This window comes from Afipia dichlorophenoxyacetatis (assembly GCF_055386385.1).
On the sequence record NZ_AP029250.1, the window covers coordinates 5,484,466 to 5,540,286 of the forward strand.

Sequence of the window (55,821 nt, forward strand, 5' to 3'; positions counted from 1 at the left end):
GGTGAAGCCAAAATACGGATTAGAACCTGGTCGGGCTGGATCGCGGGGACCGCTGTTTCCTTTAGATTAAGAACCTCAGCAGGCTCCCCGACCGATACCGCTTCCAGAGCACGCATTCTCCGCATATTGCCCCCTTTGTTTAACCCCGATTTCCGATGGCCAACTTAGGCATTTTAACTTGCATTATGCAAGTAATTTAACAATTCCCCTTCGCTCCCACTCGGCGCTCTGTTACGATGAGGGATGTCGAGAAACAGATTTCAGACGTTGAATTGTTCGGTTGCACGGAGCCTTGATGAGGTCGGCGATTGGTGGACACTGCTGATTGTTCGGGACACAGCCAGAGGCGTCGACTCCTTCGATGGTTTCCAAACCTCACTCGGTATCGCGAGCAATATCCTCGCGGCTCGACTAAGCCGGCTAGTCAAACGGGGAATCTTAGTCCGTTTACCAGATGAGGAAGATGGGAGACGTGTGCGTTACAGACTCACCCAAAAAGGAAAAGCTTTGCTGCCGGTGATCATAAGCCTCATGCAGTGGGGCGATGAATGGTTGTCCGGGCGGGGGCGCGAACCGTTCATCGTCCAGCACGCGGGCACCGGCGAGAAATTGGCGCCTGTTTCCGTGAGAACGCCCAGCGGCGTAGCGGTGACCGCCGACGACGTCCGGTTCGCCCCGGGGCCGGGCGCAGATTCCCATCGTCAGCGTGCCCGCAGACCACTTCGACAGTAGGCGCAGGACTGCGATACGGTCTCAACTTCAATTTGACGCGGACGTGTTCGACGCGTTTGTCCCGAAGCGGGCCGTGGGAACTCCATGGATCGGCTATCTCGCAGCAGCGCTTGAAAAGCGGACTCTGAGGTAGGCTTCGCCCGCGAGACCACACCAATGCTCACGGGCGACGTCTCCTGCAACTAGGCTGCAGCGCGCTCTCCGCGGAATCTTGCTGCATTCCGATGGGCAAACTCGGCGAAGGTGGTCGGCTTCACGCCGAATTGCCGGTGCGTATCCAGGCAAACCTGTGCCTTCGGATTCCGTAGGCGTTCGAGGGCCTGCTCGTACAATCCCTCGACCAGAAAGGTCGGCACGCCAGCGCGCACCAACGCGTCACGCCGGTCCTCGGGGCGGATCGCAACGTAGCGAACAGGACTGCCGATCGCTATGGAGATGCGATCCGCGATCGCGGACATGGTGAGCGCCTCGGGGCCCGTCATCGCGTAGCTTTTTCCCTCATGTCCGCTGCCTTTCATCACCCCGACTGCAATCTTGGCAATATCTTCCACATCGATCGGAGCCAAGCTTCCATCCGCCATCGGCAACAGGAGTGTCCCATTGTTGACGATCGTGGGTGTTTCACGCAGATAGACCTGCATGAATTGACTCGGACGCAAATGCGTCCAGGCGAGGCCCGATCGCTCTAGGTAATCCTCGATCTCCTCGTGCATACGCGTAAATCGGAACTTCATCGGGTCGAAGCCGGCCTCCGCTCCGGAGAATTTCACGATGTGACTGACGCCGGCCGCCTTGCACGCGTCGATGAATGTGCACTGGGTTTCCAACATCTGCGGATCCGCTGTCGAAATCATAAGAGTACGGTCGACACCCTCCAGAGCGGCGGTCAACTCGCCCGGCTTCGTCATGTCGCCCCCGACCACCTCGACGGTCGGCAGATCAACGAATGCCCCCGCCCTGTCCAGATTTCTGACCAGCGCTCGAACCGGCAGTTTCTGATTTGCAAATTCGCGCACTACAGCCGAGCCGCTCAAGCCGGCCGCGCCCGTGACTAAAAGCATAGTTCTCTCCTGAGATTTAAAGTCATCGCGATGGACTGGACCATTGCGAACCCATGTTTCATCCGTGAATAGACGAATAGGGAAAGCAAAAGGATTCGCCTGAGAGGCAGATCTTTAGAGCGGGGGTCTCTTAGTCAGCCCGCGGCTTTTCTCGCCGGCGACACGTTCCGCTGGGCACGGGCGTCGGGCAGCAGGAGAAGGTGGATATCCTTAATTCGCCGAGTCTAGCCTTCACTCAAGCGCTCGCGCAAGTTTCTCAATGCGAAGCTCCGATATCACGGGGTCTGCGGGCCGCCCGTAGCCCGTTCAAACGAGTCTTTGGTCAGTTTTTCAACGGTGGGAAAAGCCATCGTTCATGAATGAAGTTCTTCAAGGAGGGCTTTTAAGTTGTCGAGCCGGTCACACCAGAAAACCTCGTTATCCTCTATAACGCCTCTGTGAGACGGGCGGCCTTGGTGCTGGTCGTTCGGTTTGACGTTTTTAGCCTGTGTAGGTTTCAGGTGGTCAGTCATCCGCCTCGCTCCATTGAATTCCCCTCAGCTATGACGTTTGAGGTTTGCAATAAGAGTCACCGCTCGATTGCCGATATCGCCTTATTCAAGGGCTCCCGTTTGACCTTCTGCGTGATCCGACCGCTGGCAGAGTTCGCTCGGATACCACAAAGGTTAAGCCCTGCGATTTGCATCCATCGCCACAGGCGCGCCGCTACTATCTCATTTCACTTGCGTTACGCAAGTTATATCCATACCGTGGACCCCGCGAGAGTTTTTTCTCTTCTATCTTGAGACGAGAATCGGTGTAGAGGGCGAAGCAGGGATCAACATGACGTATCCGGAAATCGTAGACAGAGATGTATGGCGCCAACACCGTCTACGGCTACTTGAAGAGGAAAAAGCGCTCACTCGGGCGCGCGATGCACTGAATGCGCGTCGCCGGCGGCTTCCGATGACCCGGGTCGATAGGCCGTATCGTTTCAGTTCGGCAGACGGCGATCTATCATTCCTCGACCTGTTCGAAGGGCGCCATCAGCTCATCGTCTATCACAACATGCTTAAGCCGGACTCCGAATTCGTTTGTCCCGGCTGCTCCTACTATTGCGATCACGTGGGTAATCTTGAACACCTGCACGCACGCCGAACTACATTCGCGGTCGTATCCCGTGCCACTGTCGTCGAAATCGAGCGGGTGAAATCCCGACTTGGATGGAAGTTTCCCTGGTACTCATGCTTCGGCACTTCCTTTCACGAAGACTTGGTCGGCACCGAGGACATGTCATTTGGCCTATCGGTTTTCATTCGCCGGGACCGCGAGATTTTCCAGACTTACTTTACCTCTGGACGAGGCGTGGAGCAGCCCAGCAACACGTTCGGCTTCCTCGACATCACGCCCTGGGGCAGGCAGGAATCCTGGGAGGATTCTCCGGACGGTTACCCGCAGGAGCCCGCCCACAGTTGGATCAAAATCCACGATGAATACTGAATGTTCAAGCCAAGAGGAGCCACGACAGCCGTTTCTCCCGACATCACGCAGTCGAGTAGCCTTTGTTGAAGATCGAATAGATCACCCGCTCAACCACTGTCGATCCTCGCCGACAGATCGTCATCCCCGCAATTATGGATGGAATGTCCTATCAGTCAGCATCCGCCGTCTGCTCTCTATCTGTTTACGTTCCGAGATCTCGTTGACTAGGAACGACTGGGCAATGTCGGCGATCACGTGCTGGCCCAGCGCGGGGAGCGTCAAGGAAACTTGCGACGACAACTCCAATGCGGGATGGCAGCAAACGAAAGCTACCTACGGCCGCGCCGATCAGTTCGCGCATCGCGTCCCGGCCGGCCGCTTGCGAGCGGCCTTCCGACCGTGATGACCCTGCCGGATGAAAAGGAGATAGCGATGTTGGAAGGTACCGTCGACCACGCCCGGCTATCGGATGTCGACTTGAATCTGCTGGTTGCGCTAGATGCCATCCGGACCATCGGAAGCGTCACTAAGGCTGCGAACCGGCTTGGCGTCAATCAGTCTTCCTTGAGCCATCAACTCGGTCGCCTGCGCGAGCTTTTCGGTGACGAGCTTTTCGTTCGAGGGGGAACAGGCATGACCCCGACGCCTCGCGGAGCACACATAGCCGAGATCACGTCAGAGATTTTACAGCGCATCGAGGCGAGCTTGTTCGCCGAATTGGAATTTTCTCCGGCCTCGACAAGTCGGACGTTCAAGCTTGGCATTCCCGACTACTTAGAGAGCATCTTGGTTCCGCTTCTAGCTAAATTCCTCCGCGACGCCGCGCCCAAGGCACGCCTCGAACTCCACTCTTTGGACCGCCATCGAACAACTGATATGCTTGACATTGGGGAGATCGATACCGCGATCGGAAACGTGTCGGAAGGGGGTGTCGTGCACAAGCGCAAAGTCCTCTTCGACGACTGCTATGTCTGCCTCCACAGTTCGCAGCTTCTCAAGCGATTGGGGTCAATCTCCGCCGCGGCCTATTTCGAACTTCCTCATGTGGCCGTTGATCTGAAGGAAAGCGCCTGTAAACTGGTCGACGAAACGCTTGGGCAGAGGAAGCTCCGGCGGACGATCGCGGTATCGACGCCGCACGCGCACGCTATCCCGAAGTTGGTTGCTTCCCTTGACGCGATCGCGACCGTGCCGCGACTGTTTGCAGAGGACGCCGCAATCACGCATGGGCTCGTGGTCAGTCCGCTCCCCTTTCATGTCGCACCATTCCAGATTTCGATCATTTGGCACACCTCCAGTAATTCCGACCCAGGGCTTCTTTGGTTCCGGAAAGCAATCGCTGATGTTGCGGGATTGTTGCGTCATTCCAAGTCCGCCCCGGCCGATCGCATCGCGGGGTCAGCGAACTGAATACCTCTCGCAGCAGAACGAATTGGCTTCCTGGTTTGGCGCCAGGGTACGAGCTGCGAATTCGCCTATATCAGGTTTGCGGACCAGGGCTCATCGATGATCATGTAAGTCTCGTTCGATTTGCGAATGCGCGCGAAGCCGGGAAAGTTCAGATGCATGCCGGCGATCAGCGCGTTTTCCGACGTGACCTCCGCCAATACTGACTTGCGAGTGGCGGTAGCGCCAGCCGCATCGACGTCGAACGCGATCGTCACGTCTGGACGCTCGACCTGGATATTCGGATAGTGCACGATGTCGCCCCAGATCAGAAGCAACTCTCCCGAAGAATTAATACGGTATCCGCAATGGCCTGGCGTGTGGCCCGGGAGGTGAACGACCGAAACCCCGGGAGCTACTTCGCCGTGGGTGACCAGCCGCCGCCTGCCCGCATAGGCCGCGAAGACGTTTCTGGCGAGCATAAAAAATGGCTGCGCGTCTTCAGGCGCGCGGCTCAAATTTTCATCACCACTCCAGAATTTAAATTCCTCTTCGTGAAGAACCAATTCGGCGTTTGAAAATAGCGCCGCCGCCGACGCTGCACCTATTAGGCCCCCAATATGGTCGGGATGGGCGTGCGTGAGAAGCACTTGATCAACCTGGCGCGGATCAAGGTTTAACGCTCCAAGCGCGGCGTGCAGCCGTCCTCCCCATCCGTTGATGCCGCCTGCGCCGCCATCGATCAGAATTGTGTTGCCATGCCCCTCCAGTAGATAAGCAACCGCGGTCATAGCGGAAGAGCGAGGTCGCCCCGAAGCGACGATCATTGCCTCCGCATCGTCCGGGCTTATTCCGCTAAGAAGTTCGAGCGGCACCTCGATGACGCCGTCCACGAGTGCGGTAACGATGTAATCGCCAATTCTCCGCCGGTTCAGACCTGCCGCCTGCCACTGCGCAACCCTGGTCATACCGCGATCCTTCTTTTCTGAATTCGAACCTTGAAAGCGGAGTTGATTGGCAGCTCCAGGATGGAATTTCAAATCGGTGAGGTCGATTTCGGAAATCGACCTCACACATGGTGGCTCTGCTCGACTCACAGACTATCCCGCTCTTCGATGACAACAGCGCCGCGGCTTAGCGATCGCCGTGGTTTTACGTTAGCAGTCGCATCACTCGTCCAATACACGCCCCTCGCCCGGTTGGCTCGCCTACGACCTTAGGGCCCGAGCAATCTCAACCGCGCCCAATTCCCCGTCGCCATTGCCGACTCAGTGCCACATATGACTGGACTCAATCAGCTTAGTTTCATTGTTGGCGTGGTGAGAAGGCGACCTTTTTGATCCACCTTTTATGGGCTTGCTTCCACACGTGGCTGAGAGGCAACGACTAACGTTGGGGTGCTGCTCTTATGAACGGCGGTTTACGCCTGCACGACAGCTGAAGCGGCTATCTCTATTGGAACATCGACCCGAATGGTCGATATGCCGCCAACTCGAATACAAGATTGGGTTCGAGGCCCCGATAAGGGCGGCCTAAGCGGCCGCCGACCCGGTCGAGAGCGTTGTCTTGACGCCTTTGTCCTTCTTTCGATTGCCATCTATGGCCAGCGACGCAAAGCCTGCGGCTATGCAGAGAATGCCTGAAAGAGCAAACGCTGGAGCGTAGGTGCCGTCGAGTGTCCGGGTGAGACCGGCGCCGAAAGCTGCAACAGATGCTCCGATCTGGTGCGCGACGAACATCCAGCCGAACACGAGCGGTCCGACGCCGAGACCAAACCTGTCGGTCGTTATCCGGATGGTGGGCGGCAGCGTCGCGAACCAGTCGAGGCCATAAAACGCGGCGAACAAAGAAACGGACAGAAGGTCCATTCCCAGCGCGACCGGCAGGTACAGCAAGGATAGTCCCCGCAGCACATAGTACACGCACAGCAGGTAACGATTGTCGTATTTGTCGGAGAGCCATCCGGAGGCCACCGTTCCGAAAAGGTCGAAGGCTCCCATCAACGCGAGGAGACCGGCGGCCGTCACTTCCGCTATGCCATGATCGCCGCACGCCGCGATCAAGTGCGTTCCGATCAAACCGTTCGTGCTCAAGCCGCAAACGAAGAAGCCGAAACACAGCACCCAGAAGTTCCTTGACTGCACGGCGCCCTTCAATGCTCTGAAAGACACGACGACGGGATTTTCCGCCGGCGGCTTTGGATAGGAAATTTCAGTTCCCGACGGCGATCCGTACGGTGTAAGGCCGACGTCCGCCGGACGATTGCGCATCAGCAGCGCAATCACAGGCACCAGACAAAGAAGAATACACGCCACCAAGGCGACGAGCGGCCGCCAGCCGAACTCATCGTTGATGCGGGCGAAGAGCGGCAGGAACAGCAACTGGCCGGATGCCGAGCTCGCGGTCATGAGACCGATCACAAGGCCGCGGCGTTGCGCAAACCAGGTGTTGGCGACCGTGGCGCCGAGAACAAGCGCGGTCATTCCCGTTCCGCCGCCGACCAGCAGTCCCCAGAGCAGATCTAATTGCCAGGACTGAGTTGCAAAGGCGGTCAAACCCATTCCCGCGGCGGTCGTGGAAACAGCAAGCATCATGATCCTGCGTAGCCCGAAGCGAAGCATGAGCGCCGCAGAGAACGGCGCCATCAGTCCGAACACAGCCAACCGCAGAGATAACGAAGTGGAAATACTCGCCGTCGACCATCCGAACTCCCTTTGCAAAGCAACCAGCAGCAAACCCGGCGTCGACATCGCGCCTGCGGTCACGAGCAAGGTCGCGAACGTCACGCCGACGACCACCCATCCATAGTGGAAGGAGGAGGCATCCTTCGTTTTGATTGCAGTCATCCGCGCATCTCCCTTGACCATTAAGCGGCACTTCGAGGAACCTAATTAGAAGCATATGCCCCTAATTTGCAATTACGGGCATATGCTCCTATAGTCAAGCGCAGTTTCCGTCGAGGCATTCACGATCACAGAGGCAATGGAGAAACAGATGGCTGATCCGCTTTATTTAATCGCTGGCGCAACCGGCACGACCGGCAGAGCCGCTGTTGCAGAACTGCAGAAAGCCCTTAACCGTCGAACAATTCGTCGAGATCAATCGGGCCAGGTTCGACCAATAATGATCTCGAAGGCCTCCGCCGGTTTGTGGAGGACTTCAATCACGATCGATTGTGTGCGACCATTTCTCGAAGACATACTTTCCAATCGGATGCTGCGGCTTTGATTGGAAGTCAAAGAGTGCGGAAACGGCGATGGGTCAGATTAAACTAGACAATTGCAACTGCGTCGCCATACGGAAAGCTGCGCGGCAGATCACCCAAGCCTACGACGCTCAGCTCGCCGAAGCCGGGATAAGGGTGACGCAGTATATGATCCTGGCGGCGCTCAATCGCGAGCACGGAGTGTCTGTCAACGACCTCGCCGGCACGATGGCGATGGACCGCACCACCATGGGCAAGAACTTGCGCCCCCTGGAACGCGACGGGCTGGTGGACATGAAAGTCTCGGAGAGCGATCGTCGCAGCCGCGATATCGTACTGACCCGCAAGGGCCGCGCGCTGTTGGAGCGCGCTTTTCCGTTATGGCGGCGCGCGCATCAGGAGTTTCAGGACAAGCACGGCGCGAAGTTCGCAGAGAACCTGCGTGCCATGCTCGGCGAGGTGTCCGCGCAGGGGTGACGAACAATAGGACGGCGAAAGCCGTTGCGCTTTTAACTGCGCAGCGGCAATGCATATGTTGTGGTTTCACGATACGGATTGCGATATAAACTGATGGTGTCTCAGTATTCATTACGACGCCATGTCCAACGAGAGTCCTGAACCGCCCATCACCTTTACCAACGCCTATACGGGCTTGGCGAAAGGGGCGCGCTATGAACACTGGCGCGAGGAGATCTGCCGCGGCCTTTGCAATATCGATATTGGTCCGGTCCGGGATAACGTAATCGACCTGCAGACACAGATCACCAACCTGTCCCCTGTGGCGGTCGCCGTTGCTACGGGCACTTCCGCCTCAATCGGCCGCTCGCCACAGACCACGGGGGACGGCGACGACGACTTTACCTTCGTCTGTCACGGCCAAAGCCGGATGCCCTTCCAGTACCGCGATAGCGTGATGACGATCGACCGATCCGAGGTTTTACTTGGAGACCTGGTCCAGTCGTCAGCGGCAAAGATGAGTGATTGCCGCAAATTTACGGCGCTTGTTATTGATCGCAAGACACTGCTCCGTTCCAGTCCAAAAGCTGAAACTCTCTTGTACCGACCTCTTCGGATCAATGAAGAGCTCAGCGATACCATCGGCCGGTATGCGGAGCTCGCGACTAAATCGGCGCCCCATCTCGATGGACACGGCCGCTTTCTGATGGGCCAACACCTGGTCGACCTCCTCTCGCTTGCGCTTGGCACCCACTCAGACGCAGCCGAAATGGCCCGCCAGCGCGGTCAAGCCCAGGCCCGTCTCGCGTTGATGAAGACCGATATTCTATCCAACCTCGGTCGCCTGGATTTGTCCATTGACATGATCGCGGGTCGCTACGGGTTGAGTGCGCGGCAGGCACAGCGCCTCTTTGAGCAGGACGGCACTACCTTCACGGAATTCCTGATCGAGAGGAGACTGCTGCTCGCACGAAAGCTGGCGATGGATCCGAAGAATCGTCAGCGCAAGATCAGCGATATTGCGCATTCCTCGGGTTTCTCCGACCTCTCCTATTTCAACCGTACATTCCGTCGTCGCTTCGGCATGACCCCCTCCGACGTCCGAGAGAACGATCTGGAGCGGGATGGAAACGGAAGTCATTAGGCTGAAGCCATCGTCCGAGATCCTTCCCCACGATCAAGCGAGGCATAACCGGCTCAACAATGGTCGCGCCGTCCCGTAACGGAGTGCGCCGGCCCGACTATCGGGACCGGCGCATAAGCTTTAGACCGTCGCCAACTTGTAGCGAGATGCCGCTTCGGTACGGGAAAGATACGGACCGAGATTCTTTCTGGCGGTGTCATAGCTTTCCCAAGCGGCTGTGTCAGGCAGCGAGGGAATCGTGATCAGTTCACGCTGATCGAATCCTGCCAGCGCAGCATCGACCATCTCTTCCGCCGACATCACGATCTCCTGCGGCAGGTGCTCAACGGGCACTCCGGCACGGCTCCAGAATTCTGTGCGCGTGGCACCCGGAAGCACGGCCTGGACCTGAACGCCCTTGCTGCCGATCTCATGGTTCAGCGACTGGGTGAAATTGACGACATACGCTTTGGTGCCGCTGTAAGTGCCGTTCAGAAGCTCTGGCGACAGCGCAACGATCGATGAGATGTTGATGATGACACCATTGCCCCGCGCAACGAACCCTGGCGCAGCGGCCCGCGTGAGCCGCGTCAACGCAGTCACATTGAGCTGGATCATCGCGTCGAGCTGATCGACATCAGAATCGACCAGCGGCTTGGTGGCACCGACACCGGCATTGTTGATGAGCGCCGTAATGGTCGCATCCGTCTTCAGACGATCCTCGACCTTCAGCAGGTCTGCTTTCGTATTCAGGTCGGCGGGCAGAATATCGATCTTGCGGCCGGTTGCTTTTGCGAGTTGGGCTGCCAGCGATTCAAGCCGCGACTTGTCACGTGCGACCAGAATGAGGTCATAGCCGCGCCGCGCGAAGCGATCCGCATAGATCGCTCCGATTCCAGACGAAGATCCCGTGATGAGGGCTGTGCCCTTGGTGGACTGATTGGACATATCGAACGCTCCTGGTTTTTGACTCCGGCGATAACCGGCGTTGACTGAGCGAACCTAGGGGACTATTTAAATGTCTCAAATGTCATTCTTACCTCGTTTTGGGACATCATGAAGAAGATTGGCCTTGTGGTTTTTCCGGGTTTCCAGGTTTTGGATCTGGTTGCAGCAACAGCATTTGAACTCGCGAATGCCGAGGCCCCTCGGCCCGTCTATGACGTCCATCTATTGTCCGAAGCGGGCGGATTGATCACCAGTTCATCGGGCGTGCGCGTCGAGACCGAGCGCTTCACCGACCCCGTGTTCGATACCGTCATGACCATGGGCGCGATGGACGTCGCACCATCCACACCCGGACTTCTTGCTTTTCTCAACGAGGCGAGTGCCGCATCACGGCGCACAGCGAGCATCTGCACCGGCGCGTTCGTCCTTGCCGAGGCTGGTCTTCTCGATGGCCGCCGCGCGACCACCCATTGGGCCTTCGCCAGGAACATGCAGCTGCAGTTTCCGAAAATCAAAGTGCAGGAAGACAAGATCTTCATTGTCGACGATGACGTCTGGACGTCCGCAGGCATGACCGCCGGCATCGACCTTTGTCTCGCATTGATCGAAGCTGATCTGGGCGTCGAGATATCCCGCACGGTCGCCAAGAAGCTTGTGGTCTATCATCGCCGTACAGGCGGTCAGTCGCAATTCTCAGCTCTTTTGGAGCTAGAGCCGAAATCGGACCGCATCCAGAGCGCGCTCGCTTACGCCCGGGAGAACCTGCAAAACGAGCTATCTGTCGAGGTGCTGGCGGAAGTCGCAAGACTCAGTCCGCGTCAATTCAGCCGGGCTTTCAGCTCGGAAACCGGACAGTCGCCTGCGAAAGCTATTGAAAACCTGCGTGTGGAGGCGGCTCGGATCATGATCGATGAGGGCGAGCATCCCATCGACGTTATTGCGCGTGAGACAGGCTTCTCCGATCCCGAACGCATGCGGCGCGCTTTCCTGCGTGCGTTTGGCCAACCGCCGCAGGCGATCAAGCGGGCCGCAAGGATGAGGCAAGTCGCATAGCCGAGGATGAACCGCCTACCCCCAAAATGAATAAGGCCCCGTGAGGGGCCTTATTTTTAAACCGAGTCCTTCGCAGCCTTGACCGGGCGGGCCCGGACAATCTTGCGGGCCGGCTTGGCCTTGAACACCATCGGCTCACCGGTGAAGGGGTTGGTGCCCTTGCGCGCCTTGGTGGCTGGCTTCTTGATCACGACGAACTTGGCAAAGCCAGGAACGAGGAAGAGACCATTCTTCTTCAGTTCCTTGTAGCCGATCGTCGCCATCGTCTCGAGAACACCCTTGATGTCCTTCTTCGAAAGCTCCGAGTGCTGCTCGTTGATCTTTTCGATCAGCTGCGACTTCGTCATTTGGGTTGCCATTGTGTCTCCAATTGCGTTGATTCGAATCACCGAACAGTATTGCGAAATCGGCGTTTCGCCTCATGCATAATGCGATCTACACAGGATTCTATAGGGTTTTTTGCATAATTTTCGCATTTTCCCGCTGAATCCGGGGAAAAATTGGACCAAGACAACCGCAGATACCTTAAATGAAGGGGAATCAACGCGCCCGGCGAGAGGCCAAATCGCCCTCGCCAAGACCGCCGCAATACCGGCTATCGCAGCAGGAGGGTAGCTGCCAAAGGCACCAAGAGCGACGTCACCAGCGCATTCAGCCCCATGGCGATGCCGGCAAACACGCCGGCAACCTCGTCGACCTGAAATGCCCGCGCGGTGCCAATGCCGTGGGACGCAAGACCCGCGGCAAAGCCACGGGCCCGGAAGTCGGTGATGCCCAGCCTGTTCATGGTCGGCGTCACAACGATGGCTCCCATGATACCGGTGAGCACGGTCGCGACCGCAGTGATCGCAGGATTTGCTCCAAGCGTTTCACTGATACCCATGGCCACACCCGCGGTGACGGATTTCGGTGCCAGCGACAGCACGACTTCCCTCGGCAACCCAGCCAGTTCAGCGAACACCACCACCGAGATAATGGCTGTAAGACATCCCACCACCAATGCCATCAGCATCGGTACGATCGCCGACATGACGGTCTTGCGGTTCTCATAGAGCGGTACGGCGAGGGCGACGGTGGCGGGACCGAGCAGGAAATGTACGAACTGCGCGCCGCCGAAATAGACCGTGTAGCTAGTCCCGGTGACGTGCAGGAAAACACCGACAATCCAGATCGAATGCAGCACCGGGTTCGCCAGCGGATGACGGTGAGTTGCGAGGGAAACGGCATCGGTGACCGCATAGACCAGGAGCGTAACGGTCAGCCAGAGCAGCGGCGTCTGCGACAGGTACACCCACAGTGAGAATGGATTGTTGCTCATGGCGCGCTCCGGCGGCGCGTGATGATCCGGCTCGTGATCAGGAAGGTCCCGGCCGTGACCAGCAGCGTCACCAGCACGGACCCGGCAAGAATGACAAAGATCGCAATGCCGTGTTGAGCCAGCAGGTCGAGTTGCTGCACGATGCCGACGCCCGCCGGCACGAACAGCAGCGATAGATGCGCCAGCATGCCTTTGGCGGTGCCTTCGACCGCTCCCCTTCGCAATGGTCCGCGGGCCAGCACGGCGAAGCGATCGCGCAGGATGAGCGCGACAAAAAGAAAGACCAGCCCGATCACCGGGCCTGGCAACGGCAGGTGCAGGCCGCGGACGATCACTTCACCGATCAACTGGCAAATCAGAATCAGGCTGAGATTGGCGATCATCCGGCGCGCTCCAGCAACTTCACTGAGCACACTCTGGTAGGTGCGCATTCCACTCGCAAGCACGAGATGGCTGTGGTGCACAAGCGCAGTGAATAGTTCGCTTTATTTCGAGGCGTTCCGGTAAAGATCCGCAACGTTCTTCCAGATCTCGTCCTTGAACTGCACCACTGCGGGGCTCGGCAAGATCTGTGGAGGCGCGGTTGTTTTCTTGCAGTCTTCGACGAGGCGCATCACCCAGACTTCGCCATCGGTGAAATAGCTGTCGCCTCCGCCGTTCCGCCCCAGCAGTGTCGGACCAAGTCCCATCACCTGATAACGGGCACTCACCATTCCTGCCGCCTGCAAAGTACTTTCGACCAGGTCGCGATCGAGATCGATATCGGGAGCAATGTGATGGGTGATAGCTCCCGTATAGTGACTGAGACCCACGCTGCGGTCGAAGGTCGCCGCGCCAAGCCAGACCGGCCGCCCCTCCTGCCCCTCCTTCAGCACCATCCAGAACCGGACGTGGTGCCTCTGGTCTGCGCTTTTTCCAACCGGCTTCTCGAAGGCAAGGTCTTCGCGGCGGCCGGCGTAGAACAGCGGGCTGACCGGCGCACGTGGATAGGGCTGATCGAGCAAAACACTGCCAGAAATCTCGAGGCTCGATTTCCATGTGACCGGATCGGCCGCATACCAACCCGCCTCGCGCATCGCGCACAGAACGTCCTTGGAGGAGCCGACCACCCCCACATTGATCGCGTCGCCGGGTATGCCCTGCGAGGTGGTCGTCACCATAGGCAGGCCATCGAGCTTCTTCTGATGTTCGTAGTGACGCCACAACGCCGGAAGGATCAGATAAGCGAGCAGCAAATAGGCAGTGAGAACGATCAGCAGTCCACGGAGCAACAGTCTCGTCTTCGGCACGGCAAGGCGCGCATGCAGCGGCATTAATGTTGCCAGTCCGTTGGTTGTCCCGCGATATTTTCCAAAGATATAGCAAAACCACTGTCAGGCGCTATCATCCGCCTGACAGTGTCCTTATAACTGAATGCTGGATCAGCCCTTCAGCCGTTTGGTGCATTCGCTGTAATAGCCGCCGCCCTTCTGGATCCACTTCAGGCCACCATTGGCGTTTGTTGCCTTGTTGGCGTTGTACTGGTCGACGCAGGTGTGCATGCGGGCCTTGCCTGCCGTCTCAGACGAATATTTCGGCGCAACAGCACTCGGGAAAACTGCGGCTCCCGCGGCGGCGGGCGCGGCTGCCGGCGCCGGCGCGGCTTTCGCCGTCTCTTCTTTTGGTGCTGCAGGTGCTGCAGCCTTTGGTGCGGCTGGTGCTGCGGCCTTCGGCGCTTCCGTTGCCGCGGCTGCAGGCGTCGCGTCGGCACCGCATTGTGCCTTGCGGAAATCATTCCATTTCTGGCCGCCGAGGGTGCCGGCGGTCTTCGCGGCCTGATACTTCGCGCTGCATTCCTGGGCAGTCAACGCTTGCGCCGGCATGGCGGCGAAGGTTGCGGCGCCTGCCAGCAATGCGGCGCCAAACAGTTGGATTCGGATGGTCATCGAACTCTCCTAAAAATGGTAATCGAAACACATGACATCCTAGCTCACGTGTTGTCGGGTTCAACGCGACAGCGCGCGATACGATCAAAAAATAATGAACGCGGAATTTCATGACGTGCTGCATCGTTCAGCGACGGTTCATCCTGATAAGCCAAGGCTTCACGCCTCTGCAACATGAGGTCCTATGATGACAATCTCTTCACGCGTTATTGCCACTACCCTTGCTTCACTGATGCTGGCCACGTCGGCCTTCGCACAGACTGCCGCAACGCCGGCCCCGGCTGCACCGGCGACCAGTGCCGCCCCGGCCAAGGCGAAGCCCGCGCGCAGCGCGGCTTCCCTCGAATGTTCGAAGCAGGCCGACGAAAAAGGCCTCAAGGGCAAGGATCGCAAGAAATTCCGCTCGGAATGTAAGCGTGACGCGGCCAAGGCCGGCTCAACGACCGACGCCACCAAGGCGAAATAAGCTTACGCAGTCAGCCGGCCGCGGAGACGTGGCCGGCTTTTTGCTGCGAGCCTCCCGCATGGAGATCGCGCGAGCCATGTGCGGCGCTCATTTGTGGGGTACTGCGCGATTTGTCATAAACGCGGCATTCTCAAACCATTTCTCTGATGCCGCGACTGCCCCTGAAATTCCCAAACATCTTTGGCCCTGACCTCAAACGCGACACCTTGAGCGTGATCGAAACACTTTCGATCGGCGCCGTCGGAGGTCTTGTCTTTTATTGGCTTGAGCTTCCCGGCGGTTTGATCTCAGGCGCGATGATTGTCGTCGGCATCGCAGCAATTTCGGGCCGCCCCATGGGCCTTCCCCCGATCATGGCACACGTCATCCTGATGACGCTGGGACTATCGCTCGGCTCGATGGTTTCGCCCCAGATGCTGGCGAACATGGCGTCCTATCCTCTCAGCATTGCGATTCTCGCCGCCTCAACATTTTGCGCGACGTTCGGCAGCAGTCTGTATCTGCAGCGTGTCCATGCCTGGGATCGCACCTCCGCCCTGCTCGCCGGCAGCCCGGGTGCTTTGTCTCAGATCATTATGCTGGCGAACGAAAAGGGGGCGGACGTTGCCGGCATCGCCGTAGTGCAGACGATGCGCGTCATCATCCTGACCGCCGCGCTACCGATCATTCTCGCCACCTTCGGCCTTGGATCGCACGGCAGCGTATTGACGCGCGCGGCACCGGCAACGCCACTGGCGTTCGCCATCCTCGCGGTGGCCTGTGTCGGGACCGCCTGCCTGCTGCGCCTCCTGAAATTCCCAGCAAGCTGGATGTTCGGCGCCATGCTCGGGTCAAGCGTGCTGCATGGATCGGGATGGATTACCGGCGGTCTCCCGGGATGGGCTTACGCCACCGCCCTGATCGGGATCGGAACGTTAATCGGGACGCGATTCGCACGTATTTCGGCCCGGACATTGCTCAGCCACATGATCGCGGCGCTCGGCTCATTCGCAGTCGCCATTGTCGTCTCGGCCATCTTCGTCGCCATCGTGATGCTGACAGCGCCGAACCGATTCGGAGATCTGGTGGTCGCGTTCTCGCCGGGGGCGATGGATGCCATGCTGGCTCTGGCCCTGACGCTGCACATCGACCCGATCTTCGTCGGTGCGCATCATCTGTCGCGATTTATTTTTGTCTCCGTGGCGACGCCGGGCATCGTCCACCTGTTTGGACGCCCGCAGGTGGACGCAGATGATTAGGCCGCCTGTCTGGACTTAACGAGGCCCCACAAGGCCAAAGCTGCTAGGGCCAGCGAGATCAGCACGTTGTAGCCAGCCAGCGACAGGCCAAGGAAACGCCACTGCACCGCGTCGCAGCGAATCACTTTCACCTTGTTCAGGCCATCCAGCAGGCCGCCAGGGCTGCTGAGATCAGTGATCGGGCCGGAGCAATCGGTCGGCCCCTGCCAAAATCCCCATTCCACGCCCGCGTGATAGCCGCCAAGCACCGAATTAGCGAGAAGTGCGAGGGCCAGAATAGCAAGCCCCCCGCCGAGCAGGCTGCGCGACAGTCCGCGGGACGCACCAAAGGCGACCAGCGCGGCCAGAGGGATTGCCAGATAATAAGCGTACCGTTGCTCAAGGCAGAGCGGACAGGGCCGGATATCGAGCACCAGTTCGAAAAACCAGGCACCAGCGATGGTGGCGGCCGCAAGAACGGCAATACCCGCCGCGGCAACGAACACCGGGTCTAAAGAGCCTCCGGCCTGCCCCTGTCTCAAGGTCGTCTCGCTTGCCACGTGGCGGTCTCCTCATTCCAGGTGGCGGTCGTACCTCGCACAACTACACATGTCGACGTCCACATGATCACAGGCGGTTGACCAGACGCCCGCGCAAGCTATAGTCCCGCCCGCTTCGTGACCCCTACCGCTCGGTGGTGGTCCCGGGAGCCCCTGTGGCGGAACTGGTAGACGCGCTCGACTCAAAATCGAGTTCCGCAAGGAGTGCTGGTTCGATTCCGGCCAGGGGCACCACCTGTCTTCAGGACACCGTCTCGACGAAGTCTGTTGCTCAGCGAAATCAGCCCTCTCATGAGGGACTGCGGGAAGAGCTGTGGCATGTCCTCAACGATGCGATCTTTGCTTGAGGGATTTCAGCATTGGAGTGCGTTGAGAAATTCGATCAAATTCTTCTGATGACCGCAAACGATGCGAAATCATCCTTTGTCGAGTTGTGCGACCATGCGTATACACGCTAGAGATTCGTCACAGCGTTCAATGGTCCGACGTCCGCAATGTTCAAAGGTTTATATAAGGTCGAATTCGAAACTCCGCGCGGGAAAGCGCTCGGCGTCATCAACGCCGAAGACGGGAAGATTCGCGGCGGCAGTTCGGCATTCGCCTATGTGGGCTCCTTCACCGAAAACGGCCATTCGTTTTCGGGGAGCGTCCGCAGCATCCGACATACGGCAGATCCCGACCACCCATCGGTCTTTGGCTTTGACGAGGTCAACGTTGATTTTCAAGGCGCCGCCAAAGGGGACTTTGCGATGTGCGAAGGGACGTCGCCCGATTTTCCGAGCCTGAAATTTAAAGCCGTGCTTACGCGGCTCGCGGACTGAACTGGTTCAGCCAAAACACGTGATTGTAGAAGCCACTCATGAAAACGCCCGGCGCAAGGCCGGGCATTTATTTCGTACAACGTCCCGAAAAGCGGATCAGAACTTCGCCGTGGCCGACACCTTGAATGTGCGCGGCTGACCAGGGGAGATATTGTTGTTGCCGTCTGCGGACGCCCAATAGCCCTTGTCGAAAATGTTTTCGATGTTGAGCTGACCGCGCCAGGTCTCGTTGATCTTCACATAGAGCGCCGCGTCGACGCGAACGAAGCCGGGCAAACGAACCGTGTCGTCCGAGGACGCAAAGGAATCCCCAAAGTAGATGATGCCAAGCCCAGCACCCCAGATCGGATCAATCTGGTATTTGTTCCACAAGGAGAATTGATTGTAGGGTACGAGTTGAACGCGATTACCCGGCAGAACCGTTGTCGAAGTCGCGCTCGTGATTCGCGCGTCGGTATAGGCATAGCCAAGCGAGGCCTGCCAATCGTTGGTAATATAGCCGGTCAACGCGGTTTCAAATCCACGGGTTAACGTACTGCCTGACGGAAAGAAAAAGAGGGGATTGTTGCCGTCAACAATCGGCTGATTGGTGCGGTTGAGATTGTAGACCGCTGCAGTGTACTGCAGCCGTGGTGTAATATTCCACTTCACGCCAACTTCCGTGTTCTCGAATTTCTGTGGTTCGAGGATCAGCGTACCGGTGCTTAACGCACTGAATTGATCACCCGACGCCGGGAGGTAGGACACGCTATAGGCCGTATAAACCGACAGATTTTCCATCGGCTTCAAGATAACAGCGGCCTGCGGCGAAAGCTTCTCATCGACACGCGCGCGCAAAATGCCGGTGTTTCTATCGACCGCCGACATGTCGAAGCGATCATAGCGAACGCCGCCAATCACCTGCAGCCAGCGCGTCACCTCGATCTGATCGCGCGCATAAGCGGACTGAGTGTTGAGCGCATATTTGCTGTTCGAGTCAGCCGACGTCACGCCGTCCGTGTTGGTCGCAGTTGGATGATGAACGAAGTCGATGGCCCCGAAGTAGGTCGGATCGAACGGATTCACAGTGATCGAATTCGTCCCGGTGCTCGGAAAAATTCCGGTATTACGCTGGTCGATACCGGTCTGCCGACCGAATTCCGTTCCGAAACCGATCGTGTGAAGCAATGGACCGGTGGCCGTCTTGTAGGTGAAGTCGGTCTGATTGATCGCGTTGTCGCGGTCTGTCCAGTGCTGATAGGCGTTCAAGCTGACCGCTGTCTGAGCAGGATTCACTGATCCTCCCGGATAAGCGTTCTGATAGAATTTATTGTAGTCGGCGTAGACCGACGAGTTCTTGACCGTCAGTCCATTTTCGAAGTCGTGCTCGATATCTACCCTGGAAGTCTGCACGTCAGCTTTTGCGACATTGTAAATCGGGCTACCGAAAAACGTCGTTAGATCGCCATTCGGGGCGAAAGGCCTTGCCGGATTAGCACTCGTGGCTCCGCCCGGAACACCTGCGAGTGCTTGAGAGGGATTGCCGCGATCCGCCGTGCGCTCATCGTGATAATATTCGTAGCTCAACTTGATTTTGGTGGTGTCGTTCGGCTTCAACGTCACTGTCGGATTAAAGCCGTAGCGTTCGAGATTTCCGAAATCGCGGAATGTCTCAGAGCCCTCATAGAATGCGTTGAAGCGAACTGCGACGCTGTCATTGACCGCCTGACCGGCATCAAGGGAGATGCGCCTGTCGCCATAGGAGCCGGATTGCATCGTCGCCTCGTAAAGCCGGGTACCATCAGCCTCCTTGAGCGTACGGTTGAGAAGACCACCACCCGCACCGCGGCCGAAAGTCAATGCACTCGGCCCTTTCACGACCTCGATGCTCTGGGTGTTGTAGAGATCGCGAAAGATCTGAACGTCGTCGCGAATGCCGTTGACGAAAAAGTTCGCGCTTGAGTCCACACCGCGAATAACGAGTTCGTCGCGGTTACCTTCGCCCTGATGCACGGCGACGCCGGGAACGTAACGGGTGACGTCAGTCAGACCGAGCGGGGCTTGATCCTTGATGAAGTTCTTGGTGAGGACGCTGACCGACTGCGGAATATTGATCAGCGGCGTATTGCTCTTGGTCGCGACCGACGTGCTGTTGGACACATAGCCTGCAGTGCCGGTGCGACTGTCTTGCGTGTCGGGTAACGGCTCGGGCTTCGGCTTGGCTGCCGCTTCATCCGTCCGCCGCCGTGCCGCGGTTCCCCGCCGCCGCGCCTTGGGCTTGTGGGTCGCAACCACTACTGGAGGGAGCGGTGTCGCGCCAGCCTCACTTTCCGCAGCGGTCTGCGCCATCGCTTCCGGCGCGCACAAGATGACGCTGAGCACGAGATAGCTGGCGGACATGAGGATTGATCTGGAAATCGAAATCGAGCGTGCCTGACGCTGCGAGCGAATGGCGTGAATCATTACTGGCCCCAAGAGAAACGCGCGTCGCAACCACGCGACGACTTCGTGCGCTTCTCTTGGAAAAATCATCGGGGTGCGTCCAGACGTCGCACCTTCGAAAAATTTGCGGAGTGTTGCGGAATAAATCTGAGTTAAAGCGCTTTAGAACCGATCTAGACTATGTATCGTTTAACGATATGCCCGCCGATACAGTGTTTCTTCATTTCAGAAGCAGCCGAAACCTCATCGAAGTAATGAAATTCGATCCACATCAACGACTCACTCTCGATAAATTCTAAAACCGGACAGGCACGAACTCATGGTCGTATACAGCCAGCACGAGTAACGGCAACGGCGTCACTCACGCTTCACTCGCTTTTTGAATTCTTCGCTAGCGGCGCGGCTCGACCACCAGACACTGGATTGCCCGGCCGAAATAGCCTTTGGCATCCCCAAGCCGCGATACGGCGATACCCGCCCCATCTGGCCCCAATGTTGTTTCCGAATTTAGCAAAATCCAATCGCCGACAGGCGCGCGCGCAAGCGTGACCGTGAGATCGGCATTGATGAACGTCCATTTGGCGAAATCAATCACTGAGGCAACGCCATTGGTGAAATCGGCCGACAACGCAGCCCGCATCACCGCAGAATTCTCACTATCCTCGACCATTGGGCGATTGGCGCGAAACCAGATCGCGGCGGGGCCAAGGGTCAGAAAGCGACCGCGCACCGACCGCAACGTCACGCTGTTGATGAATTTGCTTGATCCGTGAGGCGGCTCTTCAATTCCATCTTCCGGACCAGGAACGTCGATCGGCATATCCACGACATCCGACGGCAGTGAAATCGCTTCAGACTTCACCTTGAGCACGGTGGCGCGAACAACTTCCACGCCATTTGACAGGATGCTGACACGGCAAAGCTGGATCTTTCGGCCCTCGCGCACCACCTCGGTCTCAAGCGTCAGCGGCGCCACTGGTACCGGCCGCATCAGATCGACGGTGACGCGAACCACCTGCATCGGTTGGGCTGTTGGAATGCGCTCCGCGGCCCACACCACCAGTGCAGACGGTGCGCCGCCATGCTGCATGCTCGGGTCCCACGGCCCCCCAGCATGCTCACTGGTGTGAACACGATTCCCATCAACGCGAAATACAGCATCCATGAAACAAAACCGATTGCCGGGGGATCAATTAAGTCTTGAAATCACATCACAACGGGCTGTCGACCGCTTCGTTGTATTCTTTGGTCAGGCGCGCGACGAGGTCAGCAACAGGCCCAACTTTGTCGACGCTGCCGATACCTTGGCCGCTGCCCCAGATTTCCTTCCAAGCCTTCGGCTTGTTGCGTTCACCACTGGCATCCGTCGCAAAACTCATTTTCGATGCATCGGAGACAGGAAGATTGTCTGGATCCATACCTGCAGCGACAATCGACGGCTTCAGGTAGTTGCCATGAACGCCAGTGAACAGGTTCGAGTAGACAATGTCTTCCGCCGCCGACGATGCGATCATGTCCTTATAGCCGTCGGGCGCATTGGCTTCGTGCGTCGCGATGAATGCCGAGCCGATGTAAGCAAAGTCCGCACCAAGCACGCGCGCCGCGCGGATTGCACGCCCTGTACCCATCGCACCGGACAGTGCGATCGGACCGTTGAACCATTGCCGCGTCTCTGCGACGAACGCGAACGGCGATAGCGCACCAGCGTGACCGCCGGCACCGGCTGCCACCAGTACCAATCCGTCAGCGCCCTTCTCGACCGCCTTGTGAGCGAATTTTTGATTGATGACGTCGTGAAAGGTGATGCCGCCCCAGGCATGAACAGCCTGGTTCAATTCCTCTCGCGCGCCGAGCGATGTGATCACCATCGGCACTTTGTGCTTTTCGCAGAGCGCGAGGTCCTGATCCAACCGGTTGTTGGATTTGTGCACGATCTGATTCACCGCGAATGGAGCGGAAGGACGATCGGGATGGGCCTTGTCATGCGCAGCCAACTCTTCCTTGATCCGATGCAGCCATTCATCCAGCAAGGCCGCGGGACGCGCATTCAGCGCCGGAAAAGACCCGACGACCCCTGCCTTGCACTGGGCGATGACAAGATCAGGTCCCGATATGATAAAGAGCGGCGAACCGATCACCGGTATCGAGAGACGATTCTTGAACAAGGCAGGCATCGACATCCGAAATTCCTCTTCCTTCAAATTGATCGCAGGCATTCGCCGTCAGGTTATAATGCCTACGCTCATACGGGGTGTAAGGACGCCTTGGAAGAGCAGGAAAATTATTGACAGACCGCGCGGGTGACGAAATTTTCTGTCCTGCACGCGCCGCCCCCGGAAAAATAGGCTTTTGCCGAGCATTTCTGGGCGGCTTCGATGTCGAGGCTGCGGCCTTCCTTGTAGCCTTTTTCCCTGCATAGCTGGTCTGACGCCGACTTGCAGTCGGGCGCGCCATTGGACGCAACGATACACATGGTCCGACCGACAACCACGGATTGTCCGGACAACGGCGCGATGCGGGACAAACCGTCGGTCGCCTTTTTGGCACTGGAATTCAGCCCGTCGATGGTCTGCTGAGGAGTCGGCAGCGACGGGGTCAAACTGGACGTGGTGCCTTTGATCAGCTTCCCGATCTCCTCAACAAGACCTGGGTTATTGCGGCCAGGCGCTTCGGATTCGGGAGGGGCCGGCGGCTGATTAGCGGATGGGGCAGCCTGTACCGCCGCCGGTGTTTGGGATTGCTGGGGCCACGCAACCGCTGTCGCACCAAACAGCGCAACCAACGTCGCGATCGCCATAAGGATCTGGCGACCCCGGACATCCACATAGATATCGCCGGCGCGAACGGACATGGCGTAAACCTATCCCGGCCCTTCCGGCAGGAAAAGGGCTGTCTGGCGAGTGTGACGGTTCAGAAGTTCGCATCCAAGCAAGCCGCAAGCCTTGTGCGAATTTCGGAATCAAAACACTAGAACAGCCTGAAGGCAATGATGAATCCGATGATGAGGGCGCCTGCTCCAATGCTCACCCACAGACCGAGCCGCTTCTCGATGGCTTCGCGAATCCAGACGCCGTATCGGTTGAGCAGCACCGCCACGAAGAAGAACCGCCCGCCCCGCGCAACGATCGACAGCAGCACGAACAGCAACAGATTGTAGTTGGCAAACCCCGACGTGATCGTGACGATCTTGTAGGGAATGGGCGTCAGGCCCTTCAGTAGGATGATCCATGCGCCATACTCGGCATAGGCTTGGCGAAATGCCTCGACCTTCTCGCCGTAGCCGTAAAGCTGGATAAGCCACTGTCCGACGGAATCGTAGAGCAGCGCTCCGATGGCGTATCCCACCATGCCGCCCGCGACTGATGTAATGGTGCAAACCAGCGCATACAGCCACGCCTTCTGAGGCCGCGCGAGCGACATCGGAATCAGCATCACATCCGGCGGGATCGGAAAGAACGAGCTTTCGGCGAACGAGACAGCTCCCATCAGCCAGAGGGCGTAGGGCTTGTCGGCAGCGGCGATACACCAGTCGTACATTTTTTTCAGCATGGCGCGATGAACCATCGTCCAGCCAATTTGTCCATGGATGGAATTGTGTCGAACCTGCGAAAAATTAGCGCCGTTTCTTTAGACGGCCACTTTCGCGCGCGACAATTGGTCGCCGGGCTGCAAGCTCTGGACCGACCGGCGCTTTTTTAAGCTTCGGAGCAGCATCGGAATCCGGCGCGGCGGCACGGGATTTTATCGCGGTTGCCTTGGTGACCGACTTGGGAAGCTTCTCGGCAATCCCCTGAACCCGCTCGCGCCGGTCCATCTCGTCCCATACGTCCTGAGGCTTCACACCGGCTGCCGCCCAGAGCACCGAGAGGTTGTAGAATAGGTCCGCACTTTCCCGGACAACCGCCTGGGAATCGCCGTTCACGGCATCAATGACGACCTCAATGGCTTCTTCGGCGAGCTTCTTGGCCATCTTGGCCGGGCCGCGCTGAAACAGCCGTGCCGTCCGCGACGTTGCCGGATCGAGATCCTTGGCCGCAATGATCGCCTGATAAAGCCGCTCCAGCGAATCACTCATGGAGAAACCTTAGGTCAAATCCATCCACAGCACGTTAACAAGCCGGCTTTCGGCCGGCGGAATGCTTAAAAAAGCACAAATCGCTGGGATTTCGCCGTGATTGGCTTACTCAGGCGAGAAGTCCCAGATGCCAGGACCATCGTAAGGAGGGACGCTGTCGCCGTAATAGGCCGGCGCTCCGTAATAGTGGCCGCCGTAGTAAGGGGTACCGCCGTAAAAGTAGTGCTGGCGGTAGTAATCGCGGCGACGCTGGTCAGCGATCGCGGTCCCCATCGCTCCGAGCGCTAGACCCATAAATGCGCGCCCCGCAGCATTTTTATAGGGGTCGTGCCGTCGCGCCACGCGGCGGCGGGCGCTGAAATCAGTCGCTTCGCCGACGACAACCGTAGAGGCGCTTACATTCTTCGCAACCGGCGTAGTAGGCCGCGCTTGGGCGGCAGACATTGGCCCGGCAACGCCCAAAGTCAAAGCAGCGACGGTCGCCAGAACCACACCTTTGCGGAAGGAAGAAATCTTCGGTCCGAACATTTCGAGTCCTTGTCATCATGTTCCGGCCGACATCGACCGAAAAAGGAAAAAGCGGTTACGCGACACTAGTGTGGCGGTTCTGAAGTCCGCATCATTCGTGCGGCGAGTCCGAATGCGGACTTCAGCCAAAGCCACACTAGAAAGAATAACTTGCTAGAGTCCTTCGATTCCGAAGTTCGCAGACGCGCGAGCAGCAGGATGATGCGAACTTCGGAATCGGGACTCTAGGTTCCCCACCCCGAATGCGGGCTGAACGATGGGTGGCAAAATCAAGGCAATCTGTTACCAAAAGATAGAGCAGTGGCAAGCGGTCGCGGGTCAATCCATGGCTGGGGTCATTAAACAAACATACGAGACGTACAAAACGTCACTAGATCCAGGACCTTCAGGTCTCAAGCCCAGTATCATGTTGAAGCGTTCGACCACCTTCCTCCGGACCGCCTCTCTCTCACTTGTCGCGCTTGTATGTCTGCTCTCCTTCATCGGTAGGGCGCACGCCTCCACCGCCATGCGCTTCTCGCTCGACCGCGCGATCGACGGTGCGGCCGCCCCGTTTGTAGTCGCCTCGGTGCAGGACTTCTTCCGCGCCGAAGACTTGGCGGTGACGGTCGATTCCGCCAATGGATCGGAAGATGCGATCGCGCGGGTTGCGTCAGGCGCGAGCGACATGGCATTGGCCGATATCAATGCGTTGATCCGCTACCGCGACAAGGAGAACGCACCGCCGATCAAGGCTGTGTTCGTGCTGTACAATAGGGCCCCCTACGCCATGGTTGCGCGCAAGAGCCGCGGCATCAAGACGATGACGGACCTTGAAGGCAAGACCATCGGTCTGGTTGATGGCGATCTTGCCGTGAGATTGTGGCCGGCCGTTGCCCACCGAAACCAAATCGACCTCGGCAAAGTGAAGGCCGAGAAGATCAATGCCGCTGTACGAGAACCGATGTTGTCAGCCGGACAGCTTGACGCGGTCACAGGGTTCTCGTTCTTGTCTGCGATCAATCTGCGCGATCGCGGCGTTCCTGCGAATGATCTGACGGTTCTGCGGTTCGCCGACTTCGGTTGTCTGGTTTACGGGCATGCGCTGATCGTCAATCCGGCCTTCGCGGCTAAGCATCCTGATGCGGTGAAAGCATTCTTGCGCGCGACCCTGTCCGGTATGCGGCTCGCCATTAAAAATCCAGAACATGCCATCGACATCGTGATGACGCGAATGAACAACAGTTCCCGCGACATGGAGCTTGAGCGGCTGCAAGCGAGCATTCATGACAACATCGTCACCAATGAGGTGAAGCAGAACGGCCTTGGCGGGATCGAGACACATCGCTTCGAGGCCGCAATGGATCAGATCGCGGAAGGCTACGACTTCCGCAAACGTCCGTCAGCGGACGACATTTTCGATGAAAGCTTCCTGCCGCCCGCGAACGATCGCAAAATCGATTAAGCACTTCCCGAACCATCGCTGTATTCCCCTTATCCCACCGGTTAGGTTATCGTTCCGGCAAGTCTCGTCCACGCGATAGTTGAGCAGCTACCCATGCCCCTCATCCGTCTGTACATTCGCGTTCTCGATCTGCTCGGCAAGGAGGCGCGTCTCGGCTGGCTGCTTGCCGGTGCCAATCTGCTGCTGGCCATAGCGCAATTCGCCGAGCCGGTCCTATTCGGACGCATCGTAGATGTGCTATCGGCGACACCCGCCGCCAGCACCACGCCGCGATCGCCGTGGCCGCTGCTCGGTGCCTGGGCTGCGTTCGGATTGTTCACCATCGTCTGCAACGCCGTGGTCGCCCTGCAGGCCGACCGCCTCGCCCACCGGCAACGCCAGGCGGTGCTGACCGATTATTTCGAGCACATCATGCAGTTGCCGCTGACATTCCATAGCGGCACGCATTCCGGCCGCCTCATGAAGGTGATGCTGCAGGGAACAGATGCACTGTGGCGGCTATGGCTCAGCTTCTTCCGCGAACACTTCGCGGCGATTGTCTCACTCGTCGTGCTGCTGCCGCTGTCGATCTATCTGAACTGGCGGTTGGCTATTCTGCTGTTCGTGCTGTGCATTGTCTTCACGGTGCTGACGACACTTGTGGTGCGCAAGACCTACAGCCTGCAGATGCAGGTCGAGGAGCACTACGGCGACCTTGCCGCGCGTGCATCCGATGCGCTCGGCAACGTCGCACTGGTACAAAGCTTTGTGCGCGTCGATGCCGAAGTCCAGGGGTTGCGCGGCGTCGCGGACAAATTGCTGTCGGCTCAGCTTCCAGTGCTGTCATGGTGGGCGCTGGTCGTGGTGATGACCCGCGCATCCACCACCATCACCATCCTCGCAATCTTCGTTGTCGGTATCATCCTGCACGGACAGGGACTGGCAAGCGTTGGCGAGATTGTGATGTTCGTAAGCTTCGCGACCATGCTGATCCAGAAGCTGGAGCAGGTCGTCAGCTTCATCAACAATGTCTTCATGGAAGCGCCGCGGCTGCGCGAATTCTTTGACGTGCTCGATGCTGTTCCCGCCGTACGTGATCGGCCGGACGCCATCGATCCGGGCCGCTTGCAAGGACTTGTGGAATTCAACGATGTCTCGTTCTCCTATGACGGCAAGCGGCCGGCTGTCGAAGATGTGTCCTTCACAGCGTTGCCGGGCCAGACCTTTGCGCTCGTCGGCGAAACAGGCGCAGGTAAATCAACCGCCATCGCCCTGCTCCACCGTGCATTCGATCCGCAGTCCGGTCTGATTAAAATCGACGGCATGGACATCCGCGGCATGACGCTCGCCTCACTGCGCCGAAACATCGGTGTGGTGTTTCAGGAAGCACTGCTGTTCAACCGATCGATCGCGGAGAACCTGCGCGTCGGCAAGCCCGATGCCACCGACGCTGAATTGCGCGCGGCAGCCGAAGGCGCGCAGGCGCTAGACTTCATCGAACGCAGCGAGATGAAGTTCGAGGCCAATGCAGGCGAGCGTGGCCGCATGCTGTCCGGCGGCGAACGGCAACGGCTGTCGATCGCACGCGCCCTCTTGAAAAATCCGCCCATCCTGATTCTGGATGAAGCAACCAGCGCCCTCGATGCAGTCACTGAGGCAAAAGTGAACGCCGCTCTCGATACTGTGATGCAAGGCCGCACAACGTTTGTGATTGCCCACCGGCTCTCGACGATTCGCAACGCCACCAGGATCCTGGTGTTCGAGAGAGGTCGCGTTGCCGAAAGCGGAACGTTCGATGAACTCGTCGCAAATGACGGCTATTTCGCCAAACTCGCGAAGGCGCAATTCATGGTGCAGGAGAACTCGAGTGCTGGATTACCCCTTCCAGCGGCGCTTCTCGATACAAAGCCCTGAGAGCATGCACAGGGTGTGGGCAACCGTCGAAATTTGGCCCATTTCCTGCTTGAATGAAGCCCAGACCCACTATGCCGGACCTACGCTCCGGTATAAGTATTGATTTCGTTGCCGCAAAGATATGGCGGCATGATCGCATCGTCCATCCGAACGCAACACGCCGAGGACGCCATGACTTTATTCGCCGCAGGCGTGCTTTCAGAGATCGGAATCGGATAGTGACATCGTCTCGCACCCGGTTCCCATTGCTGTCGTTGCGAGCGCTGACCTTTGCTGCGGCATTGATGGCTGCAGCATTGATTGTGCCGCAGACCGTGCGAGCCGAAGCACTTCTCGTGATCGAAGCAGATACCGGCAAGGTCCTGCAGGCCGAGAATGCAACTTACCCATGGTATCCGGCCTCCGTTACGAAGCTGATGACGCTCTACGTCACGATGAAAGCTCTAAAGGAAGGCCGCATCACCCCCGACACATTGTTCACGGTCTCTCCGACTGCGCTCTCGCAAGCGCCCTCCAAGATGGGCTTCCCGGTCGGCACTCAGGTCACCGTCGATAACGCCATGAAGATGATGATGGTGAAGTCGGCCAACGACATTGCCGTCGTACTCGCCGAAGGCGTTGCGGGCTCGATCGACAATTTCGCCGAGGAGATGAACAAGAACGCGCAGCGTCTCGGCATGACCCAAACGCATTACGTCAATCCGAATGGCCTGCCCGCCGACGGGCACGTGACGTCCGCACGCGATCTCGGCATCCTGGCGCGTGCGCTGATCCGCGATTTCCCGGAGTATGAATCTTACCTCCACATCCCGGCGATCAAATTTGGCCGGCGCATCACTGCGAATTTCAACAAACTGATTGGCCGTTATCCCGGCGCTGACGGCATGAAGACCGGTTTCATTTGCGCATCGGGCTTCAATCTCGTCGCATCTGCGACCCGTAACAACAAACGTTTGATCGCTGTCGTACTCGGGGCATCTTCTGGGTCGATGCGCGCCGTGCGGGCCGCTCAGCTTCTGGAGCGCAACTTCAATAATCGCCTCTCGTGGCTGAAGCCCTCGCTTGGAACCGTTGATTCACTGGCGCCCATTGACGCCGCACCGCCAAATCTGCGCGACGAGATGTGCGGACCAAAACGCAAGCGCCCCGCCGCCGAGGATGAAGACGACGACGTCGCCGTAACCGCCGGCAACAACGATGCCGGCGTCTCGATGTTTGCGTCCAGCGCGCAGCCCATGAAGATCTCAGAGATGCTGGCCGCGCCGGCAGCCCCTGTGACGCCGGTCATCGTCTACACCGGCCCGACCCGCACTGGTGACGCAGTTCTTGCCGCTGACGCGGCCGAAACCGCCAAGCAATCCATTCCAAAGAGGAAGGGAGCCAAGAAGGCAAAGCTTGCGGCCAAACAAGAGGCCGGCGCCGAAAAGACTGACGCCAAACCCGCCGTGAAGCCGGATGCAAAACCGGTCGCAAACGCCAAGCCTGCAGCGGCTCACGCCAAGCCGGCGACCACTGCAGCCGTGGCTCCGGCAAAGCCGGACAAAAAGGCGGAGACTGCGACCAAGCCTGCCAAGCCTGCGACCGCTCCGGCTAAGCCAGCGGCCAAGGGCAGCAACAAGCCAGCTGCGACGCAACAGAAATCCGACACCGCGCCTCGGGGCTGAGGCCGGTCAGACTATTTACCTTCCCCGCAAACCGTCGATGCGTCGTTAGCGCGCACAGGCTTGCCATGCTCCTCACTTCGGCCCAATACTCCGCGAAACGCGGCATTCGGCGCAAGAACCGGAGCCACCAGGACATCAGCTGAGGGGACATCCGATGGAACGCATCTGGCTCAAGCAATATCCGGCCGGCGTGCCAACCGATATCGACGCCAATCAATATCCGTCGCTCGTCGAACTGCTCGAGGAGAGCTTCAAGAAGTTCAGCGACCGCAGGGCGTTCATTTGCATGGATAAGGCCATCACCTATCGCGAGCTCGACGAGATGTCGACGGCGATCGGCGCCTACCTGCAGAGCAAGGGCCTGAAGAAAGGCGCCCGTGTTGCGATCATGATGCCGAATGTGTTGCAGAACCCGGTCGCGTCGTCCGGCATTCTGCGCGCGGGCTATACCGTCGTGAACGTCAATCCACTCTACACGCCGCGCGAGCTTGAGCATCAGCTCAAAGACTCCGGCGCCGAAGCCATCATCATCCTGGAAAACTTCGCAGCCACGCTCGAGAAAGTGCTGCCGAAGACTAACGTCAAGCACGTCATCATGGGCACCATGGGCGACCTGCTTGGCTTCAAGGGCGTCATCGTCAATTTCGTCGTGCGCAAGGTCAAGAAGATGGTGCCGCCATTTTCGATCCCCAGCGCGGTTGCCTTCAACGATGCCCTTGCCGCAGGCCGCAAGCTGAAGCTGAACAAGCCGGCGATCGGCCCCGACGATGTCGCCTTCCTGCAATATACCGGCGGCACCACCGGCGTCTCCAAGGGCGCGACCCTGCTCCATCGCAACATCCTCGCCAATGTTCTGCAGAACGACGCATGGCTGCAACCAGCGCTGCGTAAGCCGCCCATCGTGGATCAATTGCTGATCGTTTGCGCGCTGCCGCTCTATCACATCTTCGCGCTGACAGCGTGCTTCCTGCTGGCCGTGCGTGCCGGCGGCGCCAACCTACTGATTCCGAACCCGCGCGATATCCCGGGCTTCATCAAGGAATTGCAGAAGTACCAGGTCAACAGCTTCCCTGCGGTCAACACGCTCTACAATGCGCTGGTGAACAATCCCGAATTCAAGAAGGTCGACTTCTCCAAGCTCAAGACCTGCTTCGGCGGCGGCATGGCCGTGCAGAAGCCGGTCGCCGACCAATGGCTTGCTGTCACCGGCTGCGCGCTATCTGAAGGCTATGGTCTTTCGGAAACGTCGCCAACGCTCACTTGCAATCCGGCGGACATCGACAGGTTCTCGGGCTCAATCGGCCTGCCCGTGCCCTCGACTTATTTGTCGATCCGCGACGACGACGGCAACGAGGTGCCGCTCGGTGAGCCCGGCGAGATTTGCGCCAAGGGTCCGCAGGTGATGGTCGGCTATTGGAATAGGCCGGACGAGACGGCGAAGGTGATGACAGCCGATGGCTTCTTCCGCACCGGAGACATCGGCATCATGTCGCCGGACGGCTACACCAAGATCATCGACCGCAAGAAGGACATGATCATTGTGTCCGGCTTCAACGTCTACCCGAACGAAGTCGAGGAAGTGATCGCCAGCCATCCGGGCGTGTTGGAATGCGCCGTGATCGGCGTGGCTGACTCGAAATCGACCGAAGCCGTCAAGGCCTTCGTCGTGAAGAAGGATCCGAATTTAACGGCGGAAGACGTCATCAAGTTCGCCCACACGCAGCTCACGAACTACAAGGTGCCCAAGCACGTCGAGTTCAGGACCGAATTGCCGAAAACCAATGTCGGCAAGATCCTGCGCCGCGAGCTGCGTGATGAAAAATCCAAGGCTCCTGCAGCAGCCGCAAGTTGACCCGCAAGCAGGGCGCCGCCGCATGAGCAAACCAGACACCAAACCCGATGATGTTCTGGAGTTCTGGTGTGACGCCGGCCCTGACCGCTGGTGGTGTAAAGACGACGCGTTTGACGCCGAAATCCGTGGTCGTTTCGCGCATGTATGGGACGCTGCACGGAACGGTCAATTATCCTCGTGGCAAGCAAGCGACAATGGTGTGCTTGCGCTCCTCATCGTGCTTGATCAGTTTCCGCGCAACATGTTCCGCAATGATGCACGCGCCTTCTCGAGTGACGCTCTGGCACGGGAGGTCGCATCGCGCGCCATCGCTGAAGGGCGCGACCATCGCATCGAAATACTTCTTCGCGTCTTCATATACATGCCGCTTATGCACTCGGAAGATCTCACCGATCAGGAGCGCTGCGTGGCGTTACTTGATCAATCGGGTGACGAGGAAAACCTCAAATATGCCGAAGAGCACGCCGATATTATCCGGAAGTTTGGCCGCTTCCCTCATCGCAATCCGGTTCTCGGCCGTGAGATGAAGCCCGAAGAAGCCGCTTTCCTTGAGAGTGGCGGCTTCGCCGGCTAGTGTGGTGGTTCAGAAGTTCGCTTTATCTTGTCCGCAAGTCCTTCAAGCGAACTTCTGAACCTGAACCACACTAGAATCATAAGTTGCTAGTGTCCTTTCGAATCCGAAGTTCGCTACGGGACGCGCTGCACCATGAGGCGAACTTCGGATTCAGGACACTAGGTCCAACCAAATATTAACGAATCCTTGCTAATTCGCAGCCTGCCGCCAACAGGTGGTGAGCCGGAATCGACATCGTGTCCATCATGCAAGCCGAGAGCGCGCCCGAAGCGAAGCCCGCTGGTCTGATCGCGCGGCTGCGTGAAGTGCTTGTCGGCACCAGTGAAGCGGCCGTCACCAAGCGTCTCGCGGGCACTGTCTTTCTGATCCGCGTGCTCAGTGCAGGCCTTGCCTACTTTTCGCAGGTGCTGTTGGCGCGCTGGATGGGCGGCTCGGACTACGGCGTCTACGTCTATGTCTGGACCTGGGTGCTTCTGCTCGGCAGCGTGCTGGACTTCGGCATTGCCGTCTCAGCCCAAAAACTCATTCCCGAATATCGCACAGGCGGCCAGCTTGCATTGCTGCGCGGCTTTCTCTCCGGCAGCCGCTGGATGGTGTTCGCGGCCTCCACAGCCGTCGCGCTGTTGTTCGCGGGCGTGGTCACGATCCTGTCGCCATGGATCGACGATAACACGATCGTTCCGCTCTATATCGGCTGCCTGACCCTGCCCGCCTTCGTCGTCGCCAACACGCAGGATGGAGTTGCGCGTTCCTATGACTGGATGCGGCTCGGCCTGATGCCGCAGTTCATCGTGCGGCAGGGACTGATCATCGGCTTCACGGCCGGCGCCGTCGTCCTCGGCCTGCAGCTCGGAGCGACTGCGGCCATGATCGCCAGCACGGCGGCCGTGTGGATCGCAATGATCGGACAGATGCTCGTGCTCAATCGCAGCCTTCGCGAAGCTGTGGCACCGGGACCAAAAGCTTATGACTTCCAGGGCTGGCTAAAGGTGTCGCTGCCGATCATGATGGTGGAGGGCTTTTACCTGTTGCTGTCCTACACCGATGTGCTGGTGCTGCAGCAGTTCCGCTCCTCCGAGGAAGTCGGCGTCTACTTCGCGGTTGTGAAAACCCTCGCGCTGGTCTCGTTCATTCACTACGCAATGTCGGCGACCACCGCACACCGTTTCAGCGAATATCATTCCACCGGCGACACAGAGCGCCTTTCTGAATATATCGCCCATGCGATCAAGTGGACATTCTGGCCATCCGTAGCGGCAACCGCTGTTCTGCTCGCACTGGGCAAGCCACTGCTGTGGTTGTTCGGTCCGCAATTCACGGACGGCTATGGCATCATGTTCGTCGCGGCCATCGGTTTGATTGTACGCTCTGCGATCGGCCCCGTTGAGCGCCTGCTGAATATGTCAGGCAACCAGAACATGTGCGCTCTGGCTTACGCGCTTGCCTTCCTGATGAACCTGGCACTGTGCGTCCTGCTCGTGCCGCGTTACGGCGGCTATGGCGCCGCCGCCGCAACGTCCACAGCACTGGCATTCGAGACGGTGCTGCTGTTCTGGATCACAAAGCGCCGTCTCGGCTTTCACGTTTTCGCTTTCGGCAAGAAAGGCTGATTACTCAGCCGTCCAGCCACCGTCGATCGACAAATTTGCGCCGGTGATCTGCGCTGCGTCGTCGCCGCAGAGGAAGAGCGCGAGTGCCGCAACCTGCTCCGACGTCACGAACTCTTTGGTGGGCTGCGCGTCGAGCAAAACATCGCGGATGACCTGCTCCTTGGTCATGTTACGCGCCTTCATCGTATCGGGGATTTGCTTCTCCACCAGCGGCGTCCAGACATAACCCGGGCTGATGCAGTTGCACGTGATCTTATGGGTTGCGACCTCAAGCGCGATGGTCTTGGTCAGGCCCGCGAGGCCATGCTTCGCCGAGACGTAGGCAGATTTGAACGGTGAAGCAACCAACGAATGCGCCGAAGCTGTGTTGATGATGCGCCCCCAGCCGCGCTTCTTCATGCCCGGCACGGCAGCCCGAATGGCATGAAACGCGGACGACAGGTTGATCGCGATGATCGCATCCCACTTTTCGATCGGGAATTCCTCGACCGGCGACACAAATTGGATGCCGGCATTGTTGACCAGAACATCCACCGAGCCGAACGTCTTTTCGCCAAGCGCAATCATCTCGGCAATCTCCGCCGGCTTGGTCATGTCTGCCGGAGAGTAAGCCGCCTTGACCTTGAAATCGGTCTCGATGGCAGCGCGTTCTTTCTCGATGTCAGCAGGCGCACCGAAGCCGTTGATCACCACGTTTGCGCCAGCGCTCGCAAAGGCGCGCGCATAAGCCAAGCCGATGCCGCTGGTCGAGCCCGTCACGACAGCCGTCTTGCCCGAAAGAGTACCCATTATTTGCTCCTGTTTACTTTCGTTCGATTGGTTCGTCGCCGCAGAGATCGTAAGTCACCATGGTCTCGTCGGACTGCGGCCGCGCCAGCCATTCGGGATGGCTCATGGATTGATACACGTTGCGTTCTCCGGCTTCCCAATGTTCAACCATCGCGACGCGTGAGAAGTCGTAGTCCTTTGACGACGCTTCGTGGATTTTGCTGCGGTAGATCAAATGGACGACAGTGACGGTATTTTCCTTCGCCGCCTCATTGAGAACGCCGACCAGCGGGTCGTTCTTGAGATCGTCCGGCAACTTCGCGATCAGCGCCCGCACCGCCAACTTGGCGTTATGAATCTTTCGATTCATATCCGTGTTCATGCGGGTGCGGCTGGAGAAGCGAATGTCCTTCTCGCGTTCCTCGGCTTCCGCGACAGTTGTAGGCAATGGTCCGCGCGCGCTGAACAGATCGACCTGGAAGATCAGGAGATCGGTGCGCGTTTCTTTTTCCAGCACATAATCCAGCGGCGTGTTCGAAACGATGCCACCATCCCAATAGTGGGCGCCGTCGATTTCGATTGGCGGAAATCCCGGCGGCAACGCAGCCGATGCCATGATGTGTTCAGGCCTGATCTTGCGCTCGGTGTTGTCGAAATATTCGAAGTTTCCTGTTGCGACATTCACCGCACCGACACTGAGGCGGATGCCGTTCGTGTTGATGAGATCGAAATCCACCAGCCGCTCGAGCGTGGCCCGTAAGGGCGACGTGTCGTAGTAGCTCAGGGATTGCGGGCTACCGGGAGGCCAGAGTGGCGCCGCAGGAAAGCGCGGCGTGAAGAATCCTGGGACACCGAAGGTCGCCACGAGCGCCGCGCTGGTCTCGTTAAAAATCGATCGCGCCTTGTCGCCCTGCATAAAGGGGCTCCAGAACAATGGCGCGGAGGCCATTTCCCAGAATTCCTTCAACCGCGCAATGCGCTTCTCGCGCGGATTGCCCGCGATAATCGCGGCGTTAATGGCTCCGATTGAAATACCGGCAATCCAGGCCGGCTCAAAATCGTGGTGACACAAGGCCTGATAAGCGCCCGCCTGATAAGAGCCAAGCGCGCCCCCGCCCTGAAGCACAAGAACGCGCTTCGCCTCAATCGGCTTCGTGGCCTTCGGCTCGTGAATGTCGGACGCAGAACTCATCGTGGTCACTGACCATGTAGCGAGAATGTTCCCGCACCGTGGCGTCAGTTCGTCGCGGCGTCAATGTATGAAACGTTAAGGAATGTCACACGGGTGTTATTGACCGTCAGGTGCCGCCAGAATGAGCGTCCAGAACACCTTGTATTTCGTGTTCGGCGCATAGGTCGCCGCAATGCCCATTTTTGTGACACCAGACGCCAGCATGTTTGCCTTATGCGGAGGCGAATCCCGCCAGCCTGAAAAAGCCTCGGCGAGAGTGTGGTAGCCAGCAGAGACGTTTTCAACGGCCTTGGTCGCATCAAATCCGGATGCCTTGATGCGCTTATCAAGCGTCCCGGCAACGTTGTGGTCGAGCTTGTTACGGCTCGCCATCGCGCTCGATTGCGCCTCCGCCGCTTTCATCAGCAGCGGATCAATCTGGACCGCGCCAAGGCCATTGTTCTGCCGGTAGCCGGAGATCATGGATGCCGCCACTGGGCCGTCAAGCTTGGCGTCAGCACTTGCCATGCTCACATAAAATGCCGGCTGTTCGGTCGACGGCTCACGATCGGCCGTACAGCCGCCCATTATCGCCAGCGCCAGAATGGCCCCCACCGCACGCTTCATTCACGCCCCCAAACAGATCAGGGGGCACTTGTTGCACACTAACAGTGGCTGAAAGGTGAACAGTGAATGATTGGAACACCGCGCGGAAACGCCTGGAGACGATCCGGAGAGCCTACCTACCCTTGAGCTGCAAACAGCCGGTAACGGCGGGGCTGCAAGCTGACCACGTCACCTGGCTTCAGGTCGCGGTCGCGCGGCGCATCGACCTCAACGAGAGTTTCACCATTGCCGGCGCGCAAGACGATATCGGCACGCTGTGTCGGTCCGAACGCGCGGACACGTCTCACATCGCCTTCGATCATCCCTGCGCCGGCCGGACCGATTGCCACGTCGTGACGGCGGATAAATAGATTCGAGGGACCGGAGGCCACACCACGCGCCTCCAGATTCAAAACCTTGTCTCCCAGCCGAACCTGCCCATCGCTGACCTGAACCGGCAGCACAATGGATTCACCGATGAAGCCATGAACGAATGCGGTGGCTGGATTGTCGTACACCTCTCCTGGCGTCCCGATCTGCTCGATTTTCCCTTTGTCCATCACCACCACGCGGTTGGCAACTTCAAGCGCTTCTTCCTGATCGTGAGTGACGAAAATAGAGGTGACGTGAATTTCGTCGTGCAGTTGGCGCAGCCATCGGCGCAATTCCTTGCGCACCTTGGCGTCGAGCGCGCCAAACGGCTCGTCAAGCAACAAGATACGCGGCTCGATCGCCAGCGCACGCGCCAGCGCAATGCGTTGGCGTTGACCGCCGGACAGCTGACTAGGGTAACGATCAGCCAGCCAATCGAGCTGAACGAGATCGAGCAGCTCTTTCACACGCTTGCGGATTTCTGTTTCACTCTTACGGATCGCGCGAGGCTGAACACGCAGGCCGAACGCCACGTTTTCAAACACGCTCATGTGGCGGAAGAGCGCGTAGTGCTGAAACACAAATCCGACATGACGTTCGCCGGCACCGCGCTCCAGTGCATTCTCGCCATCGAAACTGACGGATCCGGATTCGGGCCAGTCGAGGCCGGCGATGATACGCAACAACGACGTCTTGCCTGACCCCGATGGTCCGAGCAGCGCCACCAGTTCACCCGTCGCGACCTTGAGATCGACATCATCCAGTGCAGTGAAGCTGCCGAATTTCTTTACGATATTGCGAACTTCAATCGTCACTGGCGGGTTGCCCCTCTTCGAGATGGCTTTCAAGAATCGTTTTTACGACCAGCGTAACAAGCGCAAGGAATGCGAGCAGCGACGCAATCGCGAAAGAAGCCACGAACTGATATTCATTGTACAGAATTTCAACCAGCAGCGGCATGGTATTCGTTTCGCCGCGGATGTGACCAGATACCACAGAGACGGCGCCGAACTCGCCCATCGCGCGCGCATTACACAATAGAACGCCGTACAGGACGCCCCATTTAATATTGGGAATGGTGATGCGCAGGAAGGTGAGCAACCCTGAGGCGCCAAGCGAGATGGCTGCTTCCTCTTCTTGCGTACCCTGCTCCTGCATCAACGGGATCAGCTCACGCGCGACGAATGGAAACGTGACGAACGTCGTTGCTAGCGCGATGCCCGGCACAGCGAACAGAATGTGGATACCGTGAGCCTGCAGCCACGTGCCGAAATAGCCCTGCGCCCCGAACAGCAGGACGAACACCAGACCGGCAATCACCGGACTGACGGAAAAGGGAAGATCGATCAGCGTGATCAGGATCACCTTGCCGGGAAACTCGAACTTGGCGATCGCCCAAGCTGCGACCACGCCGAAGACGAGATTGAGGCTGACTGAAATCGCCGCAACCAGCAGCGTCAATTTGATCGCCGACTGCGCTTCCGGATCGGACAGTGCCGCAAGGTAGGCGGCAACACCTTTGGCAAAAGCCTCCGTAAACACGACCACCAGCGGCAAAACCACAAAGATCGTCAGGAACGTGACCGCGATTCCGATCAAGATCCATCGGACCAATGCCGGCTCGGTACGCGTTTCATGCGCCGAAGAGGTGCGGAGGCGGTTGATGGTCATGACCGTGCGGCTCAGTGCGCGATAGCCGCGCCGCGCGTCTGCGCCCAGCGCTGAATGCGGTTAATGGCAAAGATGATCAGGAAGGCCACAACGAGCATGATGACTGCAATAGCTGTCGCATCCGCATAACGGAATTCTGACAGCCGGATCACGATCAGCAGCGGCGCGATCTCCGAGACGTTAGGAAGATTACCAGCGATGAAAATGACCGAACCATATTCACCGACAGCCCGCGCGAATGCGAGTGCAAAGCCCGTCAAAATCGCTGGCGTCAGGCTCGGAAGAATAACTCGCCGGATGATGTCCAAGCGGCCCGCGCCGAGACTGGCAGCCGCCTCCTCGACCTCAATTTCGAGATCGATCAGAACCGGCTGCACAGTCCGCACCACGAACGGAAAGCCAATAAAGACCATCGCGATGAAAATGCCGATCGGCGTGAAAGCCACTTTGATACCCATTTGGGCAAGCGGCGCGCCAAGTAGCCCCTTCTGCGCGAACAACGCCGTCAGTGCGACGCCCGCAACCGCGGTCGGCAGCGCAAAGGGGACGTCCACGATGGCATCGAACAGGCGGCGGCCGGGAAAACGATAACGCACCAGCACCCAGACGATGACCATCCCCATCACCAAATTGACGATGGCGGCCGCAAACGCCAGTCCAAAGGAAATCTTCAACGCATTCAGCGTCCGCCGTGCGGTGAGAATCTCCCAGAACTGATCGAGGCTGAGTTCCGTGGTTTTCAAAAAGAGGCCTGCGAGCGGAATGAGGACAATGATCGAGAGCCAGGTCAATGTCAGCCCCATGGTAAGGCCAAATCCCGGCAAGGTCCTTCGCTGTCCTGCGCCTCCGCTCACGATGCCCCCTTCACAAATCGATCAGATCAATTCTTGTAAATCTGATCGAAAATGCCGCCTTCGGCAAAGTGATCTTTTTGCGCCTTGGTCCAGCCGCCGAACACGTCGTCGATGGTGAAAAGCTCAACCTTGGCAAACGAGGCCTCGTATTTCTTGGCAGTTTCCGGATCGCGCGGGCGATATGAATTGCGCGCCGCGATGTCCTGACCTTCCTTGGTGTACCAATATTTCAGATAAGCCTCCGCTGCAGCCCGGGTTCCCTTCTTGTCCGCGACAGAATCGACGACCGCGAGTGGCGGCTCGGCGAGAATCGACAACGGCGGCGCCACAATCTCGAACTTGTCCTTGCCGAATTCCTTTACGGCTAGGAAGGCTTCGTTTTCCCAGGCCAACAACACGTCACCAACCCCACGCTCGACGAAGGTCACGGTCGATCCGCGCGCGCCGGTATCCAACACGGGTACGTTCTTGTAGAGGTCGCCGACGAACTTCTTCGCCTTGTCCTCACCACCGTACTTCTTCAGCGCGTATCCCCACGCCGCGAGGTAATTCCAGCGGGCACCGCCAGAAGTTTTTGGGTTCGGCGTGATGACATCAACGCCCTTCTTCACCAGATCATCCCAATCCTTGATGCCCTTGGGATTACCCTTGCGGACGAGAAAGACGATGGTGGATGTGTAGGGCGAAGAGTTCTGCGGCAGCTTCGCCTGCCAATCCTTCGCCAGCAGCCCTCTGTTGGCGATTGCATCGATGTCGTAGGCAAGCGCGAGGGTCACCACATCCGCCTGCAACCCGTCGATTACCGAGCGCGCCTGTGAACCGGAGCCGCCGTGCGATTGTTTGATCTCGATGCTCTTGCCGGTTTCTTTCTTGTATGCCGCCGAGAAAGCCTTGTTGAAATCGACATACAACTCGCGGGTGGGATCATACGATACGTTGAGCAGCGACACGTCAGCGGCGAACGCAGAGCCTGCCCAGAGAACACTCGCGATGACGAGAAGACTACGGCGAACCATCTCAATCTCCATTCGAACCAGCGACATCATTGTCACTAGGAGAGGTCACAACCTCTGAAAGTCGTATGGTTCTGTCAACGAAACCGGATTTCATTCTTCGCGAGCACGCGGCACGAACGTTCTACGCAGCAGTGATTCTAAGAAATTCTACGAATCCTTGGTGACATTCATGTCAGCAAGATGGATTCCGCACTCGGTTTTATCCCGTCCACGCCATCGTCCCGCACGCGGATCTTCGCCCGGCTGCGTACGGCTTGTGCAGGGCATACATCCGATGGATGAGAAACCCGATGCGGCCAAGGGGTGTGGCGGCAGCTTCATCGCGGCGTACAGCGCCTTGAGCTCACCCTGAGAGATATTGGCAAGCGGATTGAATTTTAGCCGCGTGCCATCGGCTTCGACGACGGAGATGGCCGCACGGTCGCCCCCCTGAAAACGCTTGCGTCCGTTGATCCAAGCGTCGAAAGGCTCCAGCGCGCGCGCCAGAGGCTCAACTTTGCGGATAAAGCAGCAGCGATCAGGATTAGAGAACCACAAGTCGCGGTCGTTGTCCTCACGCGCGAGATTTTCCTTCAGCGGGTGGATGGTCCGCACATCCTTGAGACCCAGCAAGGACGTCAGCGTATCGCGATAGGCCAGCGTCTCCTCGAACAGCCAGCCGGTATCGAGAAACACCACAGGGATCGCAGGATCCACATCGGCGGCAATCTTCAGCAGTGCAGCCGACTCGGTGCCGAAGGACGAGACGACCGCCAATTTGTCGCGGCCGCCCCGCTCGATCGCGGCAGCAATAACCTCAGCGGGAGAAGCATCACTCAGATTGCGATCCAGCTCCGCCGCCTCGACGGCAAGAGCCGACGATGACGATGGCGAGGATGACGACAGGAATGATGCCGTGGCTACACTCACGACGCCACGCCTTCCGATAAGTGCATCAGACGCCGGTGGAATGCCGTGACGCGGCCATCACCGGTCGGCTGATAGAACACCGAGTAACGCTTCGCCACGATTGCGAAGGCTTCCGCGTCGCTTTGCTTCTTGACCTCGAACGCATCGAATCCAGCACGCAGCATGAACACGAACTGGTCGCGGAGCACCTGACCGGTCGCGCGCAACTCGCCACGAAACTTGTAGCGTTCGCGCAGGAGACGCGCTTGCGTATAGGCGCGCCCGTCTCGAAACACCGGGAAAATCAACGCAACAACAGCAAGCTGGCCGAGATAGGGCAGCAAGTCCTCGACGTCACGATTGTTCGGCCAGATGACTCCGGTCTTTCCCTGACGCGCCAGGACGGCCTCGGGACCTGCCAGAAAGCGGTCAGCCGACACTAGAACTGCCCCGTCAGCCGGCAGCTCCGCATCATCTGCGAGATGCGTAAATTCATCGGCGACGATGACATTACCTTTAACGAGTGGCATAGACACGCTCCTTGAAGGGCTCAACGCCGAGACGCTTCACGACATCAACAAACAATTCATCAGGCCGCTGGCGCAAAGCCAGATAAGCCTCCACGATATCCTCGACCACGTCCGGCACCTGATCATGGGGCACAGCAGGACCAACCAGCGTGCCAAGCTCTGCATGCTCATCGGCGCGGCCACCGATGGTGATCTGATAAAACTCCTCGCCGTTTTTCTCGACACCGAGAATGCCGATATGGCCGACGTGGTGATGACCGCAGGCATTGATGCAGCCGGAGATATTGATATGCAGCCGGCCGATCAGGTTAGCAGTGTCGGAATTGGCGAAACGCCGCGTCAGCTCCTGCGCGATAGGAATCGAGCGGGCATTGGCCAACGAGCAATAATCAAGCCCCGGGCAGGCGATGATATCCGACACCAGGTTGACGTTCGGCGTTGCGACGCCGATCTTGTCGAGGGCCCGCCACAACGCCGGCAGATCGCGCTTCGCAACATGCGGCAGCGCCAAGTTTTGCTCGTGTCCGACCCGGATCTCGCCGAAGGAATACTTCTCCGCGAGATCCGCAATGGCATCCATCTGATCTGAAGTGGCATCGCCCGGCGTTCCGCCTTCAGGCTTGAGCGACAACGTGACGATGGCATAGCCGGGCGCCTGGTGTGGCGCGACGGAGTTCTTGTACCAGGCCTCGAAGTGACGATCGGCAGCGACGGCCTTTGTCAACTCATCCGGCGTGTCGGAAAGCGCCTCGTATTTAGGGTAGGTAAAGCGCGAGCGGATGTCTTCGATCTCGCTGTCTTCTAGCGTGAGCGCGCCATCGCGCATCTGCACCCATTCCTCTTCCACTTCCTGCTTGAACTTTTCGATGCCAAGCTCATGGACGAGAATTTTGATACGTGCCTTGTAGATGTTATCCCGGCGGCCATACTGATTGTAGACGCGCAGGATCGCCTCGCAATAACTCAGGATATCCCGATGGCTGACGAAGCTGTTGATGGTCTTGGCGAGGAATGGCGTGCGGCCGAGCCCACCACCTACCAGCACTTCGAAACCGACTTCGCCTTCCGCATTCCTGTGAATGCGTAGCCCGATGTCGTGCACCTTGATCGCCGCACGATCATGTTTTGATGCCGTGATGGCGAATTTGAACTTACGCGGCAGGAAGGAAAATTCCGGATGCAACGTCGAATATTGCCGCAGAATCTCGGCCCAGATCCGCGGGTCGTCGACCTCGTCGGGCGCAACGCCCGCCCATTGATCTGCCGTGATGTTGCGGATGCAGTTTCCGCTGGTCTGCATGGCATGAATGCCGACCTCCGCGAGATCGGCTAGCGCATCTGGCAGTTCTGCCAGCTTGATCCAGTGGAACTGGATGTTCTGCCGCGTGGTGAAATGCCCGTATCCACGGTCATAACGACGCCCGACATGCGCCAACCGGCGCATCTGAGCCGAGGACAGCGTGCCGTAAGGAATGGCAACCCGCAGCATGTAGGCATGCAACTGCAGATAGACGCCGTTCATCAGGCGCAGTGACTTGAACTCGTCTTCTGTCAACTCTCCAGAAAGACGACGCGCGACCTGGTCGCGGAATTCAGTGACACGTTCATTGACGATCGTGCGATCGAGCTCGTCGTAAGCGTACATGGCGGCTTGCCTTAAGCAGAGAGACGCAGCGGAAACGTAACGCCCTGCTGGCGAATGCGTTCACGCAAGTTACCCGGAGCAACGCTGCCTTGATTTGTGATCTCGACAGGCGCGATGTAAGCCCCGATCGCGCCGAGATCATCCGCAGTCGATTCAGCAAGCAATTTCCGCGCGTCGTCAGCGGTCCGCACGATGGCGGCATCGGACAGATCGGTCGACCATCCGTGCGAGGCGGTGCGATAGATGACCACGCCGTCGCCGGTGCGATTGGCGGTAACAACGGAAGGTCCAGTGATTTTGATTTTCTGTTGCAGTGGGGATGTCATTCGGCAGCCATTAGAAGTTGCGAGAGGATTTTCTCTGGGTTTGCATTTCGCCAGGGGGCGGAGTGGGCGACGACGTCGCCGATGATAAGAATTGCAGGACCAGTCTCGACCTGTCTGGCGAGCGCAGGCAAATCGTTCAGGACGCCAACAACCGACTTGGCGTCGGGACGTGTGACCCGTGCGAATACACCGACCGGGGTCTCCGCCGAGCGACCGGCAGCGAGCAGCCCCTCGCGGATGGTCGAAGCCGCAGTGATGCCCATGTAAACAACAACCGTCATTTTCGTATCGGTCAGCGCCGACCAATCGACATTGCCAGCGTCTTCGGCCTTGTGTGCCGTGAGAAAGGTGATGCGCAGCGCTTGCTTGCGAAATGTAAGCGGCACTTCCGATTCTGCCGCCGCGCCAAGGCCAGCTGTAATGCCTGGAACGACGGCATAAGCAACATTCGCTTCACGCAGCGCCGCAATCTCTTCGCCGCCACGCCCAAAGACAAACGGATCGCCGCCCTTCAGGCGCACGGCACGCTTTCCGGAACGCGCAGCCTCGATCAGCAGCCGATTGACCGCGTCCTGACCAATTCCCGGCTTACCGATACGCCGGCCGACGGACACACGCGACGCATCACGGCGAGCGCGATCGAGCACTTCGGGCGAAACGAGGTCATCGTAGAAAACAATGTCGGCATCTTGCAGGGCCCGCAGGGCCTTCACCGTCAGCAAGTCTGGATCGCCCGGTCCCGCACCAACCAAGGTCACAAATCCTCGGCTGTCAGCTTCAGCGAATGCGGAATAATCCGAAAGGCTTTTCAGCGCGCGCTCGGCGCTCTCGACACGTCCAGCAAGCACGTCAGCGCCAATGGCGCCATCGATCACGCGCTCCCAGAATTTGCGGCGCGCCGACAGATCCGGCAGACGTGCCTTGATAGCTTCACGCCAACGGCCGATGAAACCCGCGAGATCACCGATCCGCGCTGGCAACACCGTTTCGATGCGCTCGCGCACACGCCGCGCGACCACCGGAGATGTTCCACCCGTCCCGACAGCTACGACGACATCGCCGCGATCGACGATCGCAGGAAAAATGAAAGTGGAATGCGCGGTCTCGTCCATGACATTGACCGGAATGCCTGCCGCTCGCGCACGGGCAGCGATCAGGTGACCCATATCACCGGCACCTGCGCACAGAACGGCAATGACATGTGAAAGATCAGCGGTGAGCGGATCACCGTCCGCACGCTCGACGCGCGCTACAGCGCTCGCATCAAATCCAGTCAAGTCGTGATGGCCGTCCGTCGCATACCAGCGAACGTGCGCGCCCGCGGACAACAACAGACGTAATTTCGCCTGCACAGCCTCTCCCTGCCCGACCAAAATAATTGGTCCGGTTTGCAGATCGAGAAATACCGGCAGAAACCGCATGCGAAACTCCGCTTCCCCATTTGCGGGGTTGACTGGAATTATTTTCTATATATGTATCGATTGCGTCACGTAAAGAGAAAATTATTTCTTCTCCGTTGCGTCGCAAACTTGGAAATTCGTACCACGAACCCGACGCAAAAGAGATGCTTGTTCTCGCGCCAATTCGGCAGGGCCAAGAGTCTGACTTGAACACCTCTCATGGTCATCAAGTGGGGCGGTCTGCCGAGAAACATAATCGCATTGCCGGAAGCCGCCATGACAGCGGCCGGCAATTCATTGCTGATGACGAGCGGCTCCGGTCAAGGTTTGTTGGGCTGACCCCACACCCACCTTCTCAAATCTACGGTCTGCAGGCGCGATGCGCGTCAGGCACGGAGTGACCCCAATGGCGCCTTCCATCCAGCCTTCAATGGATCATCTCGATGAGCTCGAAGCCCAGAGCATCTACATTTTTCGGGAAGGCTTCGCGCGACTGAAGAAGCTCGCTTTGCTCTGGTCGCTCGGCAAAGACTCAAACGTGATGATCTGGCTCGCGCGCAAAGCGTTCTTCGGCAAGGTGCCGTTTCCAGCTTTGCACGTCGACACCGGCAAGAAATTTCCGGAGATGTATGCCTTCCGCGATCACTATTCGAAAGAATGGGGGCTCGATCTGAAGGTCGATTACTGCCCGCCGATCGAAGACATCGACCCAACCCTGCCGCCGGCCGCGCGTTCTGCCGCTCGTAAAACGGAGGGCTTAAAACTTGCGCTTGCTAAATATGGCTTTGATGGGCTGATCGCCGGCATTCGCCGCGACGAGGAAGCCACCCGTGCGAAGGAACGCGTGTTTTCGCCGCGCGGCCTGGAAGGAAACTGGGACGTGCGCGACCAGCCCCCTGAATTCTGGGACCACTTCAACGCGTCGCCGCCACAGGGCGCGCACCTTCGGATTCATCCGATCCTGCATTGGACCGAGGCCGATATCTGGGCCTACACGCAACGCGAAAACATCCCGATCATCCCGCTCTATCTGTCGAAGAACGGCAAGCGTTACCGCTCGCTTGGCGATCAGGACATCACAAATCCCGTCGATTCGAACGCGTCGAATATCGAAGAAATTTTGATTGAACTGAACGCAACGAAGGTGCCCGAGCGCGCCGGACGCGCACTGGACCATGAGACAGAAGACGCCTTCGAACGGCTTCGTGTGGCCGGCTATCTCTGACGCAGGATGAGTGCTTCCATGAATATCGCGGTCCCCAAAGTTGCAGTCACCACGCCAAACGGGACTACGCGTCCTCAAGTGCGCATCGTCATCGTCGGCCACGTCGACCACGGCAAGTCCACTCTCGTTGGACGCCTGCTGCATGAAACCGGCAGCCTGCCCGACGGGAAGCTTGAGATGCTCAAGGCTGTCAGCGCGCGGCGCGGCATGCCGTTCGAATGGTCGTTCCTGCTGGATGCACTGCAGACCGAGCGCGACCAGGGCATCACCATCGACACGACACAAATCCGCTTCCGCACCAAATCCCGCGACGTCGTTCTGATCGACGCGCCGGGCCACGCGGAATTTCTGCGCAACATGATCACTGGCGCTTCGCAAGCCGATGGCGCCGTGCTCATCATCGATGCCCTTGAAGGCGTGCGCGATCAGACCCGCCGCCACGGCTATCTGCTGCATCTTCTGGGCGTCAAACAGGTCGCCATTGTCGTCAACAAAATGGACCGCGTCGATTTCAGTGCGTCGCGCTTCAAGGAAATCAGCGACGAGATCACGTCGCATCTGACCGGCCTTGGCGTGACGCCGACGGCGGTCATTCCCATTTCCGCACGCGACGGCGACGGCGTTGCCGAACGCACGCCTAATATCGATTGGTACGGCGGGCCAACCGTGGTGGAAGCGCTGGACGCGCTGACACCGGCACGCCCACTCGACGAATTGGCGCTGCGGCTTCCCGTGCAAGCGATCTACAAGTTTGATGACCGGCGCATTGTCGCCGGCCGTATCGAATCCGGCAATCTCGCCACCGGCGACGAAATCGTCATCATGCCGGCAGGCAAGATCGCCAAGGTGAAATCGATCGAGGGCTGGCCGGCGACGCCAGTGACGACACCACAAGGCGCCGGACGTTCGGTCGGCATCACGCTCGACCGCGAACTGTTCCTAGAGCGCGGTGATATCATCGGTCATGTCAATGCCGCGCCGCGCGACACCCGCCGCCTGCGCGCGCGGATTTTCTGGCTGCATGACGCTCCGCTCACAGCGGGCGCGTCTGTTCTGGTCCGTCTCGGCACGATGGAATCCCGCGCGACGGTTGTTGCGATCGACAAGGCCGTCGATCCGGGTGAGCTCGAAAGCGTCACGACATCGTCTATCGCGCGAAATCACGTCGGCGAAATCGATATCTCACTCGCTAAGCCGGTGGCAGCGGATGCCTATACCGACAATCCTCGTACCGGCCGACTTGTGATCGAAGTCAACGGACGCATCGCAGGTGGTGGCCTCGTGTTGAGTGTGGACGCCGGACAGCGGGCGATCCCGGTCGATATTGTCCCTGTTGAATCCGCACTGCGGCCGGACGAACGCTCTGCGCGTTACGGCCATGGCGGCGCTGTCGTCTGGCTGACAGGGCTGCCCGGCTCCGGAAAATCCACCGTGGCGCGTGCGCTCGAGCGCAGGCTGTTCACACACGGCGGATCCCCCATCCTGCTCGACGGCGATACGTTGCGTGCCGGCCTCAACAGCGATCTCGGTTTTTCGCCTCAAGATCGCACCGAGAATATTCGCCGCCTTGCCGAGACCGCGACACATCTGGCGCGCAATGGTCACATTGCAATCGTCGCGGCCGTTTCGCCGTCCAGCGAGGATCGCGCACAGGCGCGTCGCGTCGCGGGCGACCTGTTCCGGGAAATTTACGTCTCAACACCGGCGGAGGTCTGCGAGAGTCGTGATCCTAAGGGGCACTATGCCAAGGCACGGGCCGGAAATCTGCCGAGCTTCACGGGTATTGCGCAGGACTATCAGCCGCCCGCGAGTGCGGAACTGACCCTGGATACTTCGAACAAGTCTATTGCTGACGCCACGGAAGCCGTCGAGCGCCTGCTCGCCGGCACGGGTGTCTTGTTCGGCGAATTGAACGATCTCGCTGCCAACATCTGATTACGGCAGGCGGCTTTCGGTCCTGCGGGGCTGACTCTTGGCCGGGTCGCCATGCGGTGACCTGAGCCGTGGTATACAAGCCTGAGGCGGGGAAAGGCCTTCTCTTTTGCCCGGCTTTGGCGTTAAAACCGTCCTGCAAAGCGGCCCCAGCGGCCCTTAAATCCACCTCATCCTGAAGCCCCGAAACGGCGCTTTTTTGCCGTTGTCCGTGAGATTTATCATGAAACGTATCGATGCCAGCGGATTGAAAATCGCGCCTGTCCTGTTTGATTTCATCGCCAAGGAAGCCACCGCCGACACCGGCGTTTCACCCGACGCTTTTTGGGCCGGACTCGCCGCGATCATCAACGACCTGGCGCCCCGGAATCGGGAGCTGCTCGCATTCCGCGATACGCTTCAGGCCAAGATCGACGACTGGCACAAGTCTCATAAGGGCAAGCAGTTCGACATGAACGCCTATACGGCGTTCCTGAAGGACATCGGCTACCTGCTCCCCGAGCCAGCCGCGAAGGAAGTGCAGACCGCAAACGTCGATGAAGAAATCGCCCGCATGTTCGGCCCACAGCTCGTGGTGCCGCTCACGAACGCGCGGTACTCTCTGAACGCAGCGAATGCGCGCTGGGGCAGCCTTTACGACGCGCTCTATGGCACCGACGCGATCCCACATGATCCGAGCGAGGGCGGCAAGGGCTACAACAAGGCACGCGGCGACAAGGTGATCGCCAAGGCCAAGTCGTTCCTTGACCAAGCCGTGCCGCTGGCCACCGGTAACCACAGCGACGTCACCGCCTACAGCATCGAGAACGGCCAGCTCGCCGCCAAGCTGAAGAGCGGCAATGCGACCGCGCTGAAGAACAAGGCTCAACTCGTCGGCTATCAGGGTGATGCGGCTTCTCCGAGCGCGATCCTGCTCGTTAACAACGGCATGCACATCGATGTGCAGATCGATCGCAGCCATATTATCGGCAAGGATGATCCAGCCGGCGTCTCCGACATGATCCTCGAAGCGGCGGTCAGCACCATTCTCGACATGGAGGACAGCGTCGCCGCGGTCGATGCCGAGGACAAGGTTCTCGTGTACCGCAACGTGCTCGGCCTGATGAACGGCACGCTGTCTGCCGACTTCGACAAGGGCGGCAAGACCATGACCCGCGCCCTGAATACCGACCGCGTCTACAAGGGCGTGGACGGCAAGGAGGTGAAGCTCCATGGCCGCAGCATGATGCTGATCCGTAACGTCGGCCATCACATGTTCACCGACGCAGTGCTCGACTCGAAGGGCGAGGAAATTCCGGAAGGCATCCTCGATGCCGCGGTCAGCGGCCTGCTCGCAATCCACGACGTGAAGGGCAAGTCCAAACTCAAGAACAGCCGCAAGGGCTCGGTCTATATCGTCAAGCCGAAGATGCACGGCCCGGACGAAGTCGCACTCACCGTCGAGATTTTTGGCCGCGTCGAGAAGATGCTGTCGCTGCCTGCCAACACGCTGAAGGTCGGCATCATGGACGAGGAGCGCCGCACCACGGTCAACCTCTCCGCTTGCATCCAGAATGCCGCACAGCGCATTTGCTTCATCAACACCGGCTTCCTTGATCGCACCGGTGACGAGATTCATACCTCGATCGAAGCTGGCCCGATGATCCGCAAGAATGACATGAAAGCTCAGCCGTGGATCAAGGCTTACGAGGATTGGAACGTCGACACCGGTCTGGCCAACGGTCTGCCGGGTCACGCCCAGATCGGCAAAGGCATGTGGGCTGCGCCGGATAAGATGGCCGACATGATTGCGCAGAAGGTGGCTCACCCACAGGCCGGTGCAAGCACGGCGTGGGTGCCCTCGCCGACCGCCGCCACGCTGCACGCCCTGCACTATCATCAGGTCGATGTGCATGCGCGCCAGCAGGAATTGAAAAGCCGCACCAAGGCGAAGCTCTCCGACATCCTGACCATTCCGGTCTCGCAATCGAACTGGGCACCGGATGATGTGAAGCAGGAGATCGACAACAACTGCCAGGGTATCCTCGGCTACGTCGTACGCTGGATCGACCAGGGCGTCGGCTGCTCCAAGGTGCCGGACATTCACGATGTCGGCCTGATGGAAGATCGTGCGACGCTGCGCATTTCAAGCCAGCATCTGGCGAACTGGCTGCTGCAGGGCGTTGTCACTCATGATCAGGTGATGGAGTCGCTGAAGCGTATGGCGGTCGTCGTTGACAAGCAGAACGCGGGCGATCCGCTGTACCGCCCGATGGCGCCTTCGTTCGATGGCGTCGCTTTCAAGGCTGCGTGCGATCTAGTCTTCAAGGGACGCGAGCAGCCGAACGGCTACACCGAGTTCATTCTTCACGCTCGCCGCAAGGAAGCGAAACTCGCCGGCTGATCACGAACACACGGCGTGATGTCGCATCGTTTTTAGGAACGATCGCAACATCGCGCCGTTATCGGTCACGTTCTTCGTAAAAAGGGAGATGATCGATGGACTGGAATCGCTTGGAAGGGAACTGGAAGCAGTTCAAAGGTTCCGCCAAAGAGAAATGGGGCAAGCTGACCGACGACGATCTCGATGTCATCGAGGGCCGCCGCGAGCAACTCGAAGGCAAACTGCAGCAGCGCTACGGTTTTGCCAAGGATCAGATCCACAAGGACGTGGATGATTGGTTCAAGACACTGAAGTAAATTCGTTAGTGAAAAAGCCCCGGCGATGCCGGGGCTTTTTGTTTGGTTGCGTGTTCAAGCAACTTAGAACACCGCGAGATACTTCAGCATCGAAATGATGCCGATAATCACCACGATAGCTCTGGCGATCTGCTTCGCGCGCCCATCGATGGGCAGCATATTGATGAGATAAAGAACGAGAATAACGACAAGAAACGTAATCAGGATGCTAATCAGTATGGCCATGACCACCCCTCATGAGACCGGGACATGATGAAGGCACGCAGCGCGTGCCATATCAAAGCCAACGGTCACAATCCGGATTGGTTCCCGTTTGGGAACAGTGTTATTGAGCGGCAACCACGGGCAATTGCCCGAACTTCGCACGCAGGGACGGCGGCGCGGGCGTGAAGTTGAGTGACGCGCTGCGACGGCCACCACTGCTAACGACCATCAGGCCGCTGGCACCGGCAACGATGTCGCCCTTACGCAAGGTCGGATCATCTTCAACTTTCACTGCCGCCAGACCAAATGCATCTTTTCCATTGCAGGTGCATCCGGCAACGAGCTCGTTGCGATAGCGAAACGCGTTCGGCATATCCGAGTAAGACTTTCCATTGTCGGTCGACGCCTCGTCAATTGAGGATCCGTGATAAATCTTGGTCTCGCTCGCGGGACAGAAGTTGTTGCACATTTCCGCACTGCTCTGCCCATCGCGCACTGCTACCGGGAAGTAACGGCCATCGCACGTCCGCACACAGAAAGCAGCCCCGGTAGATTCACGATGCGGGCGATAGACGTAGACTCGTTGGGACCGGCCAAATCCGTCGCCCGGTTCAGCAAAACCAAGGGACTGCTGCTGCATCGGCCGAGGATTACAGCCGCCGAAAAATTGCGTCAGCGGATCACACGCTTGCGCGTGCGATGGAGCAATGAGATCACCGTGAAACGCGAAGAGCAGAAAGGCGAAGGTTGAAGCGATCTTCAGGTAAGTTGAACCACGCATCACGAACCTCTTGATGGGCACTTCACTTCAACCGACGCGGCGCCTTTTAAACAGCGCTTCCAAACACGCGTTTAATATAATCCCGACGTCTTGATGTTTTGTGACAGGTCACGAGTAGGCGGCACATTCATTGAGAGACGGCCGCGACCCGCCAGTTTTTCTTCAAATTGAAGCGGCTTGCCTTTCGGAAGCACAACGACCTTCGTGCCGACGTTGACGCGACTATACAGATCCTGCACGTCCTCGTTGGTCAGGCGAATGCAGCCGCTCGATACAAACTTGCCAATGGTCGATGGATCGTTCGTGCCGTGAATGCGATAGGCACTGGAGCCGAGATACATCGCAGCGGCACCAAGCGGATTGCCCGGACCACCGGCGACGAATCGCGGCAGATACGGCTGGCGCGCGATCATTTCTGCCGGCGGATGCCAATCAGGCCAAGCCGCCTTGCGCGACACGTTTTGCACGCCCGACCAGGTAAACCCCTCACGGCCGACGCCGACGCCGTAACGGATCGCGCGGCCGCCACCCAGCACATAGTACAGCGTCGTATTGCCCGTATCGATCACGATGGTGCCGGGGGCCTCCTTGGTGTCGAAAGAGACCACGCGCCGGCGAAACCGTTCGGGAAGGATTGAGCTCGAACCTTCATTCGGGGTGACTTGGGGCGATGGCAGCGATCGGTCATCCGACCAGAAAGAGCCTTGCGTTTGCCCCGCATATCCCAGCGTTTGCGAGAGGGCGGGACTGGCAAGCCCCGCAGAAAGTGCGGCGGTTGACGCCAATATAAACAATTTTACGAAACGACGGAAATTCCCAGACCTTGCACTCGACGGCACTGAATACGCCATGACCGGCCTCGCTTTTGCGGTTGCCTTGGGAAGTAACTGGGAATGCGAACGCGCTGCCGCGACGCTTGTTCCATGGTCCGGCCAGGCTTCTGCTTTTTCAGTCAGCCCCGCCGAGGGCTTTCAATCCCGCGGCGGAACTTTTAGGCAATCCGGGCGGTTAGCGCTGATGGAGCCGCCGGCCTATCGGGCAGAGACATGGAAGGATCACGGTCATGTCGGCACCCGTCCTCATCGCGCGATTATTCCCCCTGCTCCTCGGCAAACTTTAATGACGAGCAACCACAATGAGTGAGGTGCGCGAACTGAACCTTCACACCGCGAGCACACCACTCGACGACAGCCGGCTCGAGCGGCCGCCTATCATCCAGCGCACCGAGATCGTGACGTTCTGTCTGATCGGGCTGCTCCTCATCAGCGTCACCGCCGTCCTTTATGTTGGACGCGCATTCTTTTTGCCCATCGTGACAGCTATCGTGGTCGGGACCATGCTGTCACCCGCCGCCAAATTCCTCGAGCAGTACCGTATCCCCCGCTCGGTCTCTGCTGTCGCGATCGTCACCGCGACATTTGCCGGCTTTGTCTTCATGATCGGGCTCATATCCGCGCCTGTCATGGAATGGACCACGCGACTGCCCGAGCTTGGACCGCGCCTCAAAGACAAATTCCACGTCTTCGATCGGCCGATTGCGATGTGGCATCAATTGCAGGTGATGTTCGGAGCAACGCCAACACCCGGTGAAACATCGCTATCGCTGCCGCTGCCAAAAGTTGAATGGGTGCAGCCGACGTTTGAATTCCTGTCGCCGACCTTCACCGAGATTCTGCTGTTCTTCGCAGTTCTCGTGCTCTTCATTGCGAGCTGGCCGAGCTTGCGCCGCTCATTGGTCCTGACATTTGGCGACCACGAGTCGCGATTGAGAATGCTGCGGATCCTGAACGCGATCGAAACCCATCTCGGCAACTATCTTCTGACCGTCACGCTGATCAATATGGGGGTCGGTATCGCCACTGGCATCATCTGCGCCTTTACCAATATGCCGAATCCAGCGGGTCTCGGCGCTCTGGCGGCGATCGTGAATTTCATCCCGATCATTGGCCCAATCGTGATGTTTGTCGTGCTTCTGGCGGTCGGCATCATCACCGCGTCAACCTTAGGTGCCGGACTTATTGCCGCAGCCTGCTTCACGGTCGTCGCCTTTATCGAAGGGCATTTCGTAACGCCGACGATCATCGGGCGCCGGCTGGCGCTGAACGCGCTGGCGGTCTTTATCGCGCTCGCCTTCTGGACGTGGCTGTGGGGACCGATGGGAGCGTTTTTGTCATCACCCCTCCTGATCGTCGGCCTCGTCCTCAAGGAGCATCTGATGCCGGTGAAGGACACGCAGCTTCCTGAGGCCTAGTGTTCCGGCGCGCCTCCTAGCGAAGTTCTGAACCACCACACCGGTTATCGTGGATGGAACCTTCCCGATAACGGTGCGTTTTCGCTGCAGGAAATGGGTTTCCGGGGAGCTTTCGATGTCGAGCACCGACGGCGAAGACGCGATGAGGACCATGACAGATAAAGCAACATATGACCGCTTGCAGAAGGATGTAGATGCCGTGAAAAACGATATTTCAGCTCTGGCAGACCAGATCACAGACGCCCTGGACGCCTTCACGGGCAGCGCACGCAAGCAAGCCAGGCGCTCTTATAAACAAGCCCGCTCAAACGTGGATTCCATGGTGTCCGACCTGGGCCAACGGGGCAGCGAGGCTCTCGATGCCGCGCAGGAAGCCGCCGGCACTTTGGAAGAATCGCTCGAAGACGCGATCGTAGAGCGTCCGCTAGCCGCTGTTGGCCTTGCACTTGGACTTGGCTTTCTGATCGGCGTGACCTGGAGGCGCTAACGCGTCTCCATCACCATCAATCCCTAATGACGCGACGCGCTGTCTCCCGAGCGCGTCAATTTCATTGTCGGCATTTGGATCGGATGTTCGATGCTTCAGAAACTCATTGATGACTTTCGCGAAAGCACTGGCTCGGCGGTGCGGCAAACATCATTCGCTCTTGCCGTCGCAATATTCCTTTTTGTCACTGTATCGTTCTTGTGCGCAGCCGCCTTTGTCTTCGTTCTTGAACGCTACGGCTTGATCCAGGCCTGTCTTGCAGGGGCAGGCGTATTCTTTATCGCGACGTTGCTGGCAGCAATGTCCTACGCAACACAGAAACGGCGAGAAGAAAATAAGCCGAAGGAGCCACCTCCCTCGATGATGCAGACTGCCTTGAGCGATCCCATGGTGCTCGCCGCAGGCCTGCAAATCGTGCGGACAGTTGGGATAAAGCGTCTTATCCCATTGCTTGCCATCGGTGGCGTCGCCTTGGGCTTCATGGCAAGCCGTAATACAGCAGCGAAAGAAGAGCCCGGCGAATAACCTCGCTCCAGACTCCGATCCAAATAAAAAGAGGCGCTAACTGGCGCCTCTTTTTATTTGATCCAGACTTACTCAAATTACGTAATGCAGCGCCCCGGACCGAGCTCCTTGGCCACAGCTGTCAAAGCACTCACCACGGGTTCGCATGCAACCTGCTTGCGTTCCACAGCGGATCCCTTTTCGATTTTACCGGGCACGAGCGGCTTGCGGCGTGCATCCGCTGCATCGCCCGACGGCATTCGCAATGCTACCGACGCATCATCTGCGCCAGGGACTTTGAAAGAAATTGTCACGCCCCCTGATGGCTGTACCGCCAGATCGCGATCACCCTTGGCAGAGCGATTTACGTTCTGGGTCGTCGCGGAAAGATTGGCCGGTGAGTACGCGATACCCACTGTGCCGCTATTCCTTTGAGCTGCCGAACCGACCAGATCGTTTCCAGTCGCCACTTCAAGATGCACGGCACCAAGCGCAAGCGTTGCCGCCACCGCACCGAGAATTCCAGAAGTTACGTTTGACATGATACGCCTCTACGCGTTGCTGCATTGCCGAAAGGCGAATGCGTTAAAACAACGTGAACGAAAACGCTTCGTTCCGGCGTCCGACCGAGCGGGTCACGAATCATCGTCAAAATAATTGTGAAGTGGTCCGGAACGATTTCGGACACCCCGCGTCTTTTCAAGAGCCGGTTATTCCC

The 55,821-nt window shown here is 58.5% G+C and carries 57 protein-coding genes and 1 tRNA gene (1 of these 58 only partly in view); 24 read left to right on the top strand and 34 right to left on the bottom strand.

Annotation, left to right across the window (positions count from 1 at the left end):
* Positions 1-125, bottom strand: partial view of a zinc-dependent alcohol dehydrogenase family protein gene (locus ACZ5C3_RS25735; protein WP_464033945.1) — the 5' end (the start) only. The gene continues 889 nt to the left of window position 1, outside the view; only the first 125 of its 1,014 coding nucleotides appear in the window; it begins with the start codon at positions 123-125; the stop codon falls past the left edge of the window.
* A 118-nt stretch (positions 126-243) separates the two neighbouring features.
* Here ACZ5C3_RS25735 and ACZ5C3_RS25740 point away from each other — a divergent pair, with 118 nt between their 5' ends.
* The gene (locus ACZ5C3_RS25740) at positions 244-732 is read left to right on the top strand and encodes a winged helix-turn-helix transcriptional regulator (protein WP_464033946.1); all 489 of its coding nucleotides are present in this window, start codon (positions 244-246) and stop codon (positions 730-732) included.
* Between the two features lie 182 nt (positions 733-914).
* Here ACZ5C3_RS25740 and ACZ5C3_RS25745 read toward each other — a convergent pair whose 3' ends face one another.
* Positions 915-1,793: an SDR family oxidoreductase gene (locus ACZ5C3_RS25745; RefSeq protein WP_464033947.1), complete on the bottom strand. Its 879-nt coding sequence runs from the start codon at positions 1,791-1,793 to the stop codon at positions 915-917.
* An 822-nt stretch (positions 1,794-2,615) separates the two neighbouring features.
* On the opposite strand from ACZ5C3_RS25745, the gene ACZ5C3_RS25750 reads away from it, so the two are divergent.
* Positions 2,616-3,272 carry a DUF899 domain-containing protein gene (locus ACZ5C3_RS25750; protein ID WP_464033948.1) on the top strand — a complete coding sequence of 219 codons (657 nt, stop codon included), beginning with the start codon at positions 2,616-2,618 and terminating at the stop codon, positions 3,270-3,272.
* Between the two features lie 384 nt (positions 3,273-3,656).
* On the top strand, positions 3,657-4,664 hold the full coding sequence (locus ACZ5C3_RS25755; RefSeq protein ID WP_464033949.1) for a LysR family transcriptional regulator: 1,008 nt from the start codon (positions 3,657-3,659) through the stop codon (positions 4,662-4,664).
* Between the two features lie 65 nt (positions 4,665-4,729).
* On the opposite strand, the gene ACZ5C3_RS25760 is transcribed toward ACZ5C3_RS25755, so the two are convergent.
* Both ACZ5C3_RS25760 and ACZ5C3_RS25765 read right to left on the bottom strand, forming a co-directional pair.
* Positions 4,730-5,608, bottom strand: a complete 879-nt coding sequence (locus ACZ5C3_RS25760; RefSeq protein ID WP_464033950.1) for an MBL fold metallo-hydrolase — start codon at positions 5,606-5,608, stop codon at positions 4,730-4,732.
* A 564-nt stretch (positions 5,609-6,172) separates the two neighbouring features.
* Positions 6,173-7,486 carry an MFS transporter gene (locus tag ACZ5C3_RS25765; protein WP_464033951.1) on the bottom strand — a complete coding sequence of 438 codons (1,314 nt, stop codon included), beginning with the start codon at positions 7,484-7,486 and terminating at the stop codon, positions 6,173-6,175.
* A 148-nt stretch (positions 7,487-7,634) separates the two neighbouring features.
* Here ACZ5C3_RS25765 and ACZ5C3_RS25770 point away from each other — a divergent pair, with 148 nt between their 5' ends.
* From ACZ5C3_RS25770 to ACZ5C3_RS25780, 3 genes are all read left to right on the top strand, one after another.
* On the top strand, positions 7,635-7,868 hold the full coding sequence (locus tag ACZ5C3_RS25770; RefSeq protein ID WP_464033952.1) for a hypothetical protein: 234 nt from the start codon (positions 7,635-7,637) through the stop codon (positions 7,866-7,868).
* Between the two features lie 28 nt (positions 7,869-7,896).
* Positions 7,897-8,322, top strand: a complete 426-nt coding sequence (locus ACZ5C3_RS25775; RefSeq protein WP_464033953.1) for a MarR family winged helix-turn-helix transcriptional regulator — start codon at positions 7,897-7,899, stop codon at positions 8,320-8,322.
* A gap of 175 nt (positions 8,323-8,497) precedes the next feature.
* Positions 8,498-9,445, top strand: a complete 948-nt coding sequence (locus ACZ5C3_RS25780; protein ID WP_464033954.1) for a helix-turn-helix transcriptional regulator — start codon at positions 8,498-8,500, stop codon at positions 9,443-9,445.
* A gap of 120 nt (positions 9,446-9,565) precedes the next feature.
* On the opposite strand, the gene ACZ5C3_RS25785 is transcribed toward ACZ5C3_RS25780, so the two are convergent.
* Positions 9,566-10,372, bottom strand: a complete 807-nt coding sequence (locus ACZ5C3_RS25785; protein ID WP_464033955.1) for an SDR family NAD(P)-dependent oxidoreductase — start codon at positions 10,370-10,372, stop codon at positions 9,566-9,568.
* Positions 10,373-10,480: 108 nt separating this feature from the next.
* On the opposite strand from ACZ5C3_RS25785, the gene ACZ5C3_RS25790 reads away from it, so the two are divergent.
* Positions 10,481-11,425, top strand: coding sequence for a GlxA family transcriptional regulator (locus ACZ5C3_RS25790; RefSeq protein ID WP_464033956.1), 945 nt, complete (start codon positions 10,481-10,483; stop codon positions 11,423-11,425).
* A 56-nt stretch (positions 11,426-11,481) separates the two neighbouring features.
* On the opposite strand, the gene ACZ5C3_RS25795 is transcribed toward ACZ5C3_RS25790, so the two are convergent.
* The 5 genes from ACZ5C3_RS25795 to ACZ5C3_RS25815 form a co-directional block, all read right to left on the bottom strand.
* Entirely contained in the window at positions 11,482-11,784 is a 303-nt protein-coding gene (locus ACZ5C3_RS25795; RefSeq protein WP_464033957.1) for an HU family DNA-binding protein, read from the bottom strand.
* A gap of 236 nt (positions 11,785-12,020) precedes the next feature.
* Complete coding sequence (locus ACZ5C3_RS25800) at positions 12,021-12,743, bottom strand: LrgB family protein (RefSeq protein WP_464033958.1); 723 nt, start codon at positions 12,741-12,743, stop codon at positions 12,021-12,023.
* Positions 12,740-13,126 (bottom strand): CidA/LrgA family protein, encoded by a 387-nt coding sequence (locus tag ACZ5C3_RS25805; RefSeq protein ID WP_464033959.1) that lies wholly within the window; start codon positions 13,124-13,126, stop codon positions 12,740-12,742. Before ACZ5C3_RS25805 ends, ACZ5C3_RS25800 begins: the two co-directional genes overlap by 4 nt.
* A gap of 102 nt (positions 13,127-13,228) precedes the next feature.
* Positions 13,229-14,056: an LssY C-terminal domain-containing protein gene (locus ACZ5C3_RS25810; protein ID WP_464033960.1), complete on the bottom strand. Its 828-nt coding sequence runs from the start codon at positions 14,054-14,056 to the stop codon at positions 13,229-13,231.
* A gap of 108 nt (positions 14,057-14,164) precedes the next feature.
* On the bottom strand, positions 14,165-14,668 hold the full coding sequence (locus ACZ5C3_RS25815) for a hypothetical protein (protein WP_464033961.1): 504 nt from the start codon (positions 14,666-14,668) through the stop codon (positions 14,165-14,167).
* Positions 14,669-14,852: 184 nt separating this feature from the next.
* Between ACZ5C3_RS25815 and ACZ5C3_RS25820 the strand changes: the two genes are divergently transcribed.
* The gene (locus ACZ5C3_RS25820) at positions 14,853-15,134 is read left to right on the top strand and encodes a PsiF family protein (RefSeq protein ID WP_464033962.1); all 282 of its coding nucleotides are present in this window, start codon (positions 14,853-14,855) and stop codon (positions 15,132-15,134) included.
* Positions 15,135-15,280: 146 nt separating this feature from the next.
* Complete coding sequence (locus ACZ5C3_RS25825) at positions 15,281-16,372, top strand: AbrB family transcriptional regulator (RefSeq protein WP_464044356.1); 1,092 nt, start codon at positions 15,281-15,283, stop codon at positions 16,370-16,372.
* On the opposite strand, the gene ACZ5C3_RS25830 is transcribed toward ACZ5C3_RS25825, so the two are convergent.
* On the bottom strand, positions 16,369-16,911 hold the full coding sequence (locus ACZ5C3_RS25830; protein WP_464044357.1) for a disulfide bond formation protein B: 543 nt from the start codon (positions 16,909-16,911) through the stop codon (positions 16,369-16,371). The genes ACZ5C3_RS25825 and ACZ5C3_RS25830 overlap by 4 nt on opposite strands.
* A 149-nt stretch (positions 16,912-17,060) precedes the next feature.
* Here ACZ5C3_RS25830 and ACZ5C3_RS25835 point away from each other — a divergent pair.
* Positions 17,061-17,145, top strand: a tRNA-Leu gene (locus ACZ5C3_RS25835).
* A gap of 260 nt (positions 17,146-17,405) precedes the next feature.
* Positions 17,406-17,732, top strand: a complete 327-nt coding sequence (locus ACZ5C3_RS25840) for a GrlR family regulatory protein (RefSeq protein WP_464033963.1) — start codon at positions 17,406-17,408, stop codon at positions 17,730-17,732.
* A gap of 96 nt (positions 17,733-17,828) precedes the next feature.
* On the opposite strand, the gene ACZ5C3_RS25845 is transcribed toward ACZ5C3_RS25840, so the two are convergent.
* The 7 genes from ACZ5C3_RS25845 to ACZ5C3_RS25875 all read right to left on the bottom strand — a co-directional run bounded on the left by ACZ5C3_RS25845 (position 17,829) and on the right by ACZ5C3_RS25875 (position 24,756).
* Positions 17,829-20,174 carry a TonB-dependent receptor gene (locus ACZ5C3_RS25845; RefSeq protein ID WP_464033964.1) on the bottom strand — a complete coding sequence of 782 codons (2,346 nt, stop codon included), beginning with the start codon at positions 20,172-20,174 and terminating at the stop codon, positions 17,829-17,831.
* Between the two features lie 370 nt (positions 20,175-20,544).
* A complete protein-coding gene (locus tag ACZ5C3_RS25850) occupies positions 20,545-21,318 on the bottom strand; it encodes a thioesterase family protein (RefSeq protein WP_464033965.1) in 774 nt (257 codons plus the stop codon).
* 46 nt (positions 21,319-21,364) lie between these two features.
* The gene (locus ACZ5C3_RS25855; RefSeq protein WP_464033966.1) at positions 21,365-22,333 is read right to left on the bottom strand and encodes an NAD(P)H-dependent flavin oxidoreductase; all 969 of its coding nucleotides are present in this window, start codon (positions 22,331-22,333) and stop codon (positions 21,365-21,367) included.
* A 101-nt stretch (positions 22,334-22,434) separates the two neighbouring features.
* Positions 22,435-23,004, bottom strand: a complete 570-nt coding sequence (locus ACZ5C3_RS25860; RefSeq protein WP_464033967.1) for a hypothetical protein — start codon at positions 23,002-23,004, stop codon at positions 22,435-22,437.
* Positions 23,005-23,120: 116 nt separating this feature from the next.
* Positions 23,121-23,702: a YqaA family protein gene (locus ACZ5C3_RS25865; protein ID WP_464033968.1), complete on the bottom strand. Its 582-nt coding sequence runs from the start codon at positions 23,700-23,702 to the stop codon at positions 23,121-23,123.
* A gap of 64 nt (positions 23,703-23,766) precedes the next feature.
* On the bottom strand, positions 23,767-24,228 hold the full coding sequence (gene hisE, locus ACZ5C3_RS25870) for a phosphoribosyl-ATP diphosphatase (protein WP_464033969.1): 462 nt from the start codon (positions 24,226-24,228) through the stop codon (positions 23,767-23,769).
* Positions 24,229-24,333: 105 nt separating this feature from the next.
* Entirely contained in the window at positions 24,334-24,756 is a 423-nt protein-coding gene (locus tag ACZ5C3_RS25875) for a hypothetical protein (protein ID WP_464033970.1), read from the bottom strand.
* A gap of 406 nt (positions 24,757-25,162) precedes the next feature.
* Here ACZ5C3_RS25875 and ACZ5C3_RS25880 point away from each other — a divergent pair, with 406 nt between their 5' ends.
* The 6 genes from ACZ5C3_RS25880 to ACZ5C3_RS25905 all read left to right on the top strand — a co-directional run bounded on the left by ACZ5C3_RS25880 (position 25,163) and on the right by ACZ5C3_RS25905 (position 33,793).
* Positions 25,163-26,200 (top strand): ABC transporter substrate-binding protein, encoded by a 1,038-nt coding sequence (locus ACZ5C3_RS25880; RefSeq protein ID WP_464033971.1) that lies wholly within the window; start codon positions 25,163-25,165, stop codon positions 26,198-26,200.
* Between the two features lie 93 nt (positions 26,201-26,293).
* On the top strand, positions 26,294-28,093 hold the full coding sequence (locus ACZ5C3_RS25885) for a glucan ABC transporter ATP-binding protein/ permease (protein WP_464033972.1): 1,800 nt from the start codon (positions 26,294-26,296) through the stop codon (positions 28,091-28,093).
* Positions 28,094-28,377: 284 nt separating this feature from the next.
* On the top strand, positions 28,378-29,757 hold the full coding sequence (locus ACZ5C3_RS25890; RefSeq protein ID WP_464038434.1) for a D-alanyl-D-alanine carboxypeptidase family protein: 1,380 nt from the start codon (positions 28,378-28,380) through the stop codon (positions 29,755-29,757).
* Positions 29,758-29,911: 154 nt separating this feature from the next.
* Positions 29,912-31,609: a long-chain-fatty-acid--CoA ligase gene (locus ACZ5C3_RS25895; protein WP_464033973.1), complete on the top strand. Its 1,698-nt coding sequence runs from the start codon at positions 29,912-29,914 to the stop codon at positions 31,607-31,609.
* A 22-nt stretch (positions 31,610-31,631) separates the two neighbouring features.
* Entirely contained in the window at positions 31,632-32,183 is a 552-nt protein-coding gene (locus ACZ5C3_RS25900; RefSeq protein ID WP_464033974.1) for a DUF924 family protein, read from the top strand.
* Between the two features lie 245 nt (positions 32,184-32,428).
* On the top strand, positions 32,429-33,793 hold the full coding sequence (locus ACZ5C3_RS25905; RefSeq protein WP_464038435.1) for a lipopolysaccharide biosynthesis protein: 1,365 nt from the start codon (positions 32,429-32,431) through the stop codon (positions 33,791-33,793).
* Here ACZ5C3_RS25905 and ACZ5C3_RS25910 read toward each other — a convergent pair whose 3' ends face one another.
* From ACZ5C3_RS25910 to cysG, 12 genes are all read right to left on the bottom strand, one after another.
* Positions 33,794-34,582 (bottom strand): 3-hydroxybutyrate dehydrogenase, encoded by a 789-nt coding sequence (locus ACZ5C3_RS25910; RefSeq protein ID WP_464033975.1) that lies wholly within the window; start codon positions 34,580-34,582, stop codon positions 33,794-33,796.
* 13 nt (positions 34,583-34,595) lie between these two features.
* Entirely contained in the window at positions 34,596-35,753 is a 1,158-nt protein-coding gene (locus ACZ5C3_RS25915) for a DUF3734 domain-containing protein (protein ID WP_464033976.1), read from the bottom strand.
* Positions 35,754-35,849: 96 nt separating this feature from the next.
* Positions 35,850-36,359, bottom strand: a complete 510-nt coding sequence (locus ACZ5C3_RS25920) for a CAP domain-containing protein (protein ID WP_464044358.1) — start codon at positions 36,357-36,359, stop codon at positions 35,850-35,852.
* Between the two features lie 116 nt (positions 36,360-36,475).
* Positions 36,476-37,525 carry a sulfate/molybdate ABC transporter ATP-binding protein gene (locus tag ACZ5C3_RS25925; protein ID WP_464033977.1) on the bottom strand — a complete coding sequence of 350 codons (1,050 nt, stop codon included), beginning with the start codon at positions 37,523-37,525 and terminating at the stop codon, positions 36,476-36,478.
* Positions 37,515-38,381, bottom strand: a complete 867-nt coding sequence (cysW, locus tag ACZ5C3_RS25930) for a sulfate ABC transporter permease subunit CysW (RefSeq protein WP_464033978.1) — start codon at positions 38,379-38,381, stop codon at positions 37,515-37,517. The genes ACZ5C3_RS25925 and cysW overlap by 11 nt, the downstream gene beginning before the upstream one ends.
* Positions 38,382-38,392: 11 nt before the next feature.
* Positions 38,393-39,235: a sulfate ABC transporter permease subunit CysT gene (cysT, locus tag ACZ5C3_RS25935; protein WP_464033979.1), complete on the bottom strand. Its 843-nt coding sequence runs from the start codon at positions 39,233-39,235 to the stop codon at positions 38,393-38,395.
* A gap of 26 nt (positions 39,236-39,261) precedes the next feature.
* On the bottom strand, positions 39,262-40,251 hold the full coding sequence (locus ACZ5C3_RS25940; RefSeq protein ID WP_464033980.1) for a sulfate ABC transporter substrate-binding protein: 990 nt from the start codon (positions 40,249-40,251) through the stop codon (positions 39,262-39,264).
* A 147-nt stretch (positions 40,252-40,398) separates the two neighbouring features.
* A complete protein-coding gene (locus ACZ5C3_RS25945) occupies positions 40,399-41,136 on the bottom strand; it encodes a phosphoadenylyl-sulfate reductase (RefSeq protein WP_464038436.1) in 738 nt (245 codons plus the stop codon).
* A 20-nt stretch (positions 41,137-41,156) separates the two neighbouring features.
* Positions 41,157-41,669, bottom strand: a complete 513-nt coding sequence (locus ACZ5C3_RS25950) for a DUF934 domain-containing protein (protein ID WP_464033981.1) — start codon at positions 41,667-41,669, stop codon at positions 41,157-41,159.
* Positions 41,656-43,314, bottom strand: a complete 1,659-nt coding sequence (locus ACZ5C3_RS25955) for a nitrite/sulfite reductase (RefSeq protein WP_464033982.1) — start codon at positions 43,312-43,314, stop codon at positions 41,656-41,658. The genes ACZ5C3_RS25950 and ACZ5C3_RS25955 overlap by 14 nt, the downstream gene beginning before the upstream one ends.
* 11 nt (positions 43,315-43,325) lie before the next feature.
* Positions 43,326-43,640: a DUF2849 domain-containing protein gene (locus ACZ5C3_RS25960; protein WP_464033983.1), complete on the bottom strand. Its 315-nt coding sequence runs from the start codon at positions 43,638-43,640 to the stop codon at positions 43,326-43,328.
* Positions 43,637-45,061, bottom strand: a complete 1,425-nt coding sequence (gene cysG / locus ACZ5C3_RS25965; RefSeq protein ID WP_464033984.1) for a siroheme synthase CysG — start codon at positions 45,059-45,061, stop codon at positions 43,637-43,639. Before cysG ends, ACZ5C3_RS25960 begins: the two co-directional genes overlap by 4 nt.
* A 385-nt stretch (positions 45,062-45,446) precedes the next feature.
* Here cysG and cysD point away from each other — a divergent pair, with 385 nt between their 5' ends.
* The 4 genes from cysD to ACZ5C3_RS25985 all read left to right on the top strand — a co-directional run bounded on the left by cysD (position 45,447) and on the right by ACZ5C3_RS25985 (position 50,876).
* A complete protein-coding gene (gene cysD / locus ACZ5C3_RS25970; RefSeq protein ID WP_464044359.1) occupies positions 45,447-46,265 on the top strand; it encodes a sulfate adenylyltransferase subunit CysD in 819 nt (272 codons plus the stop codon).
* An 18-nt stretch (positions 46,266-46,283) separates the two neighbouring features.
* Positions 46,284-48,200 (top strand): adenylyl-sulfate kinase, encoded by a 1,917-nt coding sequence (gene cysC, locus ACZ5C3_RS25975; RefSeq protein WP_464033985.1) that lies wholly within the window; start codon positions 46,284-46,286, stop codon positions 48,198-48,200.
* A gap of 220 nt (positions 48,201-48,420) precedes the next feature.
* On the top strand, positions 48,421-50,580 hold the full coding sequence (locus tag ACZ5C3_RS25980) for a malate synthase G (RefSeq protein WP_464033986.1): 2,160 nt from the start codon (positions 48,421-48,423) through the stop codon (positions 50,578-50,580).
* A 95-nt stretch (positions 50,581-50,675) separates the two neighbouring features.
* Complete coding sequence (locus tag ACZ5C3_RS25985; RefSeq protein ID WP_464033987.1) at positions 50,676-50,876, top strand: CsbD family protein; 201 nt, start codon at positions 50,676-50,678, stop codon at positions 50,874-50,876.
* Positions 50,877-50,939: 63 nt separating this feature from the next.
* Here ACZ5C3_RS25985 and ACZ5C3_RS25990 read toward each other — a convergent pair whose 3' ends face one another.
* The 3 genes from ACZ5C3_RS25990 to ACZ5C3_RS26000 form a co-directional block, all read right to left on the bottom strand.
* The gene (locus ACZ5C3_RS25990) at positions 50,940-51,101 is read right to left on the bottom strand and encodes a Thivi_2564 family membrane protein (protein ID WP_464033988.1); all 162 of its coding nucleotides are present in this window, start codon (positions 51,099-51,101) and stop codon (positions 50,940-50,942) included.
* 100 nt (positions 51,102-51,201) lie between these two features.
* Positions 51,202-51,861 carry a DUF2865 domain-containing protein gene (locus ACZ5C3_RS25995; RefSeq protein ID WP_464033989.1) on the bottom strand — a complete coding sequence of 220 codons (660 nt, stop codon included), beginning with the start codon at positions 51,859-51,861 and terminating at the stop codon, positions 51,202-51,204.
* A 71-nt stretch (positions 51,862-51,932) separates the two neighbouring features.
* Positions 51,933-52,712, bottom strand: coding sequence for a L,D-transpeptidase (locus ACZ5C3_RS26000; protein WP_464033990.1), 780 nt, complete (start codon positions 52,710-52,712; stop codon positions 51,933-51,935).
* 284 nt (positions 52,713-52,996) lie between these two features.
* Between ACZ5C3_RS26000 and ACZ5C3_RS26005 the strand changes: the two genes are divergently transcribed.
* The 3 genes from ACZ5C3_RS26005 to ACZ5C3_RS26015 all read left to right on the top strand — a co-directional run bounded on the left by ACZ5C3_RS26005 (position 52,997) and on the right by ACZ5C3_RS26015 (position 55,124).
* Positions 52,997-54,112 carry an AI-2E family transporter gene (locus tag ACZ5C3_RS26005; protein WP_464033991.1) on the top strand — a complete coding sequence of 372 codons (1,116 nt, stop codon included), beginning with the start codon at positions 52,997-52,999 and terminating at the stop codon, positions 54,110-54,112.
* A gap of 115 nt (positions 54,113-54,227) precedes the next feature.
* Positions 54,228-54,599: an ElaB/YgaM/YqjD family protein gene (locus ACZ5C3_RS26010; protein ID WP_464033992.1), complete on the top strand. Its 372-nt coding sequence runs from the start codon at positions 54,228-54,230 to the stop codon at positions 54,597-54,599.
* Positions 54,600-54,689: 90 nt separating this feature from the next.
* Positions 54,690-55,124, top strand: a complete 435-nt coding sequence (locus tag ACZ5C3_RS26015; RefSeq protein WP_464033993.1) for a hypothetical protein — start codon at positions 54,690-54,692, stop codon at positions 55,122-55,124.
* 77 nt (positions 55,125-55,201) lie between these two features.
* Here the strand turns inward: ACZ5C3_RS26015 and ACZ5C3_RS26020 are convergent, their stop codons facing one another.
* Positions 55,202-55,645 carry a hypothetical protein gene (locus ACZ5C3_RS26020; RefSeq protein WP_464033994.1) on the bottom strand — a complete coding sequence of 148 codons (444 nt, stop codon included), beginning with the start codon at positions 55,643-55,645 and terminating at the stop codon, positions 55,202-55,204.
* Positions 55,646-55,821: the final 176 nt, after the last annotated feature.

Coding starts and splice junctions, on each gene's coding strand:
- ACZ5C3_RS25740 (WP_464033946.1), top strand. CDS start 244: ATGTCGAGAAACAGATTTCAGACGTTGAATTGTTCGGTTGCACGGAGC.
- ACZ5C3_RS25745 (WP_464033947.1), bottom strand. CDS start 1,793: ATGCTTTTAGTCACGGGCGCGGCCGGCTTGAGCGGCTCGGCTGTAGTG.
- ACZ5C3_RS25750 (WP_464033948.1), top strand. CDS start 2,616: ATGACGTATCCGGAAATCGTAGACAGAGATGTATGGCGCCAACACCGT.
- ACZ5C3_RS25755 (WP_464033949.1), top strand. CDS start 3,657: ATGACCCTGCCGGATGAAAAGGAGATAGCGATGTTGGAAGGTACCGTC.
- ACZ5C3_RS25760 (WP_464033950.1), bottom strand. CDS start 5,608: ATGACCAGGGTTGCGCAGTGGCAGGCGGCAGGTCTGAACCGGCGGAGA.
- ACZ5C3_RS25765 (WP_464033951.1), bottom strand. CDS start 7,486: ATGACTGCAATCAAAACGAAGGATGCCTCCTCCTTCCACTATGGATGG.
- ACZ5C3_RS25770 (WP_464033952.1), top strand. CDS start 7,635: ATGGCTGATCCGCTTTATTTAATCGCTGGCGCAACCGGCACGACCGGC.
- ACZ5C3_RS25775 (WP_464033953.1), top strand. CDS start 7,897: ATGGGTCAGATTAAACTAGACAATTGCAACTGCGTCGCCATACGGAAA.
- ACZ5C3_RS25785 (WP_464033955.1), bottom strand. CDS start 10,372: ATGTCCAATCAGTCCACCAAGGGCACAGCCCTCATCACGGGATCTTCG.
- ACZ5C3_RS25790 (WP_464033956.1), top strand. CDS start 10,481: ATGAAGAAGATTGGCCTTGTGGTTTTTCCGGGTTTCCAGGTTTTGGAT.
- ACZ5C3_RS25795 (WP_464033957.1), bottom strand. CDS start 11,784: ATGGCAACCCAAATGACGAAGTCGCAGCTGATCGAAAAGATCAACGAG.
- ACZ5C3_RS25800 (WP_464033958.1), bottom strand. CDS start 12,743: ATGAGCAACAATCCATTCTCACTGTGGGTGTACCTGTCGCAGACGCCG.
- ACZ5C3_RS25805 (WP_464033959.1), bottom strand. CDS start 13,126: ATGATCGCCAATCTCAGCCTGATTCTGATTTGCCAGTTGATCGGTGAA.
- ACZ5C3_RS25810 (WP_464033960.1), bottom strand. CDS start 14,056: ATGCCGCTGCATGCGCGCCTTGCCGTGCCGAAGACGAGACTGTTGCTC.
- ACZ5C3_RS25815 (WP_464033961.1), bottom strand. CDS start 14,668: ATGACCATCCGAATCCAACTGTTTGGCGCCGCATTGCTGGCAGGCGCC.
- ACZ5C3_RS25820 (WP_464033962.1), top strand. CDS start 14,853: ATGATGACAATCTCTTCACGCGTTATTGCCACTACCCTTGCTTCACTG.
- ACZ5C3_RS25825 (WP_464044356.1), top strand. CDS start 15,281: ATGCCGCGACTGCCCCTGAAATTCCCAAACATCTTTGGCCCTGACCTC.
- ACZ5C3_RS25840 (WP_464033963.1), top strand. CDS start 17,406: ATGTTCAAAGGTTTATATAAGGTCGAATTCGAAACTCCGCGCGGGAAA.
- ACZ5C3_RS25845 (WP_464033964.1), bottom strand. CDS start 20,174: ATGATTCACGCCATTCGCTCGCAGCGTCAGGCACGCTCGATTTCGATT.
- ACZ5C3_RS25850 (WP_464033965.1), bottom strand. CDS start 21,318: ATGGATGCTGTATTTCGCGTTGATGGGAATCGTGTTCACACCAGTGAG.
- ACZ5C3_RS25855 (WP_464033966.1), bottom strand. CDS start 22,333: ATGTCGATGCCTGCCTTGTTCAAGAATCGTCTCTCGATACCGGTGATC.
- ACZ5C3_RS25860 (WP_464033967.1), bottom strand. CDS start 23,004: ATGTCCGTTCGCGCCGGCGATATCTATGTGGATGTCCGGGGTCGCCAG.
- ACZ5C3_RS25865 (WP_464033968.1), bottom strand. CDS start 23,702: ATGCTGAAAAAAATGTACGACTGGTGTATCGCCGCTGCCGACAAGCCC.
- hisE (WP_464033969.1), bottom strand. CDS start 24,228: ATGAGTGATTCGCTGGAGCGGCTTTATCAGGCGATCATTGCGGCCAAG.
- ACZ5C3_RS25875 (WP_464033970.1), bottom strand. CDS start 24,756: ATGTTCGGACCGAAGATTTCTTCCTTCCGCAAAGGTGTGGTTCTGGCG.
- ACZ5C3_RS25880 (WP_464033971.1), top strand. CDS start 25,163: ATGTTGAAGCGTTCGACCACCTTCCTCCGGACCGCCTCTCTCTCACTT.
- ACZ5C3_RS25885 (WP_464033972.1), top strand. CDS start 26,294: ATGCCCCTCATCCGTCTGTACATTCGCGTTCTCGATCTGCTCGGCAAG.
- ACZ5C3_RS25890 (WP_464038434.1), top strand. CDS start 28,378: ATGGCTGCAGCATTGATTGTGCCGCAGACCGTGCGAGCCGAAGCACTT.
- ACZ5C3_RS25895 (WP_464033973.1), top strand. CDS start 29,912: ATGGAACGCATCTGGCTCAAGCAATATCCGGCCGGCGTGCCAACCGAT.
- ACZ5C3_RS25900 (WP_464033974.1), top strand. CDS start 31,632: ATGAGCAAACCAGACACCAAACCCGATGATGTTCTGGAGTTCTGGTGT.
- ACZ5C3_RS25905 (WP_464038435.1), top strand. CDS start 32,429: ATGCAAGCCGAGAGCGCGCCCGAAGCGAAGCCCGCTGGTCTGATCGCG.
- ACZ5C3_RS25910 (WP_464033975.1), bottom strand. CDS start 34,582: ATGGGTACTCTTTCGGGCAAGACGGCTGTCGTGACGGGCTCGACCAGC.
- ACZ5C3_RS25915 (WP_464033976.1), bottom strand. CDS start 35,753: ATGAGTTCTGCGTCCGACATTCACGAGCCGAAGGCCACGAAGCCGATT.
- ACZ5C3_RS25920 (WP_464044358.1), bottom strand. CDS start 36,359: ATGAAGCGTGCGGTGGGGGCCATTCTGGCGCTGGCGATAATGGGCGGC.
- cysW (WP_464033978.1), bottom strand. CDS start 38,381: ATGACCATCAACCGCCTCCGCACCTCTTCGGCGCATGAAACGCGTACC.
- ACZ5C3_RS25940 (WP_464033980.1), bottom strand. CDS start 40,251: ATGGTTCGCCGTAGTCTTCTCGTCATCGCGAGTGTTCTCTGGGCAGGC.
- ACZ5C3_RS25950 (WP_464033981.1), bottom strand. CDS start 41,669: ATGCCACTCGTTAAAGGTAATGTCATCGTCGCCGATGAATTTACGCAT.
- ACZ5C3_RS25955 (WP_464033982.1), bottom strand. CDS start 43,314: ATGTACGCTTACGACGAGCTCGATCGCACGATCGTCAATGAACGTGTC.
- ACZ5C3_RS25960 (WP_464033983.1), bottom strand. CDS start 43,640: ATGACATCCCCACTGCAACAGAAAATCAAAATCACTGGACCTTCCGTT.
- cysG (WP_464033984.1), bottom strand. CDS start 45,061: ATGCGGTTTCTGCCGGTATTTCTCGATCTGCAAACCGGACCAATTATT.
- cysD (WP_464044359.1), top strand. CDS start 45,447: ATGGCGCCTTCCATCCAGCCTTCAATGGATCATCTCGATGAGCTCGAA.
- cysC (WP_464033985.1), top strand. CDS start 46,284: ATGAATATCGCGGTCCCCAAAGTTGCAGTCACCACGCCAAACGGGACT.
- ACZ5C3_RS25980 (WP_464033986.1), top strand. CDS start 48,421: ATGAAACGTATCGATGCCAGCGGATTGAAAATCGCGCCTGTCCTGTTT.
- ACZ5C3_RS25985 (WP_464033987.1), top strand. CDS start 50,676: ATGGACTGGAATCGCTTGGAAGGGAACTGGAAGCAGTTCAAAGGTTCC.
- ACZ5C3_RS25990 (WP_464033988.1), bottom strand. CDS start 51,101: ATGGCCATACTGATTAGCATCCTGATTACGTTTCTTGTCGTTATTCTC.
- ACZ5C3_RS25995 (WP_464033989.1), bottom strand. CDS start 51,861: ATGCGTGGTTCAACTTACCTGAAGATCGCTTCAACCTTCGCCTTTCTG.
- ACZ5C3_RS26000 (WP_464033990.1), bottom strand. CDS start 52,712: ATGGCGTATTCAGTGCCGTCGAGTGCAAGGTCTGGGAATTTCCGTCGT.
- ACZ5C3_RS26005 (WP_464033991.1), top strand. CDS start 52,997: ATGAGTGAGGTGCGCGAACTGAACCTTCACACCGCGAGCACACCACTC.
- ACZ5C3_RS26010 (WP_464033992.1), top strand. CDS start 54,228: ATGTCGAGCACCGACGGCGAAGACGCGATGAGGACCATGACAGATAAA.
- ACZ5C3_RS26015 (WP_464033993.1), top strand. CDS start 54,690: ATGCTTCAGAAACTCATTGATGACTTTCGCGAAAGCACTGGCTCGGCG.
- ACZ5C3_RS26020 (WP_464033994.1), bottom strand. CDS start 55,645: ATGTCAAACGTAACTTCTGGAATTCTCGGTGCGGTGGCGGCAACGCTT.